The sequence below is a fragment of the Occallatibacter sp. genome (genome assembly GCF_049582745.1).
In the GTDB taxonomy this organism is placed as follows: Bacteria; Acidobacteriota; Terriglobia; order Terriglobales; family Acidobacteriaceae; genus Telmatobacter.
The window spans coordinates 1-57,509 of sequence record NZ_JBAUUO010000031.1 but is presented as its reverse complement, the minus strand read 5'-3'; the positions used below and the strand labels follow the sequence as shown (position 1 = coordinate 57,509).

The following is a 57,509-nucleotide window of genomic DNA, read 5'->3' as shown; positions in this document are numbered from 1 at the left end:
TGTTTCTTCCGACGTGGTGACTTTGAATTCTAGGGTTGTATGTGCAGGCTGGAGCCGAGGCGAGAGCCCGGATCTGGAGGGCCGGTTGAGCTCTGCGTGTTTATCCAAGTTCCAGAGGTCGTGAATGATCGCAACGTCACGATCGCTGTTGATCAACTGGTCGCCGGTCTCAGGCTTTCCGTTCTTTCTGCACCACGCATGTAGGTGATCTTTTAGAGATGCGATGTTGCTAACGAGCGTTGAAACCCTGTTCGCTGCCGTCGCTGGCTTCTCGATCTTAGTGAAATCAAGCGTGGCAGCGAACCGCCCCCCAGAATCTACTCTCGCCGGTCTCATCGAGGCCAGCTTCTCCGTGACCCGCATCTCTGCAAGTGCGGCGTATAGCTGCTCTAATTTCTGCTCGATGGTGGTGCTAGACAACTGAGTTTTACCTCCAACCTCGCGGGCCGCCGGTGCCTCGCCTTTGGATACCTGAGAAGGCAGAAGCCTCAATTGGTTTCCCCGCTAATGAGGAGTTTCCGGCGACCGTTGCCCGCACGCGCAGGCTCCCCCGCGTCTCTGGCAGTTGCGAGCGAAAAGACACGGGGGCCTAGTGAGAAAAATACTACTCCCCACAAAAGGGCTTGTCGTCAGTCGTCTGTTTCGCTCTCTCAGTTGATGCCCAATCGCGAAATCACTCTTCAAGATGTTTCCAAGAACGACGACCTTAAAGGCCCAAAGGGTTAACTGGCTTTGATTGTCGATGTCCTTCGAGGCGGTTCGATCGCGTATTCGAGCTGTAGATCCCCGCCGCCCCGTCTAGTTCGCCAATCAAATTCCACGGCCAGATCCGGTTCAATAGGGGTTCCTTCGAGAATGGCACCTTTCCACGTATGGTAAGCGCCTGTTGGCAGTGCAAGGCGGAAACCATTGCCCACCTTGACAGATGTAGCGGAGAGTAGCCGGCCCGCGGTCTTTTCGCCAACGATAAACGCGAGATTATTCTCACGGGCGAAGGCGACGATCATTTCGGCGGCACTTGCCGTATGGCGATTCACGAGCAGCACAATCCGTCCCTGGAACGGCTTCGGGCCCAGTCCTTCGGTTTCGAGGATGATAGGCTTTTTCGCAAGCATCGATGGAGCGAATCGAAGTGCGAGCAGCCATAGATTCTTTGTCGAGACCGGAATTCGGGAGAAGCGAGGGAAGGTGAGCTTTTCGGATTCGATATTGGCATTTGCTCGTCTGCGATCGAGCGCGAAGCCCGCCGGAATCTTGTCAGGAGTGAGCAGGCTCATCACGCGCAGTGCGCCGATTCCGCCGCCCGTGTTCCCGCGCAAGTCGATAATGAGGCGGTCAATGTCGCCCAAACTCGCGATCCCACTGGAAATCTGGTTGGCGACCACAACTCCAACCATGCCGGGAAACATGGCGACTTTCAGGTAGCCTGTGCCGTTTTCGAGGCGTCGCGACTCCACGAGGGTCGGTTCGATGAAATGGAGCTTCTTCCCTTTTGGACGAGCCACATCGACAGACACGGTTTGTTGTTTGTCTTCATTGTCGACAATCACGACACTCGTCTGCTTCCCCATTGGAAAAACTGGATGTTCTGGTGGTACGATTTCACGGCCATCGACGCGGAGCAGGATATTCCCGGGCTCAATGCCGGCAATCGCGGCGGCGCCGCCAGAGTGGACATCCTGAAAGATCCATCGCTTGCCATAATGCGTGTCATCCGCCAGGTACGTTGCGCTGAGCGCTGCGCGGCTCGACGCCCGCCGGGCCGTTCCGTGAAAGAAGCCGAGATGCGACGCATGGAGTTCGGCCAAAAGATCGCTCATGGCCTGCTCAAAGGCATCCCCGGTTGCGGCGGATTCGATGATGGGCCTATGACGAGTCACGGCCGCTTGCCAATCCGCATTGAGTTTTTCGGGCGCGTAGAATCGTTTTTGCAAAGCGGCTAGCACATTCTCAAGAATCGAGTGCCGGTCTTTCTCTGAGAGTTGAACCGGCAACGTGGGCATTGTGGCGGTCGTTGTGGTCATCGACTACTCCTGAGAGTGGGAGTTGATTTCGAATCTCCAAAGAGTGTTGCGGCTGGTTCACCGTCAAGTTCGAATCCGGCCCAGTAGTATGGCGGGAATCCTGATTTCAGCAATTCGAGTTGCGCCTCGCGCAGTGCTTCCGCCTTGCCTTCCCTGAGGCTGAGGTGTCGGTAGAAGGCCATCATAAGTTGCGCTGTAGAACGGTCTTCCATTTCCCAAAGCGTCGAAACCACGCTCTGTGCTCCCGCTTCGATGAATGCATTGACGATGTTGGCAACGCCCTCCTCGCCAACCGGACCGACTCCTGTATCGCACGCCGAAAGCGTTACTAGCTCCGAGTTCAGGGGCAGGGTCCGAATTTCCCGCACCTGGAGCAAGCCATCATCAGCGGGTGAAGATTGGGGCGCAAAAATAAGGGCTGAACGATCGGGAAACTCAGGATCGGCATATCCATGCAGCGCAAGGTGAATGACCTTGTATTCATTGAGCGGAAGCTGCGTGAAGGCGGTTTTCGTCGCGTGATTGCCAAGGAGAATGGTGCTTGGTTTCGGGAGGTCACTCGCAATGGTCTCCACTTCATTGCGACTTTCCGGCAGAGCGACCAGGTTTCGTCTCTCTGGGCCGGATACCGCACGGCGGATGGTGGCAAGTAGCGTGGTCGGGGGAGGCTTGGATACCCAGGCCGCAACTCCGACATATGGCAAATCGTCCTGCATCGTCCGGTTGGCGCGATGCCTGAGGATGTCGAGGACGGTCCCGGAGGGGGCCACTGTCACTAAATGCGTGGTAAGGACGTATTGCCCCAAATTCGCAAGAGCGGAAAAAGGCAGGAGGTGGAGTTTGCCATCCGGCACAATGATCAAATCGTGTTTCGCGCCAATTTCCGGAATGCCGCCAAGCAGCCCATTGTAGAGCTGTTGCGCCAGAGGCATGTCCGTCTTCTTTTGTGTAATCTCGGATCGATACTGAGCCGCCTCCCGCTCCAACTCGGACTTCGGCGGCAGTGTGTAGCGATGAACAGTATTCACTGTCACAGCCAAGGCGTAGGAGTGAGGTTCGCCCAGCACATATTCGACAAGCAGTTCGGAGGGTCGCAGATCGTGTTGCAAGCTGGTGAGCGGAACCGGATTGGGTGGTCGGTCAATGTCCTGGGAATCTGTGCCGAGCTGCAGTTCGGTGGTGTAGATTGAATCGAGAATCCGACCGCGCGCATTCGGGTCGTCGGTGTTGAGCAACTTGAGGTTCAGGCTTGTCAACTCGAGTTCCGCTGCGGTCGGTTGGTGCGGCGCCACGATCTCATGATGCGAGAGGGCCTGTGCTTCCACGCGTCCGCGAGCCCGCTCAATGGCCCGGAATGCTTCGGCCATTCTGCCCTGATCGCTGAGCGAAGCGAAGTATCCGGCATAGACCATGCTCAGATCGCTCAACAATTCGCGCTCGACCATTGGCGTCGGCACCTTGCTCAGGAGCGCATCCAGTAGATCGGCGCTCTTCTCGTAGAGCGCGTTCGATGCCTTCACATCCCCCATCCGCGACAGGATTTCCGCCTTGATTCCCAGATTTCTGGGGACGAAGTACAGTTCATCGGGAATATTCTTGTTGGCCTCGATGGCTTCGTCGATCGCGGATAGAGCTGGCTCGAAAGCGCCCTGATGGATGTACGCCTCGGCAAGTGTCCCGTCCACCTGCGTCAGCCCACGCCAATAGGAGAGCTGCTTCGCATAGCGAACGGCCTGTTCCAGGTCTGCCACAGCCTGGCTCCATTGGCCCATTCGCTCGTATACGCCTGCCCTGGTCTGGTAGAGCTGATAAAGATGCCCCGCAAGATGATAGGCGGAGATTTTCTGCATTTCCTGAGCAGCCAGTGCCAGGGCCTCCTGGTTCCGCCCGAGACCGCTCAACGCCTCGATCTTCGCGTCGACGGCAATCGACGGATATGCGGCTCCGCGAGTCTTTGCGGCAACCCGGATGGCTTCATCGAGCGGTCCGAGGGCCTCTTTGTATTTGTGCAATTCCAACAAACCCGCGCCGTACATGCTCGCGTAGCGGATATGGGCGGCCGGATCGGCAAACTTCGCTACCGTCCACGCCCTGAGCACATCCTTCTTTGCTGTCGCAATATCGCCGAGCAGGAACGCAGCGAATCCCTGCTCGCCGACTGCTCGCGAAGCAAGCAGGAGATGATGCTGCCGGATCGCCAAAGACTCGACCTCCGCCCAAGTCTGGTGCGCCATCGCGGCGTCGTAGTTCGCTTCAAGCATTCCGAGAATGGTTAGAATTCGGAGTCGAGTCTCCGGCTCGCGCGCCTCGGGGAGTTCGAGATCGCGCCGGAGCAATGCAATCTGGCTTGGGATGGAGGTCGAGGATTCGCTGTGCGCCGGCATCTGGCTCACACGCGCGTAAAGTGCCCTCGAAGGCTGATGCCTCTGCTCGAACTCGATTTCTGCTTTTCGGTAGAGAGGCTCCGCGGCGATCCAGCTATTGAGCCAAGACATCTCGTCGGCTCGCTTCAGCAGCGCCTCTGGACGATGAGAATTCAGCCGCCGGACGACTTGATACCCGACAACACTCAGCAGGACGGCTATGAGCAAACCGGTTGCGATGCGAAGGGTGGGGGAAGACGCAATTCGCATAGCGTACCGATCACTTTGGCCTTTATACTGCCAGATTACAGCCGACAGATCAATACGTAGCTCTCTAACCAGTTGTCATTATTAGACTTAGATGCTTCTAGCCGCTCTCACTAATCCGACCAGCAGATATCCAGATTGAAGTTTCGCCTTTTGTTCTCCTATACTGACACTCGTGTTTAATCTTCCGCTAACTCGCCAATGCGATTTCACAATTCGCTGTAAGAAATGCGGTGAAAGCATCCCGGCGCCCGTTGGCACGATGCCGGACACCTGGATTACCGCACAGTGTCCGCTCTGCGGCGAGAAGAGGAACTATCTCCCATCCGAGATCTTCCGAGGGAAGCTCTCGTATCGACTTGGTCCTAAGCCCATGCGATCAGTGGTGCACTGATGGGTGAAATGAAGCGAGCGATTGCGCGAGAGCGGGAGGCTTGGGCGGAGAAGATGCAAGAGCAGACGCGAATGAAGTCGACGCTGGTCATTGCCGCCGCGATCATAGCGGCCGTTCGTCTGGCGCGGGATCCGGATATCAGCCGCCCTTCTCCTCGTCTTACCGCCGTGGTCTCCGAGAGCGTGAGCCTGGCACGGATGATTTTGGATCGAGTAGGCCGACAGTGAGTTGGCGCCGACACATATGCTAACAGGACGATCCATGGCCCTCAGATTGTGTGTTCCATATGAGGCTGGCGGCTAAAGTGCGGGCACCGGTCAGGAGTCGCTATTTATGATGTTGACTGCACCGCACAAGGAAGCAGGTCCCATGCAGACGCTGACTATAGAAGTCACCCAGGACCATATCGACCGCCTCTCAAAAGCGAAGAAACCGGTGCTGGGTATTGCGGAGCTGATCTGGAACAGCGTGGATGCAGACGCCACCGTCGTGGATGTGCGGCTAAATCGCAACAGCCTCGGCAGTCTTGATCGCATCGAGGTCATCGACAACGGACTTGGCATCACAATGGCGGATGCTCAGGAGGGCTTCGGTCATTTGGGCGGTTCCTGGAAACAGCGCGATCACCAGACGAAGCGGAGAAGCGGATCCTTCACGGCAGACAGGGCCAAGGACGCTTTCGCGCTTTTGCCCTGTGCGATCGGGCCGAGTGGGACACGGCATATCTCGTCAATGGCGCGCTGACGGAATACAAAATTATCGGCACAAGCGACGACAAGCGCCGGTTCGTCATTACGGACGAGACGCCGAGCGCCCGCAACGGGACCGGGACGACGGCGACACTCACCAACCTGATATCGCAGCAAACCTCGCTCGACAGCGCCAAGGCTGTCCCGGAGTTGAACAAGCACTTCGCGCTGTACCTGAAGCAGTATCCGCAGGTGCGACTCTCCTACGATGGGGACGCCGTAGACCCCTCCATCCTCGAAGACACAAGAACCACATATCCGCTGCCGGCCTTCACCGCCGAGGACGGCCGCAGCCACGAAGTGACCCTGACGATCATCGAATGGAATATCGATATTGAGCGCGGCCTGTATCTGTGCACTGAGGGCGGCTTCACGTTGCGTGAATTGCCGCCTGGGATCCATGCGCCAGGCTACCAGTTCACCGCCTACCTGCGTTCTAAGCTGCTGGAAGAAATGGAGGAGAACGGCACCATTGAATTGGAGGAGTTTACCGATCTGAGGAAGCTTCTAGATATCGCCAAGGAGCAGATGCGCCGCCATTTTCTCCAGCGAGATTCTGAGAAAGCATCCGGTGTCGTCGAGCAGTGGAAGCACGAGGACATCTACCCCTATGCCGGCGAGCCCAAAGACATCGTCGAGGAGACTGAGCGGCAGGTCTTTGACGTGGTAGCCGTCAACCTGGACGCTTATGTCGAGGACTTCAAGGAATCTAAGCCACACAGCAAAAAGCTCACCTTCACTCTCCTGCGCTATGCGCTGGAGAGCAATCCATCCTCGCTCAATTTCATCCTGGAGCAGGTCGTCGGGCTTCCCAAGGAGAAGCAGGACGAGTTCGCGGCGCTGTTGCAGAAGACATCGCTCATCGCCATGATTAATGCGTCCAAGATCGTGACCGATCGGCTCGACTTCCTCAAGGGCCTGGAATACCTGCTCTATGACCCGAAGTCGCGCGCCACTTTGAAGGAGCGTTCGCAGCTTCATAAGCTCATTTCCCGCAACACGTGGATATTCGGGGACGAGTTCTACCTCGTTAATAACGACGAATCTCTCACCAATGTGCTGCGAAAGCACATGCAGAATGTAGCCTTCGACGTTGATCTCGATACCCCGGTGCTGCGGGAAGACGGATCGACCGGCGTGGTTGACTTGGGACTCTCCAACATCCCGCCTGAGCCCGAGGGAGAGAAGGATGTCATCGTCTCCAAAATCCTCGAACGTCACCCTTCGGAGGGCAAGCATCATCTCGTCATCGAACTCAAGCGTCCGTCCCAGAGCATAACGAGCGAGGTAATCGGCCAGGTGCGCAGTTACGCTTTCGCCGTCGCAGCCGACGAGCGATTCCAAAACGTCCGGACGAACTGGACCTTCTGGGCGCTGTCGAACAAAATGAACGAACAGGCACAGCTCGAATCCCAAATGGAAAACCAGCCGCAGGGCGTGGTCTACCAGAGCAAGGCAGATGCCAGGCGCAACTACAACATGACGATATGGGCCAAGTCCTGGTCCGAGATTATCGAGGAATGCACTGCCCGGCTGAAATTCTTTCAGGACCGCCTGAATTACAACGCCAGCCAAAGCTCCGGTAGGAAGTATCTGCGCGAGACCTATCCGAAGTTCATTCCTCCGAAGCCTGAAGACGACAAGCCGCAATAGCGGTTCTCAAGTCTGTGCATTCGCGGCCGATAACGCACTGAGCCGAAGTCACCCTCTGCTCGATCCCTTTTCCCCATTGCACCACCAGTGGACAGCCTGGATGTTGTGGGGGTGATCGTCCCGCCACGCTCCTCCCATCCCTCGTGGGCTGATGTGGTCCGGTACGATGTCGCCGTAGTCGGTGAACCGTTCTTTGCAGAGGGCGCAGATGCCATTTTGCGCCACAATCTTTCTGTCCATCAGCTTCCGCATCTCAGCATTGGAACGGATCTCCCGATATCCGCGAGGGTGTTGGGGATCGTCAATGCGGCGGACTCCCAGTTGGCGCTGGCGCCTCTCTCTCGGGATTGCCTCCCTGCCGCAGCAGAATTGAGAGCGGTGAATTGGGCAAAGTTGGTTTCGACGGAGTCTCATGGTTCTCTCCAGGGTGGGCTTTGGGGATCAGGAGCGGGTGACTTCGACGCTTCGAGTGGGTCGGCGGATGACCGGAGATATAATTAGGAATCCTCGTGGCGAGAATAACTCCGAGCGGTACAGCCGCTTGCGACGCCAATTTGTGGCAAAGATATGGCTGCTCCAAGCGCGATTCCGCAAGCTGGCCAAATAGTCCGCGCCCGGCAGCGGCAATACCTGGTTGAACAGGTAACCGATCCAGTTGGCCCCGGCGACTCTACGCTGGTGCAGCTCAGTTGCGTGGACGACGACGCGCAAGGCCAGCCACTTTCCGTCCTTTGGCAACAAGAGATCGATGGGGAGGTGCTCTCGGCCGAGGCTTGGGACGCAATCGCTTCCCGTGGGTTTGATCCAGGCCAACAGTTCGCCGCATACTTGAACACGCTTCGCTGGAACTGTGTCACGTCCACTGATCCAAAGCTACTGCAATCGCCTTTTCGCGCAGGAATCCGACTCGACGCCTACCAGCTTGAACCGCTGCGCAAGGCGCTTCTGCTTCCGCGCGTGAACTTATTTATTGCAGACGATGTTGGGGTCGGTAAAACTATCGAGGCCGGACTCATCGCCAGGGAACTTCTTCTTCGGAAGAAGGTCCGCGACATCGTCGTTGCTTGTCCTCCCTCGATGCTGCTCCAGTGGCGTGAGGAACTGGAGAACCGATTTGGATTGCAGTTCGAAATCCTAGACAAGGACTATATCCAAAAGGTTCGACGGGACCGAGGTTTCGGCGTCAATCCCTGGACCACTCACTCACGATTCCTGATCTCCCATCGCCTGCTGATCGATGCAGCTTATTCCGGGCCGCTGGCCGATTGGCTCGGAACCTTTCGAGCGGGAAGTCTCCTCATTCTGGATGAGGCGCACCATGCGGCGCCGTCGAGCGGCCAACGTTACGCCATCGATTCTCAGATCACAAGAGCCGTTAGAGACTTGGCCCAACGGTTTGAGCACCGTTTATTCCTCTCGGCAACACCGCATAACGGCCATTCCAACAGCTTCTCGGCTCTGCTTGAAATCCTCGATCCGCAACGCTTTTGTCGTGGGGTAAAGGTCTCAAAGCGGATGCTCGATGACGTGATGGTACGCCGCCTGAAAGATGACCTCCGTGAGATCGTCGATGGATTCCCGAAGCGAGAGGTCGTACAGGAAAACATCGCCAATTTGCCGGCAGACGCTCCCGAATTGCGACTTATCGCGCTCCTAGATCAATACCGGCAGAAGCGCGAGGCGCGGCTCAGCACGGAGACTCGCAGAATTCAAACCGCATCGGGACTGCTCCTCTCTGGACTGCAACAACGGCTCTTCTCTTCGATTGAAGCGTTCAGCCGAACGCTACGCGTCCACAGGAAAACTGTTCTGAAACAGTGGGAGTCAACTCAGTCTGCAGCGAAAGCGCCACACGCGACTTCCACCGCCAAGCTCAGCTTCCGAGTGCAAAGTGTCGGTCCCGACGATGAACGGGCGTTGTTTTCGGAACAGGAGCTAACCGTCGAAGAAGAGGCGGAAATCGCCGCGGTTTCCGAGGCGACCATGGGTCAGTTCAACGCTGGTCCTGCGCAGACGTTGTTCGCCCAGGAACAGGAACTACTCGCGCAAATGACGGAACTCGCCGAGTCCAGCCGCGCGCTGCCTGATGCGAGAATGCGTAAGCTCATTGCGTGGATCAAAGAAAACATGTGCTCGGAACTGGGCAATTCCAATGCAAAGTGGAACGACCTCCGAGTAATCATTTTCACTGAGTGGGATGACACCAAGCGGTATCTTCACCAGCAACTTAGCGCCGCGATCGCCGGCTCCGACCGCGGCGACGAGCGAATCGCAATCTTCCATGGTCCTACGCCGCCTGCAGAGCGCGACGAAATTAAAGCCGCCTTCAACGCCCCACCTTCGAAACACCCGGTCCGAATACTCATCGCCACCGATGCGGCCCGAGAGGGCCTGAATCTACAAGCGCACTGCTGGAACATGTTCCACTTCGACGTTCCATGGAATCCCAGCCGCATGGAGCAGCGGAATGGTCGTATCGATCGTAAGCTGCAACCAAACCCGGTCGTCTACTGTCGCTACTTCTTCTACACACAAAGGCCTGAGGACAAGGTTCTTGCAGCATTGGTTCGAAAAACGAAGACCATCCGGGAAGAGTTGGGCAGCCTCTCGCAGGTGATCGACAGCAAGCTCGACCTGCTCATGAAGTACGGTATCCGCCGACGCGATATTGATGCTCTCACCAGCGAGATTGAGTCCACCGACATGGACCAAGAATCGCGAGCGGCAGTAGAGGAGGAGCTTGAGGCGTCAAGAAAACGTAAAACGGAGCTTCTGGAACAGATTGAGAATCTGAGCACAATTCTCGAAGACTCGCAGGAAGCGATTGCGTTCTCGAAAGATCATTTCCGATCCGCCATCTCCTGCGCGCTCCAGATTCTCGGTGCGGAGCCTCTAAAGCCTGGGCGGGACGGCTCAAATCGGCAGGAATGCGTTTTTCCAGTCATGGACCAACGCGAAGGTGCCGACCCGACATGGGCGGAAACGATGGACAGCTTGCGCACGCCGCGCAAACGCGACCAGAAGTTCTGGGAATGGCGACGCACATCTCCGATTCGCCCCGTTGTCTTCGAGGACCCCGGAGTAGTTACAGATGAGGTTGTCCAACTTCACCTGGAGCAGCGTGTCGTCCAACGGCTGCTTTCCAGATTCACCGCGCAGGGTTTCGTTCACCATGATCTTTCTCGTGCTTGTCTCGCGCATACTGCCGACGCGGTTCCCCGCGTGTTACTCATTGGCCGGCTCTCGCTCTACGGCCCCGGCGCCGCCCGTTTGCACGAAGAGTTAGTCCCGGTTACCGCGCGTTGGACAGATCCCGCAATCCGCAAAGGCGGGCTGACTCCTTATAGCCGTGAAGCCGAAACCAAAACGATGAATCTGCTTGACGCCGCTCTGCTCGAAAAGCACGAGCGCGGGGTTTCTGAAGTGGTGCGTCACCAACTGCTCACCTCGGCGCCGACGGACGTTCGAGAATTGCTGCCCCATCTTGAAAAACGCGCTGCAGAGTACGCGGCTGACGCCGCATTGAAGCTTCAGAAACGCGCAGACGCCGAATCGAAGGCCATGCGAGAAATCCTCGAACTCCAGCAAAAGCACATTGTGGGTACGATTGACCGCCATGATCGCTCACCGCAGTTGACTCTGGCGTTCCCTGACGACGAGAAGCGCCAACTGGAGTCGAATCGTCGGTATTGGAACCAGCGGCTGGTTTCAATCGGGAACGAATTAACCAGCGAGCCAGAACGAATTCGCGGGCTTTACGAAGTCCGCGCCACCAGAGTTGAACCGGTCGGCCTTGTGTATCTGTGGCCGGCGTCGAGATAGGGCCATGGCGAAGGACCCCGCGATACTCGCGCACCAGGAGTGGTTGGGCTACGTTCAGCCAGTTGGCCTCGTCGTGTCCATCCCTGCAATGCTCGACGCGAATCTCCGGGTGAATCAAAACTCTGCCCCGGACCACCGGCGCTTTCTTGAAGCAATGCCTTCTTCCGCAGAGGGTGATCCGAGTCCTGAAATCGACGATTTCTCGCGCTTCGCCCAGGATGTGCTGGGTTGGTCGCCAAGCGATCTCTGTGGAACCCCAGGTTCCGATCCTGTCCCGGCGTCATTCGAAGTCGCCCTCCCCGAGTACAACGAGACGCTAGTGCCCACTTACGCACTGCGCGATTTCGATCCTGACAATGACAATCCCGGCTGGATTCTTCTCGTCAAAGTTCTCTCGAAAGGCAAGCGGTTTGACGATCCTGAAGATGTCGATGCGCGGCACTGGCAGGCGAGCCCGCAGGCCAAGTTCGAACGCCTGCTTCGGCAAACGCGAGTCCCCATCGGTTTGCTCGTCAACGGTCAGGAAATCCGGCTCGTCTACGCTCCAGAAAAGGAACTGAGCGGATACGCGACTTTCAAGCTATCCGAAATGCTCAGCGTCGCAGGTCGGCCCATCTTCGCGGCCTTCCACATGCTGCTGAATTCGGAGCGGCTATACAGTGTCGCCAAGAAAGAGCGCCTGCCCGCGATTCTCGAAAACAGCCGCAAGTACCAGAACGTCGTCTCTACGCAGCTTGCTAACCAGGTCCTCGAAGCGCTCTATGAGTTGCTGCGCGGGTTTCAGGCTGCCGACGATCAGGCCCACGGCTTGATTTTGCGCGATGTGCTCGCCGCCGATCGCGACCGCGTATACCGGGGATTGCTCACCACGCTTCTGCGAATGGTCTTCATTCTCTATGCCGAAGACCGCGGGCTGCTTTCATCCGACGAGGTTTTCACGAAGTATTACTCAATCACCGGCCTCTATGAGCGGCTCAGGATCGACGATGGCCGCTACCCCGACACCATGGATCAGCGATTTGGCGCGTGGGCGCAATTGCTCACATTGTTCCGTTTGATCTACCGCGGCGGCAGCCACGGCAGCCTGCGAATCCCGGCGCGCGAGGGTTATCTTTTCGATCCAGATCGCTATCTGTTTCTTGAAGGTCGCAGCGCACCCAAGGATCCCGTCAGCATTCCGCGCGTGCCGGATGGCGTCCTTTTCCGGGTGCTTTCAAAACTCATGCTGCTCGATGGTGAACGCATCAGCTACCGGACGCTTGCCGTCGAGCAAATTGGCAGCGTTTACGAGGCCATCATGGGCTTCGAGCTTCATGTCGCCTCCGGCCCTTCGATCGCTATCAAGCCGGTCAAGCGGCACGGCGCGCCTACCACGATCAATCTGGAAGAGCTTCTTCGCGCGGCACCAGACAAGCGTGGCAAGTGGTTTACTGACCAGACCGACCAGAAGGTGACTGGTCAGGCCGCAGAGGCGCTGAAATCCGCGGCGGACATCAATGGGTTAATGACGGCCCTCGATCGGAAGATTGCTTCGGCGGTCACACCGGGGATTGTCGCCAAGGGCGCGATGATCTTCCAGCCGTCGGATGAGCGGCGGCGATCCGGTTCTCACTACACGCCCAGTTCGCTCACCGGGCCCATTGTGCGGGCGGCGCTTGAGCCTGTGCTGAAGCAGCTTGGGGGCAATCCGACGCCCGAGCAGATTCTGGCGCTCAAGGTCTGTGACCCGGCTATGGGCTCGGGAGCTTTCCTCGTGGAGGCCTGCCGGCAACTGGGCGATGCTCTATCGCGGGCCTGGCACGCGCACAACCAGGCGCCGATCCTGCCGCCAGATGAGGACGAAAGCCTCCATGCCCAGCGGCAGATTGCGCAGCGCTGTCTGTATGGAGTGGACAAGAACCCCATGGCAGCAGACCTGGCGAAGCTGTCGCTGTGGCTGGCCACCCTTGCCAAGGAACATCCGTTTACGTTTCTCGACCACGCGCTGCGCTCGGGTGATTCGCTCGTGGGGCTCTCGCGCAAGCAGATCACCGCGTTCCACTGGGATAAGACTGACGCTCAGCAAAGCTTTCTGGAGGACACGGTACGCGCGCGTCTCCGGAGGATCGGCGAATACCGCCAGCGGATTCTGGATGCGCGAGACCTGATTCCATATGCGCAACTGGAGCAGCATTTGGAGGCCGTGGATGAGGACCTCGGCTGGTTGCGGCGCATTGGTGACACAATTATCGCGGCGTTCTTTTCGACCGAAAAGCCGAAGGCGCGCGAGGCGGCACGGCAGGGCTTGCGCGAACTGACGGAAAAGACCGTTCGCAGCGTGATTGACCTTGAGAGCAACTCCAAAATCGAGGAGGCGGTTCGGAAGCTGTACGCGGGGGCCAAAGGGATTCGGCCGTTTCATTGGGAGCTGGAATTTCCGGAAGTGTTTCGGCTCAATGAGAGCGGAGAGCCGCAGGGTGGATTCGATGTCATGATTGGAAACCCACCATTCGCCGGAAGGGACACTCTTTCGATGGGGTCACCCACTGGATACATCGATTGGCTCAAGACGGTTCATGAGGAGTCGCACGGCAATGCTGATCTTGTAGCGCACTTCTTTCGGCGGAGCTTTAATCTGCTGCGGAAGGACGGTTGCTTCGGCCTGATTGCAACAAACACGATCGGCCAGGGAGATACTCGCTCGACTGGTTTGCGTTGGATCTGCAGGCATGGCGGGACAGTCTATAGATCTTTGAACAGACTTAGGTGGCCAGGAGAAGCAGCAGTTGTCGTGAGTGTGGTTCACATCGCGCGAGGCTTCTTACGTGGGCCATTTAGTCTCAATGGGCGACCAGTGGATAGAATCACAGCCTACCTTTTCCATGCTGGTGGCAACGATGATCCGGCGCAGCTTAGGCAGAATGCGGGCAAGAGCTTCCAAGGTTGCGTTGTAGTTGGAATGGGTTTCACCTTTGACGACACTGATTCCCAAGTAATTGCTTCGTCGACCGATGAAATGCGAAGGTTGATACGCGCAGATGGTCGCAATCAAGCAGTCATATTCCCCTACATTGGTGGTGAAGAGTTTAACGCAAGCCCCGCACAAGCGTTCTACCGATACATAATCAACTTCGGGCAACGATCAGAGGAGGAATGTAGGAGGAGCTGGCCCGATCTGATGAAAATCGTTGAGGAGAGGGTCCTTCCGGAGCGGAAAGCCTCTTATGATCAATCCCCAAGCAAGGATAAGCTCAAACGGCTTGAACAATGGTGGCAGTTTTCTCGAGTTGCAAAGGACCTCTACGAGGCTATTGACGGGTCGCACCAAGTGCTCGCGCTATCCCGGGTGGGTCAACAAGCAGCATTCGCATTTCTCCCAACGAACTATGTTTTCGCAGACTCAACGGTCATCTTCGCTTTCTCAACCCTGGGTGCATTCTGTTCTTTGCAGTCGCGATCGCATGAGACGTGGGCGCGCTTTTTCTCTTCTTCAATGAAGGACGACTTACGCTACACGCCATCCGACTGCTTCGAAACCTTCCCCTTCCCCGTGGGCTACGAATCGAATGAAGCGCTGGAACAAACCGGCAAGGCATACTACGATTTCCGCGCCGATCTGATGGTTCGCAACGACGAGGGCCTGACCAAGACCTACAACCGCTTTCACGATCCAAACGAGGATTCGCCCGACATCGTCCGCCTGCGCGAGTTGCACGCCGCCATGGACCGCGCGGTTCTGGATGCATACCGCTGGCAGGATATTCAACCCGTCTGCGACTTCATCCCTGAGTTCGACGACGAAGAGGATGAGGACGACAACGGCCGGCCGAAGAAGAAAAAGTACCGCTTCAAGTGGCCGGAGGCGATCCACGACGAGGTCCTTGCCCGCCTACTCGAACTGAACCGCCAACGCGCCGAAGAAGAGCGGCGCGAAGCAGAGTTACAGCTGTTGTCGTGGGAAGATGGCACGGCAGCTAAGCCAAAGCACGCGCGCGGCAAGAACGGCGCCAAGAGCGGTACGATTGCAGAGAAACCTACATTGTTTAACGCCGAAGAGCAGGAAGTGTAGCCCATGCCGGACGAAATGAAGCCGATTGCTGTGCGCGAAAAGTTGGTGGAGGCGCTTCAAATCGATCTGGTTGGCCCAGGGCGAGGCCTCGGCGATCCGAAAGAAGTGCTGCTCCAGGCACCCTCGCGCTGGTATCTGACCGGATTTCTGGTTCCGCTGGGCGCCAAACCCGAGCAGCGCAAGGACGAGACTGCCGAAGACGAATTAGACGAAGCGGGCGAAACGGGGGAAGTTGACGAGAACGTTCCGGTGGAGAAAGCTGCGGCACGGCCCCGCTTCTTTCCGTCTTCCATCGGCGCCAGCGTGATCGTTCCCTCCGATGCCGTCGACGTGAAGGTTCGTGTTCGCTGGGGAGATTATCGCCGCCGCACCGAATCGCTCGAGGAGTGGGAACGCACCGAGCGGGAAGAAACAGTCTCCATCGCTCTCGCCCATGCAAATGGGATAGCGAAAGAGAAACCAGTCCCGAACAGCGACGGATTGGCGATTGCATATCTCTCCCGTTCGGTGGGGCTGCTGGCCGCTGAAGCCGAGTTTCCCGCGGACGCACGCATCCTTTCTATCTTTGTGGTGAACCGCCGCGCCGAGATGCCCGACGACCGACGGGATGAGGCGTTCGTGTTCCAGGTTCAGTTGGAACTTGAAAGCGAAGCAGAGTTCCTTCGGCGGCCGAATCTTCGTGGGATGGCGAGCGACGATTGGGACGAGTCGGTTGTGGATTTGCAGTATCGCGACGTGGGTGAGTTTGCCGTTGGCCATAACGTGGCAACTGAAGCAATTCAAGAGGACGGGGTCTGCTGCAAAGTTGTCCGAACCCGCTGGATACCGATGGCCGAGGTCGAAAAGGTCGATCCCGCCGAGATTCCCGGTGTCGAGTGGAGTATGGATGGCCTTGCAGATCTTCAGGACGGACCCGACGCGAAAGCCAAGCTGGGACCGCTGGTCGAACAGTATCGCGATTGGATTAAGAAGCAGGCGAAGGAGATCCCTGCAACACCGGCGAAGAGAGCCGCCACAGGCAAAGAACTGATAGTGCGCGCGAACGTCGCCGCCGATCGTATTGAGGCAGGGATTGATCTGCTCGCCATCCCAGAGTGTCTGGAAGCCTTCCGCATTGCCAACAAATGCATGGCCGAAGCGGCTCGCCGCCGCCTGGGCGTGATGTTGGATAAACCAGTCAACGAAGTAAATCCGAAGTGGCGCCCGTTCCAATTGGCTTTTGTGCTGATGAACCTGAAAGCCATTGCGGACCCCGGCAGCGATGACCGAAATGTTGTCGATCTTTTGTTCTTTCCAACAGGCGGCGGCAAGACAGAAGCCTACCTTGGTCTCGCCGCATTTACGCTTGTCCTCCGGCGGTTGCGAAACCCAGGTATTGGATCAGCCGGCTTGAGTGTTCTGATGCGTTACACCCTGAGACTGCTTACCTTCGAGCAACTCAGCCGTGCCGCAACACTGATTTGCGCCCTTGAGCTGGAACGCCAGGACAATGTGGAGAAGCTTGGCGAATGGCCGTTCGAAATCGGGCTTTGGGTTGGGCGCGCAGCAACACCGAACCGGATGGGGAAACGAGGCGACAATGATTCGAACTCTGCTCGCAGTCGCACCCTCCGCTACTTGGACGACGATAGCCGACCCTCGCCAATTCCACTTGAAGAATGCCCGTGGTGTGGCAAGAAATTCAGTAAGAACTCATTCCAGCTAAAGCCGAACAGCGACCATCCCACGGACCTCCGCGTTTCCTGCGTGAACCGAGAGTGCAAGTTCGGCAGAGGCATTCCACTACCAATCGTTACGGTCGACGAGCCAATCTACCGCCGCCTGCCGTGCTTCATGATCGCCACGGTAGACAAGTTTGCGGCCCTGCCTTGGACTGGGAATGTGGGGGCGTTCTTCGGTCGCGTTGAACGGTACGACAAGCAGGGATTCTATGGCCCATGCGATCCGATGCTCGGCAATAAGATGCCCGTTGAGCGTCTGCAGCCACCCGATTTGATCATTCAGGATGAGCTTCACCTTATATCTGGTCCACTCGGAACCATGGTCGGGCTTTACGAGTCGGCGATAGATGAGCTTTGCGCGATACAGAAAGACGGGAAAACGATTCGACCGAAGATCGTGGCCTCGACAGCGACGGTGCGTCAAGCAGAGACCCAGATCAGGGCGCTATTCAATCGCGGGGTGGTAGACATCTTCCCCCCACCTGGCCCAGATCGCCGTAATTCTTTCTTTGCGGAAACGAAACCATCCAGTGAACGCAATGCGCGGCTCTACGTGGGAATCGCTGCGCAGGGGCGAAGCCCCAAGGTCGCCATGTTGCGTGTATACCTGGCGCTGCTCGGAGTTGCTGAGAAATACCGAACGAAGAGAAAGTCGCCCGGTCTCGAAGACCCAGCTGATCCTTATCTGACACTGGTTGGGTATTTCAATAGTCTTCGCGAATTAGGCGGCGCACGCCGGCTCATTGAGGATGAAGTGCGCAACCGGCTGGAAGGGTACGCGGACCGAAAGCGTATCGGAGAGACGTCGGGATTGTTCGATCGGCGCCGGATTGACTACGAGCCTGTCGAGTTGACGAGCCGGATCGATACCGCTCGAGTTTCAGAGGCCAAACGCCGATTGGCCCTTCCCTTCAAAGATGAAAAGCATGTGGACGTGGCGATCGCCACCAACATGATCTCCGTGGGACTGGACATAACCCGGCTCGGATTGATGGTGGCTTTCGGTCAGCCAAAGTCGAGTGCCGAATACATCCAGGCTACCAGCCGCGTGGGCCGCGATGCGGACCGGCCCGGACTTGTGGTTACGATTCTCAACGTGCATAAGCCAAGAGACCGTTCACACTACGAGCGATTCACCGCGTATCACCAGAGCTTCTATCGCAGCGTGGAGGCGACCAGCGTTACGCCTTTCTCGCCGCGATCTCTCGACAAAGGTCTAGCTGCGACTTTAGTGGGTCTGGTCCGACAGGGATACCGCTCGATGACTCCGCCTCTTGGAGCCAAGGCGATTCTTAAAGAGCGCAACCAACTCGATGCGGCCGTGGAGTCGCTCGCGAACAGAGCGCGAGAACATTCAAAGAATTTGCCTCCGGACGAACTCGAACGGCTGCGGCAACGAGTGCGGGATCGCGGAGCCGATCTGCTGGATTCATGGGCGAAGCAAGCACAGGATCTTGCGATGTCTGGCGTTGGCCTGCAATACAACCAAAACGAGGCGGGCGGTGCGAAACAGCTTCTCTACGATTTTCTCGACCCTGACCTCAAGAATCTTCAACCTACACACGTCAATATGAAGTTTCGAGCGAATCGCTCGTTGCGAGATGTTGAGGAGAGCGTGAACATCTGGGTGAAGACACTGGACAACATCGACGTGGAGGATGAAGCGTCATGAAGGGCACAGCGAAACCACAAGGCGAAATTCGGCTGAGCCAGTTGGTCACGACGTTTGGTCCTGGCTCCATGATGGATCTGCCGAATCATTCTGTGCTCATCGCCGGGCTAGACTATTGGACGGCAGGCGGCGAAGCAATCTCGGAACCGCGCCTGAGTCGGAAGTTGGCGACGATCCTCAATGTGCCTTCAATCGATCTCCGCACACCACCGCCGGCCAGCAATGATCCGACAACACCGCAACGTGGGATTGCCGGGTTTCAGTTTCCCGAATGGTTCATAGTGCAAGGATCCGAAGCCAGCGACGGCGAGAAGCATCGGAGCCGACTCTTGGTACACAGGAAGGCCCTGACCAAAGGAAAGTACATCGACCGTGACAAGAAGCGAAAAGCCGTTGTTCCGGTGCGCTTCGTTCGCGCTTGCAGGGCGGGCCACATCGCCGATATCGACTGGTATGAGTTTGTTCACAACGGACCTTCCGAATGTCGCCTGCAGGGCCGCCAGCTCTTCATAGACGAACGAGGAACAACAGGCGACCTGCAAGAAATCTATATTCGCTGCGACTGCGGGAAGGCTGAACGCAGTCTGGCGCAAGCTGCGGTCCTGTCGAACAAAGCTCTTGGCGCGTGCGATGGACCAAGACCGTGGCTCGGAGCTTTCCACACAAAAGAATCTTGTGGTGAGCCGAATCGTCTGTTAATCCGTTCGGCTTCCAATGCCTATTTTCCTCAAATCATGAGTGTGATCTCTCTGCCTGACCGCGATCAAGCGATCCGTCGAGCAGTCGATAAGATGTGGGATCACTTGGAGCTTGTGCAGAATCTCGACGATCTCAAGCACGAAAGACGTAAATCGGCAGTAAGGGATGGACTGGAGGGGCTCACTGACGAGGAGGTTTTGGCTGAGGTCTATTCGAGGCACCTAGGCGCCGCAAAAACCGAAAAGTCTGTCAAAGTAGCGGAACTTGAAACGCTGATATCGGCAAAGGATGAAATCGGCGAAGACAGACCTGATGGCGTCTTCTTCGCCCGCAATCTTCCCCGGCACTTCTGGGACGTACCCTGGATGAGGCCGATTCAGCGCGTTGTTCTGGTACATCGATTGCGAGAGGTCGTGGCGCAAGTGGGCTTCACCCGTTTTGAGTCCGCTGCGCCTGACCTGGAAGGGGAACTCGATATCGGGGTGAAACGTGCAGCGCTTGCCCGTGAGGTCAGTTGGTTACCAGCCTTCGAGAACCGCGGGGAAGGAATCTTCCTCCAATTCGACAGGGATTATTTGAAGAATTGGATGAATCAGGATGCCGTAAGCAAACGTGCTGAGGAACTGCAAAGAGGGTTTGGAGAATGGCGCAAGGAGCATTCATCCAGTGCGCGCGTAGCAATTAGTCTTGCCTATTACATGATGCATTCGTTCTCGCATCTTCTGCTTACCGCAGTCGCATTAAAGTGCGGATACCCTGCCAGCTCGATTCGCGAGAGAATCTACGCAATCCCGGAAATAGGTTTTGGCGTGCTGCTGTACACCGGCTCATCCGATGCTGAGGGAACGCTGGGTGGACTGGTCCAACTCGGCAGGCAAATCCACGAAGTCGTGAGGAGCGCACTAGAACTGGGAATCCTGTGTTCGAATGACCCTGTCTGTGCGCAGCACGAGCCAGCAAGTCCACATGAACACAGGTTCCTACACGGTTCCGCCTGCCATGGTTGCCTCCTAATCTCCGAGACGAGTTGCGAGCAACAGAATGACTTTCTCGACCGCTCGCTGGTGGTCCGGACCGTCCAGGGAAATGGCGCAGAGTTGTTTTCGGAGGCACTGACGAATGAGGGAATCCCTGTTCCAACTTTCGCCAAATGAACTGAGAGCGCTGGCGAGTGCGTTCCGAACAGGAAGGATCAGTTCCCCCTGCAGCGCGCCCGCCCTCTCCCGCTATGTATCAGAACCGATTGTCGATCAGGTCGCAGCTGCAATCGAAGAAATGACTAAGATCGGGTATTCGTCTGCCGGGATATCTTATGCGCTGGATCTCGTTGCGGATTGCCAGGTCAATACTTCGAAGCTAGACGACGCAGTACAGCTGGTGATGAGTGGACCGCAATTAGCCGGATCCGAACGCCGTGACACCGGCGTCGTCGTTAGTGATCTTTTTCGCAATGCTCAGGAGAACGTGCTGATCGCTGGATATGCGATTTACCAAGGTAGGCGTTTGTTTAGTGAACTGGCAAACCGAATGGATGAACTTCCAAAGCTTGATGTTCGGATGTTTCTGGACATATCTCGAAAGCCTGGCGACACTTCAACGTCGGACGAGATTGTCCGGCGGTTCGCTGACCGCTTCCGAAGCGAAGAATGGCCGCAAAGCTCGCGGGTACCTAAAGTCTTTTACGACTCAAGAGGTTTGGAACTGGATTGGACAGAACGTGCATCTATGCACGCGAAGTGCGTAGTAGTGGACGGCCACCGCGTATTCGTCTCATCCGCGAATTTCACGGAAGCGGCTCAGGAGCGAAATGTGGAGATCGGAGTGTTATTCGAATCCATTGCTGCTGCAGCGCGCATTAACCGCTTTTTCGCCGCACTCGCAGATTCTGGACAATTCCGACGGGTATTGTAATATCGCACAACGCAATGGAGTTGAGAATCGGGCCGCCGCTGCCTCTCTACCTCACCTTCTCCGGTGCAGAGGCGATTGAGCACCACCCCTCAGCCCGACGCTGCGTCGTATCCCGCACCGACTAGAATTCAGTCATGAACCAAAGGACCAAGGATCTGTGGGTGGGCAAAGCTGGTTGTGGGACACAGAGCGAGCAGTGCTAGAGAGAGCGTGAGTATCCTCGGCACACAACCCCCCCCCTGGATGCAAGCTTCGTCATGTGTTGGTGCTCCTTGTAGCTCATCGTGTTCCTCCGTTCTTCAGCGCTGTCAGCTTATCGCCAGCACTTCACGATCTCTGTGAAGCCGCGGCGCTTTACGCCTTGACGAGGTCCATCATCTTCCGCGCCACGAAGTCGCCCAGGACCACACCAGTCCTGCCCATGCCGTACGTCACATGCTTGCCGGCCGTGCCCAGGTCGAGGTAGCCCTCCCGGTCTACGTTCCGTCTCAGGTGGTTCGTCCAGTAGATGCGCGTAGGCATTTGCTGAAACTGGAATGACAAGGCAGCCGTTCGCAATCCGCCCATGAGTCGGTTCACCTCGAAGTGGAACTCATCAGGTTCAACGCACTCAAGGTCGTAGCGGTGCGGACGCACGTCGATGCTTTCGCATGCTTCGTTGAAAGCGTCCTTCAGCTTGCCCCATCCGTCGGCGGCCAATGCGATTGTCTCTTCCATCTCTACCTCCGGCTACTACACAATGATCTTCGTGAACGGTTGTCTCTCTGCAGGATCGCAAAGGAACGTCTGCCACATCCGCGGACGACCAGGCACTAGCCGTTGTTCAGCCCGGGCAATCGAGACATTAGGCATGAATCGTGATTCGAGGAACGTCGAGAGCAGTTCAGCAATGGTTCTCCACACCGCAATGAACACCGCGTCGGCCCACTTTGGATCGTAGAACCTGTCCACCGTCGCCGCCACCTCTGCGTTCCGATGTTCCAGGAAGTCATTGCGGAACGTCGCTAGGTGCTGTTGCCAGTTGGTTCGCTGTCGGGTTAGGAACTCACGGACATCGAGTAGAAGCTGGCTTTGATTCTGCGCAACGAACGCCTCCAGACCCTGATTGAAGTTCGCTTCCCGCTGAAACACGAAGCCGATGTTATAACCGAGAAGGCCAGCAACTTTCGGCCAGAGGTCCTTGTACCCGTGCCACAGCACTCTGGCGAGGTTTTCGTAGTGCTTCTTGCGGTTCAGGACAGGGAGCAGCTTGTCTTTGTACAGGCGAATCGACCGCAGTTCGTCGAACGCAGGTAACAGTCCCTCTAGGACCATGACCATGATGGCATCCGTCAGATCCTGCCTGTCCTGACCATGGATGTTGGTGATGTTAACCATCTCGTGGACCTCGTCGAAGTAGAACGCCTGGAACGCCTCAAGGCCCTCATTCGCACCGGAGAATTGCTCCGATGTCCAGTCCCTGGGTTCTTTCCCGTTATCCTGCACCGTGTAGAGGCCCGACTCGCTGCGCAGGAACAGCTTTCCGTCGTGTGCAAACGCCCCTTTGATCGCACCGCTCATCTCACACCTCTAGGCGTTCTCTTCAGGCGCTACCCGGCGGTCTTCCCACAACTGCTTCATCTCGCGTCCTAGGCCGTCGAGGTCTGGGTAGATTACCGACTCGGTAATCCCGCAGTCTCTGAGGTCTTGGCGAAGCTGGGCACGCGCGTCAGCGGCAATGGTGATGAGTTTGATGGTTGAGTCCGTCTTCCTGAACTCATCCTGCATCCAGTTCGGCTCCGTGCCCAACACGATAAACCGGCTACGCTGTGCTGCGATGCGGCGCGTGATGTGCGGGAACTCCAGCACCATTGGCGGACGCGGAACGGGAACCTCGGCAAAGTCTTCTTCCGACACCGGCAGGTAGGAGTCTTCCCACGCGCTAGGATCATAGCCTTCGTTGGGACGCTTTTGGGCATAGGCCTCCCATGCGTCTTCGGCCAGCTTCATATCCGGCAGGGCTTTGAGTTGTTCGTTCAGGCGGTACGGTTCGAGCACGTATACGCGCGCATCATGCTTGTCGTTGCTCTTGTTGCGGAGCGCGAAGTGAAGAGCGATCAACGCTCCATCCGACCAGTCGAGCAGGCGCGTGGGACCTTCGTGATGCTGCATCAGGAAATAGGAATCCCAGTCCCAGTCCTCGCTGGACTCCTTCTCATGCTCAACAGCGTTGCGCATGAACTCATCGTGCAGGTCATCTTCGATCGCCAGGAGCTTGCTGATCGGCTTCAACGGGAGCGGCTTTCCGTTATCGACTTTTGCGGGACGGTACAACTCCGGACGCAGGATCGTGTCCTCGAAGTCCTTGCTCTCGCCGCGAAACCAGAGTTCTTTGTGCTTCGGCAGTCCCCATGCTTTGCGCATCTCGCTTACGCAATGGATGAAGTCTCCGAGTGTCGTTACAGGGCTCGTGCAGTCGGTCGCCATCACATATCTCCTTACGAATGTGGCCTGCTGATAGGTCGCGTACAGGATTAGTTCTCGACTGCCATTCGCAACTCTACTTCACGCGGATTCTTTCGAGCCAGCCAGACTCGCAAATTCGCTCGCTGGTTGCTCAAAGAATGTTGTCTGCAGTTTCGGGAGCCACTGCCGCGCCTCCGCACTGCCCAACCCTTTCAGAGTGGGGATGAGTCGTACATCATCCAGAGTGAATTGCGGCCCCACCACGGGAGAGACGCGAAAGATGTTCTCGCGATTGGTGACCAGGTGCATCGCCATTCCCATTGCTCCCGAGGATTGGCCAAGCATAAACACGTCGACGAATTTACTCGCCCATCCAAGTTTTCCCAAAGATTGTGCTCTGCCCCAGTCAAACCTTAATGGAGTCGAAGTGCATCCGATACTCAGAACCCGTAGCTCATCTGGAGACCATCCAAGAATTCCAATCGCCTCCACAACAGCAATAGCGATAGGGTTATTTGCCCAGGTCCCACCGTCAACCAACGGTATACCGGAAGCCAGCCGATGTGTCGGGAAATACGTCGGCGCCGCGGCGGTCGCCATCGCGACATCCACGGCAGACGCTCTGTAATCAGTTTGGAAGCGGGGATGATGAGCGGTCTTCCAGATGTGCACTTCCGCCTTCGCGAGGTCGAGCGATGGAATTACCAAGCGCCGGGTGCTGTCACCAAGCCTCTTGGTTCCGAATACAGTCTCCAGCGCTTTCCGCAGAGGGAGAGGATCATATTTTGATCGAAACCAGGAACGATACCCTCGGAGTTTCCGAGAGCCGGAGAAAATCGCTGGGCCATGCCCATCATAGAAAGCAAGAATATCCCTGCCGGAAATCTCAAGACCCAAGCCGAGTGCAATGATTCCCCCCGTTGACGTTCCCACAATGAGATCGAAATACCGACCCACGGTCTCAAGACCGAGAGTTTCTTCGACTGCCGCAAGAAATGAGGCAGGAAAGACACCTTTAATTCCGCCACCGTCTATGGCAAGTATCCGTCGCATAGTATTTTCCTGTGCAGGGATCGGCGCTTTCTGAATTGCCGCTTCTGTCGGAGCGCCCGAAACACCTATTTATCGGACCAGTAATGCCTGTATCCGGGAGGTGCAGGCGGCTTTGGTGGTCGTGGGGCCTTTGGCGCTTGAGGCGCACGGGGACCACGGGGCCCTCTCGGCATCCTGGGCGCTTTTGGGTGGCTGAGCGGTCCATTGGGATCGATTCGCAGTTTCCAAGGCATCAATGATCTCCTCCTCAGAGCAAATCGGCAAAAGAATTAATTGAGAGCCGAAACCGGTTGACTTCGAGCGTCGCTTTGATCGCATCCGCTTGTTGCACGGTAATTCTTCCTGCCTTAATGGATCGCAGTATCAATGTCTGGGTATTGATGATTCGCAGTTTCTTGTCTGCGATTGTCCGTTGCCACTTTCTGTCCTTTGACTCGTCCGTGGCGATGGCCCAGCCTCGATTCTCAGCAATCGCTAAACACGCACTTTCTCCTTTTCCGAGAACTTGGCTGTAAATTGCGAACAGGGCTAGTTCCTCCGGCGCATCAAGCCTCACCAACTGAAGTTGGCCATTGCGGAGATGCTGTTCGACAATTTGGCGCAGGTCTGGCCGTTCGATCTCAGCCCAAACATCCTCCGGAATGCAGAGCTTGAACTCCGTGAGCGTCGTAAGGAGATCCATCCTGTCCACCAGTGCGAAATTTATTAAGATACAGGTGTCACACGCGGTATCAGTTCCCATTCTTCAGGCCTCATTGCACCATCGCCGGTCTAGCAGTGTCGTCACTCGCCTCAACCGACGCTATAAAGTCGTACAAATGTTCTGAATTGATCTCGACTACGCTCGCAACTTCCTTCAACTTTGCTTTGCTGATCTCGCCCAGCCGATATGCCTCCAGAGCCAGCATGAACAACTTGTGCTGGAACTGCCCCTCTCTCCGTACCCTCGGAGTATTGGCATCAAGAAAAGATCGACGGAACTCTCGCGCAATTTCGCTTTGCGCTGCAAGTTGCGCACGCTCGTCCTCGGAGACGAGTTTCAGGGATTTTAGACGCCACAATGCGGAATCGTAGCTGACCCCAAAATACGAGGCCAGATGAACGACATCGTAGAACTGCACGGTAGCGAGTGCGGCCTCACGTCTCCGTTGCCCCTGAATGGCTCCCCCTTCTTCGTCGTAAACCTCCTGCACTTGGTGTGAATCCAGGTTCTTTCCAACCCCGGACAGAAACTTGAGAATTCCCGGTTCCGGCATGAGGAACGCCGCTGCAAACGCATTGGCTCTGACTTCCATGACCTCCCCACGATCATTGAGACGGCTGACAGTGCCGCGCTCCTGTCGATCAAACAACAGGTGGCCATATTCGTGGGCGTAGGAGAACGACTGACGTTGCTCGCTATGCCGAGCGTTCACAAGAATGGAGAGACCATTTTGACCGTCCGCGAGAAACAGCCCGGAAATCGAATCGTCGAGCGGCAGAACGCCTACGCGCACGCCTTGACTCTCGATGATCTCGGGCAAATCCTGAACGGGCGCGTTTCCCAGCTTTAACCGGTTCCGTTCATAATCCGCGATGATGTTGCCTTGCTGTATGGCTTCCCATTTGTTGCGGGGCGCCGGCAGCTCATACAAAACCGGCGCAATAAAGCTCCTGTCGGCGCCAGTCAGTTTTTCCAAGGTGGTGAACTGGCGGCACAATCCCGACCACTGCGAGACTGCATGGGTCAGATCCTTATCGTTCGCCAGTTCTGAATCTTTCCGAAACAGTGCGAAAACCGGGCTCTGTTCCTCGTGAAACTCTTCAGAGAAGAGATCCGCTGGATCGAATCCAAGTTCCTTCGAAAGCTTCATCAACTCAATGCTGTCGATCGAGCGGTTGCCCGCTTCCATCTGGACCACCGCAGAACGCGAGATTCCCAACACCCCCGCGATGTCCTCCTGGGTATAACGCCTGCTCTCTCGAACGCACCGCAAGCGTCGGCCGAGATCCTGACGGTCGATATTCATCTGCAGCCTCCAGTACGCCCTATTTCCTTCCATTTCATATGGATAGCATAGAGCGCAAATCGAACACTTGTCAAGTAAAATAACTCTGTGGTAGTTTTAATATCAAACACTGGTAGAAGCCAAGAATTCGCTTCCCCGGGGTGGAGGTTCTGTACATGGCGGTCGCGACAGTTCCATTTGGTCCTAATAAGTACTTTCTGAATCAGCTAGATATGCTTCTCTTTGAAATCTGTGAAGAGTTGCAGCTACCCCCGTATCGACATGACCAGGCCGATGAACGCTACCACGCCGTCAGCGAGGTCCTCGAAGCCGAGGGCAGCCCTCTCAGCCCCTTTCGGCCACGCATCTACCCGCAAGGGTCCATGCGCCTCGGTACCACGGTCCGTCCGATTACCGGGCCTCATGACCTCGACTTCGTTTGCGAGCTGAGCCTCTCCCATGCGCTCGTGGAACCGATCAAACTGCTCCAAGCACTCTATGGCCATTTGAAGCAGCACGGCATCTATCGCGAAATGGTCTCATTGAAGAACCGCTGTGTTCGGATTACCTATGCCAACGAGTTCTACATGGACCTCCTGCCGGCTTGCCAGGATCACGACGCGGGCGGCACCTGCATCCAGGTTCCTGACCGCGACACGAGGTCCTGGAAGGCGAGCGATCCGATTGGTTACGCCAAATGGTTCCGAGGGAAGAGCGCGCTTGCCGTCAGGAAATTTGCGGCTGATAGCGCAGAGCCTTTACCCGCCCTCGAAGCAGTCGAAGACAAATCACCTCTCCAATTGGCTGTACAGCTGATTAAGCGCTGGCGGGACATCCACTACGCCGAAGCTCCCTATCCCGCTCCCATCTCGATCGTACTGACGACCTTGGCCGCTGATGCATATCGAGCGGAACGTTCCGTCAGCGAAGCCATTGCGTCAATCCTGCACGGGATTCTTGAGACTGTCCGCGCAGCCGAGGCTGCAGGGCGCCGCTTGAAGGTTATCAACCCCTCGAACATCCTCGAAGATCTCAGCGAGCGCTGGGACGACGACGAGGAAGCCTATCGTGGCTTTAAGGCAGGCATCCAGCAACTCTCTCGCCGCTGGGATGCCCTCCTCCTGGCCGGCGGGAATCAGAATGCTGAACTTGAACGTCTTTTCGGCGAGCCGGTGAAGACTGTCCTTGAGAAGCGGGCAGAGCGCTTGCATGAATCTCGGTTTGAGAAAAAGCTGAGCGTCACGAGCGCTGGCGTGATCAGCGCCGGCTCTGGAGTCGCACGTATTCCGGTGAACACGTTCCATGGCGCGAAATAGATATCTTCCGCGGACGGCCGTGGGCCTTGCTCTGCAAGGCCACCGACTTCTTGCTGCCCATCCGCAGTTTGAGACCAGGACCAGTTCCCGGCAGCGAGCCGTATGGCGCGGCACATTGCAGCCCACTGAACTCAGTGACGTCTACACGGTCGAAATTGCATACACTCTGGCCCAGCGCCCCGATGTGCATGTGCTCGAGCCGCAACTCAAACTCCACCCAGATCACAAGCGCCTGCCGCACGTGTATCCCGGGAATAGTCTCTGCCTCTATACATTCGGCGAGTGGTATGCAGGATTGTACATTGCAAACACGATCGTGCCCTGGATCTCACTCTGGCTTTTCTTCTACGAAATCTGGCTGGCCACAGGTAGATGGAAAGGGGGAGGTACTCATCCTGACTGGTCACAACATCGTGACGGAGAATAGGCGCGATACCCCACAATGGGTTCAACAAGCAGACGTTGAGTGGAAGAAGACAAGGAGGAAGCAACATGAATGCAGCGGACGTGACACATGGTCTGAAGATTCTCGGCGGCGGAACAAAGATGTGGGTGGGTGTACTTGTGTTCGCCGTCGCTTGTTCAGCAGTCTGTCTTTGGCTCAACGATCCGAAGAATAGACAGAGTCTCAGAGACGGTCTGTTCGCGTGATACCCCATGCCATTTTCAGGCCACTCTCAGATGTGCACCCCGGCGCACCTCCGTCCCTGGGATATGCTCATTACGCATCGCAGCTGCTTTTATTGAGTCAGAATTCGGTCGAGCTTCTTGAATCGATGACTCCAAAGCTTTCGCAAGTTCGTCTGGGAGTAGCGAGACGACTGTTTCCCAGATAACTCCGTCAATCCGCGCGTCAATCCTGCAATAGCACCTCGGCACTGCGGCCTCGTCGGTAATTCGGACTGAATCCTGGCTGTTCTTCTGCGCGCGCAAAGTGAACTGGTAGCCTTCGATCCTTTTGAGGTCGCGGCTGAGCAGGTAGTAGAGCACCATGTTCTTGGTTCGCTCCACCTTGCCGGCTGCGGCCCGGGCCCGGTCAGCAAGCCGCGCGGATTCGCTTCGGCAATACTGTTCTCGGGCTTCCATAATGCGCACAAAGCGGCCGATCCTGTCCACTTTTTCACCGTGTGCTGCACAGAATTGTTGGAACCGGACCGTCAGTTCCTCAGAGGCCTGACCTTCACACTCGATTTGCTCCTGAATTTCTTCAAGGAGCAAATCAAGCTCGGTGTCGATTTCAAACAGAGAGTTCCCTTCCGCAATCGAGGCCATCTGTATATCTCCTTCTCGGACGATCTGAATTCTTCGCCGGCATTATGCCGCTACCTTCTGTTGCAAATAGAGAGAGTGGGCGGCTTCATATGCCAGTTCGTCGGCACGGCTCTGGTCGCGATGCCCGCTGTGACCTTTGATCCACTTCCATCGGATGGGAAGACTTGTGTTCAGCTCGATCAGTTCCGTCCACAATTCGCGGTGCTGCAGTTGGGTTCCGCGCCGGTTTCGCCAGCCTTGGCGCTGCCAGCGGGAGACAAATGCGCGCATTCCATAGATCAGGTATTCGGAGTCTGAGTGCAGCTCGATCCGCGCTCGGCCTTCAACCGACCGAAGCGCCTGGACCGCCGCGACAAGTTCCATCTCGGAGATGGTCGTCCAGGGATGCGTGCCCGACATCTCCCAACGTTCCTTTCCTTGGATTATGACGACACCCCACCCGCCCGGGCCCGGATTGCCGATCGCGGAGCCGTCCGTGAAAATGCGATAGATCTGATCCACAGAGATCCTCCTTCCCGAAAAGGAATTTGGGGCATTCATCGAAAGAAAGTGGGTGAAATCGAGATTTGCGTTTGCCACTGAGGACGCACGGCGAGCTCTCGGCCCTTAAGACTAGGCAGCCTGCATAGGAATGACCGCGCCGAAGGGGGCCTTCTGACTCCCAGTTGAAGCCCACAGGACGGGATACGCGGGAGCGGACTCTGGGAACGAGCCATACAGATCTGTCAGAAAGACGAGGGTCTGCGGCAGAATTCCGTGCTCATCGAGCCAATCAAAACATGGGCCAAATTCGGTGCCGCCGCCTCCCACCGGGTTAAGGTGAACCGGTTGGCCGGAAGCGTATGTCTCCACCTTCTGCACCTCTGAATCGAAGTAGAGAACATGGACACGCTGAGGCCGCTGGCCTTCTAGAATCGAACGCACCTCGGCCTCGAAGAGCCTCAGTTGCCGGGCATTCACAGAACCGGAACAATCGACGGCGATCGCGATCTCCCCAACGCCCTCGCGTATCACTCCTGGCAAGTAGAGACCCGCCCAGACATGGCGACGGTTAGGGCGCATCCAGCTATAGTCAGCCGGTATCGTATCCGACCAGAGCCGGCGTAGCATCTCACGCCAGTCGACCGAAGCCTCGGCCGCACCTTCTAGTGTCCGATCGAGACCGGCCGGAACCTTGCCCGCCTGCCTGGCAACCGTTGTGGCCTGGTTGACCGCCACATTCCACTCTCTCGCCTGTTCTTCGATGGTTGGGGTTTCCTCGTCCGGCGGTGGCGCATCGAGGACCTGGCCAATTCCGCCTTCGGTAACGGGAGCGGAAGGTTCGTTTGAATCACCACCAGGGGGCGTCTCGTCTTTCGATTCCTCCCCCCTTGGCTCTTCGTCTTCACCCTCTTTGCCGGAGTCTTGCTCTGTCTCCGATTCCGATTCAAGGAGGTTGTAGATCTGCTCCGAGCTCAACCCGCGGAAACGGTTGTCGATGAGCACGCCGTCGGGCAGCGAGAGGCCTGCGTCAACGAGCAAGGGATTGATGGCGAAGTCGCAAGCCTGGTTCCAACGTTTCGGATCGCGCCCGGACCGGCGCACGTGATGGTGAAGTGCCGGGTGCATGACCTCGTGAGCCAAGGTTCCGGCCAGGGTCGCCGCGTTCAGGGTTTCAACAAAATCTGGGTTGTAGAAAAGCGACACTCCATCGGTGGCCATCGTTTGAACCGATCGGCACTCGCGCCCTTTCAACCGGAACAGCAGCGAGCCGAAAAAGGGATGGTCCAGGATGAGAGATGTGCGCGCCTTCTGAATGCGCAGTGAGGTTGGTGTCTCATCTGTTACTACAGGCATAATTTGGCCGGACCTCCAATCATAAGCTGGCCGAAAGTGGCGGGTTTCAGTGGCGCCGGTTCGCTAAAGTTCGGGGATTGCAAGGATAAATTGGCCACAAGTTCCGTCTTCCAAACTGAACGTGGCCGCGGGTGCTGAATTGCTCTTCGTGGTACTTACCATGCAATCGGAGAGATTGCCGACGCTGCAGCAGGCTATTTTCTTTATAGCCAGGAGGAATCCGTCGCTCAGAAGCCCCCGCGGGGAGATTGAGAGTGGGACGGCGAACCTTCGGCAAAGGTCAGAGTGGCCGGTTATAGGCCCGCTACGTCGTTTTGGTGCTACCCGATCAGGGCCCGAAGTATCAACAAGTGTATGAAGAAACGCTCAGGTCCAATTACTGGCTTTTTCAGCGGTTGAAGAGAAGGAATTTATGATGGGTAGCATGGCTGCCGGAAACCTTGTACCTGTATTTGCAAATATGGACTTTTGGACTCAAGTCGTCGAACAACATCCCGAGTTCTTCGCGCGGGTTGGGCGCTTGCAGGAAGCCGTCAGGAGCATAGTCGACCCCGCTTATGAAGGGCTCGACGGCGGCCAGCAAATGCATATGAACATGCTGATGTTGACGGCTATCGGTGTGGCCGAGATTGTTACTCTTGTGGGCAACGGAATGGGCCATGGTGCCATGAAGATTGTGCGCGGCGTGATGGAAAACGCGATCAACATGGAGTACATGCGCCAAATCCCAGATCAGGCAGAAAAGTATCTTGAATGGCAGTGGGTTGAACAGCACAAGCTCCACAAGCATCTGGAGGAAAGCTCACCTGCGTTGCATGCGGAAATTCCGCAGGAAAAGCGCGATAGCGATGAAGCAGAGTATCGGCGTGTGCGGCCATTGTTCCAATATCAGGTTCAGACCCGCACCGGTGGAGCTAAGACGAAAATGCAAGACGGCTGGTGCCGGGAAGACCTATTTCATCGAGCTGAGAGAGTCGGCCTGGCGCAGAGCTACAGGACGGTAATGCCTTCGGCAAACCAAATTCTGCATGGCACGATCAGCGGCTGGATTCGAGATCTGGATGAAGTCACGCGGCGAATTGAATATCCTCCCACCCACAAATGGGGCGGCGAAGCACTAATCGCTGCACATATGGCTTTAGTTCAGGCGATTGAGACCGCTTCGCTCGCTCTGAATGCGACGCCGACGCCGAGCCTAGAGACTCTTAAGGAAGACTTTCAAGCCGCATGGGGTGAGAATCCACCCAAAATTTCGGAAGCTGCCGTGCATGCCGAAATCGCCTCCGAGCCTATCGAGGATGATGAGGACGGCGAAGAGTCGGAGTAACGTATAGGCCGAAAGACGGCGGCGGGCATTAGCATTTACTTCATGCCTCTAAATTTCGGCAATCCTGATTTCTTCAGCGAAATGGTCCTTCGGCGATCCATCGCGGGTCATCGCAGTCAGGTGCATGTCCTGCTCCATCCCACGAACGGACAGGATGCAGTTGATGAGGGTGCGGTCGCGAACCTTGAGCCTTTCTCTATTGGAGATATCCTCTGGCTTTGTCGTCTACCGGATGAGCTGCGAGATGCCGTTTTTAGGGCATGCGAAGCGCGGGGCGATCCACCTGAAGAAGCGTATGGGAATCCAGGACAGCTTTATTGCGTGGCACTCTTCATGGGGCCGATTCTTGAAGGCACGATAGCAAGTTGGGACGGATACGGATATATCACTAAGTTCGTGAACTATTCGCAACTGCTGCACCCGACATCGATCGGATTCGGCAACACTGCTATCCTGTATTTCGATGATAAGGGCAAGCTCCTTCAGGCCGCACCGGGGCCTTGCAGAGGGTTCGCTGAACACGCTTTTGTTGTGCCTGACACAAGGAATTGGCTTTCGCAAGCAGAGTGCGAGACAGCTAAAGAGCTCTTCCACAATGCAAAGCTTGAAGATCTCCCAGACCGGGTCTCGCGGGCACATTGGAGTGTCCAGCACGCGGCATATCAGTATTTCTTCGAAGTCAGGACGATGCTCGTTGCTTCGGCACTGGATGCGCTGATTCACGTTAGGAACGAACGGCAAGGCATCGGTACCAGCCAGCAGTTCATCGATCGAGTCCGGCTATTAGCTGGAGATCTCGGGCTTTCATTTAGCGATGATGATGCCAAGGGGCTATGGGACCATCGCTCTGATGTGGTGCATGGTCGTGACCCTTGGCTTTCTGTGAGGGATCCTAACGATCCGCGGTGGCAGATACCGCCGATACGAAAAAGTGACCCGATGGTTCGCCGCTACCTCGCTGCGGAAGAGATTCTGAGGAAAGCCATTCTCAGGTGCCTTACAGATTCGGTGTTCGCTTCTCATTTCGATTCTGACAGCACTGTAAAGGCGAAATATCCTTTAATCCCAAGGCCTAGGCCGTCGCGTCTAAGAAGAAGGCCTTGACGATGATTTAGATTGAATAACCAGATGCGTACTGCTACGGTGCGCGCCATGAAACAGCGGATTCAAAAACGCTCACAAGCAGCGCAGTTATGGGCATAAAGGTCTGGTCATGCGTTTGCGGCCTCAGTTTCGCGCCTGAGTTTAGCCATGATCTGAGCAGATGCGAGTTCAAATCGGATTTCTGGTCGATAAAATGATTGCTAGAGGCCCGAGTGATGAGCAGCAGCCCAAGCATCAAGGTTGTAATCATTCAAAGTGTCCTGCGCGGGTCGGGTAATTCGACGATTTTGCAGGAAGTTGCCACGGTTCACATCAATGACCGGGAGCTTCGTGTCTACGCACCACCGACCGCTTCCGGAAAAGCGATTGATTGGGCACCTCACTTCACGGCGCGGCGGCAGGGCGGATATTTTTCCGAAGAGGATTTGCAGGACCAGCATAAGGCTTGGGCTATTAAGGCGGCCAAGGAAGCACTTGAAAGTGAGGCCCGCGACAAGAGCTTAGCCGAGGGAATGCATCCCGATGGCATTCATTGCAGCGCACAGGTATGCAAACAGGGGCACATCCAGCACTGTGACGGCATGCCGTTTGAGGCCGGAGCGCACTGTACCAAATGCGGATCGTCGTGCATCCATGAGTGCCCACATTGCAAAGAGCCGATTCACGGTGCGCAGGCCTACGGGGACACGAGCCTCTATGTGCTTCCGAACTTCTGCCACGGGTGCGGTCGGGCGTATCCGTGGATGGAGGACAAGCTTCAAACTGCACGCCGTCTGCTCGACCACGACGAAAGGCTCAGCTACGAGGATCGAGAGGAACTGTGGAGCGACCTTCAATATGTAATGTCCGACCCGAAGGCACCCCTCGTGGCCGCAAAGAAGAAGCTCATTGAAATCAACCTCGGCAAGGCTGGCGCTGTGGTTAAGGACGTTTTCACTGACATCGTCGCGAAGACGACAGCCGAGATGTTCAAGCCGTAGGGGCGGACCATGAGCACCGTAGAGATAAACCGTGACCGTCGCCGACTGCGATCACGTCCTGTTCCCCCTCCGAACGGTGGTGTGAATGTCGTGCCAGGAGAGGTATACAGCATCCAATTGGCCGGTATCGGCAGAGTCTTCGGATGGAAGTATGTTGTTTGGGCTATGCGCAGGGGGTCGCTTTCCTGGATCACAAGCGGTGTTTAGGGCGTGTCGTCGGCAATGCTGACCTTTGAAATATCTTCGCCCGAGACCTCGTTCGTTTGCATCTACCATGCGATATTCTTCCTGACCGGGCGATGGCTGAATCAGAATTTAAAGACAGCCGGAATTACAACCATAAACTAGCCATTCATGCCAATTTATGGTTGTAGTGACATCATCTCTCATGCCGCCGCTGGCGCCTCCATGTACGCGGACATGCGGCTGAAGATGTCATCGGCGCTCGGCCCTTCAGCGGGTTCTGCCGCCTGGCGGCCGCGCAACAGGCCATCCATTTCTGCGACGATGTTGGCCGCGTCGGCCGCTGTGGTGACACGTAGCAGGCCGTGCTTCTTGAGGTCCTGAGCCGAGTAGTTGCACAGCCGCTCTTTGACTTGCTCCGCAAAGCGGTTGAGGTCCGCGTCGTCATTGACGTTGAGCCGCGGCAGGATCTCCACCAGATCCAGGACATTGGTGACCAGCGAGCCGTGGAAGCGCGACTCCGGTTCGTTCAGCCGGTCGACCATGTGGGCGACCACCTCGCGCAGCCGCTTCCAGAGGTCTTCTGTTCCGCGCATCAACGATTCGCGGACATTGGCATCGATCTCGCGCGAGACCCGCGCCTGCTCCTCGGCCGACATCTGGACGCGGAAGTCCGCGCCAGACGGGATGGGCAGCACTTCGAGCTTGACGCCGAACTTCTTCCGCAGCTTTTCCGCCGACGGGTAGTCTTCCTCCCGGAAGAGCCCGTTCAACTCCGGCCTGACCTGCTCGATGTACTGGGGATAAACCCGAAGAAAGCTTTCCACTCCCTGCTCGAAGCCGGCCTCGAACTCGCGCATCCGCGCCATGAGATCGAAGTAGAAGTTCGCCGGCAAGAGCCGGAACCCTTCGTCGGACCAGGGCAGAGTGATCTTGTAGAAATGCTGCCGGATCTGCCCGGCCAGCGTGCGTAGCTCTTCCAGTTTGTCTGCGCCGCGCAGCAGTTGCTTGTTGTAGCGGCCCGCGCCCTGGTGCGCACCGTGCTGATCGGCGACATCGCGGCTGACCTTGCGGTCATGTTTGACGGCCGTCCAGATACTGATGTGGACGGCGGCGAGCATTGCGCGTTCTGTAATCATTGAATGACCTCCCGGTATTCCACTCCGAAGCGAACGAACTCCGGAGTGTGGGTTATGGCGGTGTCCCGCGCCGCCGCATCGCGCATGGCCATTACCCGCATCTCAGTTGGCATCCGGTCGAGATACGCGATTCCTCTCCCTACCGAGGTGTCGCTCAAAGCCCTGCCCAGGGCGGTAGCAATGGCGATTTGCGCGGAAGGCTCCGTCGGAAGCGGCGCCGTCGTGGGGTTCAGAAGGATTTCGTCGATCGAAGGCAACTGGCGAAACAGCCGAATGAAAGCGACAAGTTCCGAAGCCGCTGCCGGCCCCACCGTTCCATCCAGGAGCTGCGCCTCAAACTCGCTGGCCCCCGAAAGAAATTGCGTCTTCTGATGACGGGCGATACCGCAGAGCACCTGTGACGCCATCTCCCAGGAGCGCGGAGTGGGCCAGGCGTTGGCGTCTGAGGTCGTGTCGGCCGTGTGCAGAAGTTCTGGCTTGAAGCGGAGGAAGGCGATGATCTCAGGCCGGACCATAGCCTTGACCGCCCACCCGCACCAGTCGTCGAGATCCGGTTCAAGGTCCAGATGCACAAACCGGTTGCGCAACGGTCGCGGCATTGCGAAATGAACGCCACGCTCCGATGCTGGATTCCCGGCCGCGATGACCACCCATCCTTCGGGCAGCGCATATTCCCCCAGTTTGCGGTCCAGCACCAGCTGATAACAGCCCGCCTGTGTCATCTGGGGCGCAGAGGTCAATTCATCAAGAAAGAGAATGCCTTTGCCTGTGGTGGGAAGAAACTTGGGTGGGACCCATTCGGTCTGGTCTTCGGCGATTCGGGGCAGTCCCCGGAGATCGACCGGGTCAAGCTGCACGGCGCGCACGTCAAGAAAGTCATAGTCGAGATCGTTCGCGACCTGTGCAACGATCTGCGACTTCCCGACTCCGCATGCGCCCCAGATGTGCAGAGGCACACTTTCGCCAATGAGCGCGTGGAGCGCCTCATAAAGTCTTGATGGTTTCATGGAGTATCCTCGATAGGTTGGAAATGTGCGGAAACGAACTTGTGGTCAAGTACGAAGACGGGCTGGAATGTAGTGAGCTTCCGGGTTGGACGATCCACCCGGAATGCGCAGCTTGACCCCCAGATGAACTAGATGAGCGCCTCGGGATCGTCAACCCAGGATCATGCCTAGGCAGATCGGCGAACTTGGGGACTTATCGGACTTTAATGAGAGCCTTGGCGGTTTCTCGTCAGCCAGGATCGGACTGGCAGCGGCCGTCATTGGACTGATGAATAAAGGACGAGGGTTCAGCGCACCCTCGCTTTAGGAAATGTTAGCCATGACTGAATCCATAAATGGAGCTTCAAGGCTGTGTCACCGATGTGTTGGTGAGAAGGTCTTCAAAGGCAAAGTGAAGAAAATCGGCACAATGACTATCTGCTCCTTCTGCCGAAGGCATCTGAAGACGATTTCTCTAGAGCAGGCTGCGAATATCTTCGACAAGGTATTCGAGCAGCATTTCGTTCGTACCGAGGACGAGCCAACAGACATGGAATACATGATGAGCCGGGAGAGCGACTATGAATGGGAACGATCCGGTGAAGACATTCTGGAGCTTTTGCAAGAAGTTGGTCACATCGAGCCGGAGGTTGCCGAAGGCATTCGGCAACTATTGGAGGACAAGCACTTTGATATCGACGAAACGGCAATGGGTGAGGAGAGCGACTTTGCTCCTGACTCTCGGTATACAGACAGGAAGATAGAGTCGGAGGAGTTTCATTCAGAGTGGCGTTCCTTCGAGGAGAGCCTGAAAACCAAATCGAGGTATTTCAGCAAACGCGCACCTCTGACACTCACCATCTTGTTCAACGGCATCCACCGATCCAAAACAGTAGGAAATCGTCCGGTCATTCTGAGTGCCGGCCCTGGGACGAGCATCACATCACTCTTCAGAGCGCGTGTTTTCCAAGACGATGCAAAACTTGTCCGTGCACTTGAAAGGCCCGACCTGGAGATTGGGCCTCCGCCTCCCGCCGCCGCGGTTGCAGGAAGGATGAACGCACGAGGGATATCGACCTTTTACGGTGCAACTCATCGAGAGGTCGCCCTCTCCGAAGTCAGACCCTTCGTGGGAAGCCGTGTCGTCACTGCGCAGTTCGATCTGCTTAGGCCAATATCGCTCCTCGACTTGGAGGCTTTGAGCGAAGTTAGCGCAAGCGGAAGCCTGTTTGACGACAACCATCGATATCAAATGGCGAAGGCCAATTTCCTTCAGAGTCTGAGCCAGAAAATGACCGCTCCGGTGCTGCCCGACGCAGAGATCTTCGAATATTTGCCTACGCAGGTGATCGCCGAATATCTTGCCTCACAGATGAAGCCGGAATTGGACGGGATTTTGTATCCGTCAGCGCAAACCAAAACCGGCAAAAACAATGTCGTCTTGTTCCATGAATCGTCGCTAGTTGAAAGGCTCGAAATATCGGATGATACCGCGATCTCTGTTGAAACAGGACTCCAGACGGCAGACGGATTTGAGCCCGAGTATTGGGTTTTCCAGCGAACGGCTCCTAAAGAAGAGGCAACCGACGCGACCGATCCGTTTGCTGCCGAGATGTCTCAAAAGGTACGTTCGGGCGACCGAAGGATACCAGCACTCCGAATAGATTTATCGTCGGTGGAGGTCCATCACATCGAAAGCGTTGTCTATAAGCACTCGGACTATCAAGTCCATCGCAGTCAGGACTAAGCATAAACAGTTCGCCGAGATTTTGCAGTAAAAAGTTCAGCCGGACAGGCCTAATCGAGACTAGTCGTTATTGATTTATCCTGCGTCATTGGCTGGCCCCACTTTCTCTCCGTTGATTTCACTTACATAGATTTCTTCGGGATACGTTTGTGGTGCAACAGCGCCGATCCTTAGACTGCAAGGCGCTAGGCGAAGTAGGAAGTCACACCACCCCACCGTAGAGGGGGAGATAGCGGAGGACGATCGTGAGATGGACGCAGGATGCTAACCTAAGCGACTACGGGCCTTGCGGTGTGAAGATCAACCCTAAACCCTATTCTGAAGACTCAGTGCGTGGCCAGAGATCCTTGGCAACAGGATGCCCGGTAAGCGTTGCCCTCATCTTCCTGCTCATCAAAGCTCCCACGCCTGCCAATTCACCGTCAGTAGGGAAACAAATATAGTAAGCGACTTCGTCAACCGCCATCGAGATGTTCATCAGATCATCTGCGGTGTACACTTTCTGCTCCAGCTTATTTTTCTTTACTCGCCATACAGTTAGCTTCTCGAGCTCGCTCTTGGACCATTCCCACATGCCATGAACGATAGCGTGCCTGTCTTCAGAGTATTGTTCTATCTTCCTATGTTGCTCTACCAGAACATCTCTTCGCTTTCCCGTAGCTTTATCGACGACATGTTCTTTCCATAGTTCACGGACGTGCGACGGCTGCAGATTATTCATCGCTCTAGGCAGATCATCAAGAGAATCCGGATTCAATGCCAGAACTGTCTGCAGAAATATTTCCGATTCTATGGAGCCCCAAGCGGCAACAATTCTTCCGATGAAGTAAAGCTCCCGATCCGAAAGCCCTAGATCGAGTAGACGCATGATGTCAGAACCGTTTTGAGGGGCTTCGTTGTTCACTGTCAGCCTCCGGCATAACCTTCGTCGCCACTTCCAAGGCGAAGCAGGGAGCCAAGGCGAACGCTTCTCCTAATACTTAATCAGTGCTGATGAAGTCAGGAGCGCCGTCTTTCCTTCCCTTATAGCTTGGCACAGCGAAACGAATTTCTCTCTTCGCCGATTGATCGAAAATCACAATCTCGCCGACGCCCTTAAAGATCGCATCGAAGCACTCATCCGTTTTCATGGTCTTCACGCACTCATTTGCATTCTGAAGAGTGACTGCGACCGTGTGCTTCGCAGGAATGAAATACTCCTTCTGAACCAGGAGGGACGAATCGGCAAGAGATCCGCTGCTCTTGTCGGACTGCATAACCTTCACATCCTTTGGAAGGGTTAAATCTTCAGAAGTCGTGTTCTCCAAATCGAATGAGAATGATGTGCCTATGCCGTCCACGTCGAACGTCGAGCCCAAATCCTTCGCATGGCCTATGCCTGCCACTTTGACATTGTGAGGCGTCAGCGCCCTCGTGTTCCAGCTCTTGGGGCGGTCCATAAACCAAATCGATAGGGCCAGGATCGTACCGACGCCTAACCCGAACCCGAGCCCCCACATTGCCGCCCGCACGGCAACGACTTTCCATGAAGTACGAGGCGCTATCTGTTCCATGGGCAAAAGTCTATCAGTCGCCACGTATCTTCCATTGTCCACCCTCACAATTGGAGATACAATCATCGGCCTTGGGGGCGCAGGCTTTCACCACCGATCTTCCCCACGCTTGCTGCGGGCAACATCAATGTCGTTCAGCAAAAATCGCGACCAGACCACCAACCGTCGCGACCCCATCCAGGAAAACGCCGATGTAGACGGGAGGAGTTCTTGGCTCCACGCTGAGTCGCCAATTCTCATTTCGAACGCTTTCGGTCTTGAAAACGTGCATCGGCCCGTTCGCAACCGGAACTTGTGGCGTGGACTTCAGCCTCTCAAACCGTTGGTGATTGACCGCGACAAGGCGCTGGTCAACACGGTTTCGATGAAAGTAGTTGCCGCAGAACAGAAAGGCTAGCTGGACTAGGATTGGCGCTTACGCGGCCTCGTCAAAGTCGTCGGATTCGTCCGTTGGCTCACCTTCGGCGATTTCGGCAAGAATCTCTTCATCTTCATCCGCATCTGATGCGGGGAGGGGAGCCGCCGCTGGTGCTGGCCCCGTATCAAACAGGCTGGCATTGCGCGGTTCTTGTTTCTTCGGGTCGGTGGGCATGGGCACTTGGTTAGTGGACTTTCTTGTCTCAACCGCCGACGCCTCCGTCTTGGCCGTCGCGGTTGTCGCCGCCGTTTTCGACCGGGCCTCCGCCTTTGCGGCCTTGGCCGCGGCCGCCATCTGATCCTTGGCTGATTCGAGCGTGTTCCTCAGTTCCAGATGGGCGCCAACAAACTGGACCAGCGCGGAAGGCAGTTCGGCGTCCAATTCTTCCGCCGTGCCAGCCACGCTTAGTGGAGTGGTGAGCGCGTCGTTTTCGCTTTCGTTGAGCTTGCGGGGAATGACGTTGACGCGGATGGTGTCGTCCTCCAAGCGCGTCAGGATCAGGACAACGGTCCTCTGCCGAAGCAGCGGACCCAGTTCTTTGAACATGGATACACCTTCCTGTGAGAATGAAACTGTGGATTGGATTCCTACTGTTTCCTTTGTCTGGCCTGCGAATGTTTGCGAGTACGCTTCTGGATCTTTTTCCAAAGATCGGGATCGACTCCCAATACACTCATGCGACCTGTCGAAGCGTTGTAGAAGGCTCCGTGATGAGCGAGAGTGCCATAGCGGAAGAGCCGCGCCAGCATAGCGAGTGCGCTTGTCGCCAACACCTGGTTGATGAATGGTTCTTGCCGCTCAAGCGCCTCCGCCGCACTGCAACTGGGCAGCGTGTCCTCGCCTGCTTCCGTATCCGCAATCTCCGGAAAGAGCTCTGCAACGGTTCTCAGCCGAACCGCGCTGCGGTGGTTTGCGGCGTTCAACGGTTGGCCGAGCACATACTGACCACTGCTTGCGTTGTTGCCGAGGTCGAGCCAGTAGACAGTGCTTTCATTCGCTCGGGTGACAGCAGACAGGATGGCTTGCCGCGCCGCCCGTGTATCGACGCAGCCAATCACCAGGTGAGGGCCTGCCGAATTGGTTCTCAGGGAATCCTCGTGAAAATGCTCGGGGTGCGCCTGCCACCTCAGACCCCAGAAGAGATTGACACGGTTGATCAGGACAACGGCCTTCTTCAATCCGACATCGGCCGAGGCAAACGGCTGGCGGACACAGTTGGTTTCAGTAACCTGATCCCCGTCCACCAGCATCACGTGGATGCCTCCGGCATGGCCCCACACTTTCATCGCCTGGTGGAGATAGGGCAGGCCGAGCAGCATAGCGCTGCCATTGCCTCCCGCGCCGATAACCAGCACGCGGAGTGGTTGTCCTCTGCGGCACAATGACTTCGGAAGAGTGTGTTCAGTGATCATGACCACGCCTCTTTCCAGACATGAACTCCTCCACCGTTTCCGGCAACTCGATCAGCGACTCAGCGGGAAACTCCTCTTTGCCGGCGAGTTCCTTCCAAAGTCCCTCGAAGCCGCCGGGATGGCGCGTAAGCCTCCCCACGTTGCCATGCGTAAACTCGCTTTCATAGAAGCTCTGTTCCCATTGGCGAATGGAGGCGACGGTGGAAGCATCCGGCGCCCGCATCGATCCAAGGCAGACGATCCCCGTGTCGTACACATTCCAGTAGGGAGCCACACAAAGCTTGGTATCGGCCGCGGGGCGGCGATTCTCCTTGAGCGCCCGGATCGAGAGCGAATGATCCATCGCCAGCCAGACCAGAGCAGGCTGGGGAAAGATCGCACCATTGATTCCGCCCAAGTCGCCCTGCGTCGTCCCGAAGAACATTTGACTTTTTTGGGCCGGCGTCCACCACGCGATCAACCGTTCGGTGCGCGCGATCACGTTTTCTGGAAGAAACTCAACTGCAACTCGGCCTCCCAAGGCTTGGACCAGCGATTGAACGAATTCGATGGTCAGCGTCTTTGCCGGGCCAAGCCTTGGTTGCTTGGCACAATTGTCTGCGTTCACTTCATGGAGCGTGATGAATGTATTTCCGAAACTGCCGTTCTGGTGTTCCGTCGACCGGTAAATCAGCAGGGCTTCATGCAGCGCGAAGTGATGGTTCTGCCCGATGCTCACGTTGACCTGCATGAGTCTCCTCCTCCATGCCGTTCAGCAGGGTAATCAGACCGGCAAGCTCCATGTTGATCTTGAGAAAGATCGCCATCGTTCGAATCGCCGCGTCAAACTCATCCCCGACCTCCGGCCGAAAGCAGACCGCGCAGGTCGGCTCATTGGTCGTCTCGTTATAGCGTTCCGACTCATGATCGAAGCAAGCCTGAATCGCGTCATTCTCGCGGAAGACCAGCAAGAGGCTCGGCACCGGCGGATCGTCGTATTCCCCTTCGAAGCGCATGACCTGGCCATTCAACCGCGACAGCCGATGAAGCGTCAGCAGCTTCTGAATCCATGTAGAGTACGGCCCATGAAGATGCCTTCGTAGCAGTCTTCGTGCGCTGGGATCAGTCCAGTCCTTCGCGGTCCGGACGGGCTCCGGGGTCGCCTCTTCAACGGGCGGGAACTCATAAGCGGCCCGGCTCTCGGGCTCTTCCTGCTCCATCCACTCATGCAGCTGTTCGTTGTAGCATTCCGCGTCCGTGTGGTCGTAAATTCGTATCCACTTATAGAGCGATCTCCGCAAAAGGTAGTAGAACGCCGTTCCGAGGAATCGCTCCTGCTCTTCGAGTGCGTCCAGTGCAGCTCCAATCTTGAGGAAGCCGCAGGCCTGGAGTTCGAACGCGGCCATCAGCTTGCCTTCGCCAAGAGCTGCGCCCCGCCAATAACCCGTCCCGAGGTCGTCCCTGACTTCAAAGCAATAGTCGATCTTGTCTTTGAGCGCGCCGCCGGAGAACTCCTCAATCAGCTTCTGGATTGCGCTTCGCGCGAAGACCACAGCGACCTTGCCGCTTATTTGCCAGAGTTGCTTGTCGGCGAGGTTCCGCTCCACTAGCGCCAGGCAAAGGCGGTAGAGGCGTTCGCCGTTTGTCTCCAGGCGATAACTTATGGGGATGCGGCGGAGGGAGGGAAGGCTTTCACCGCAGCCCTGTCCCAGCAGCGCTATATCAGTGGCGGCAGCAGTTCGCTTGGGGCTTCGAGAACCGGCATCGTACCGGACGATGATCTCCTTACTGCTTCCGCGACGGCGTGCGCCAAGCTTTGTGACTCTTCGCATTTCAGATGCCTCGCGATGAGCCGGTCGGCTCTTTTGGACGGCTTGCACTCAAGCCGTCGGAGTTCCGCGAGCAGGTGGGTCTGATCGGCTTTCGTCTTCTTCATGATGCGCCGCCTTGTTTCGATGATTCGGGTAGCGACCAACTCCCTTGCAAAGCTGGCACCGAACAGGGACGCGGGAGAAGATCACAACGGGACACCGCTTGGAGTCTCGGGATCAGCCCTTGCTGCCGATGGCCCGGCTGAACGTGTAGCGAAAGGCTTCTCCGGTGTCCTCCGGACCCGCCAGTGTCGCCGTTGCAATCTCGGGGTGCGAGGGAGTGAGGATTTCTCTAACTTGCTCGACGGTCAAGTTCGGACCGGGATCTGGTATACGGATACCGTTGTAGAAGAATTCGCGATGCAGGGCTTCCACTTTCAGGCTGCTCATAAATCAACATCTCCTTGGCGAATTTCGCATAAACTGAACGCGAAGTTTCGACAGAATTTGAGGGTGGAGGTTCGTGCTATCCCAAGTCTCATAATCGAGACCTTGGGGGCACCCGCCGATTGGCGATATTCTGAAGAGAGCGCGGAAATCTTGCCGAAGGAAAGGAAATCCGAATACCCTTCAATCAGGAACCCGCGAAAATGCCAGACAGACCTTACGAGAAGCTCTCGCCGGAGAGCAGAGACAGGATGCTCGAGGAATTAACGCGGTGGCTGGAAGAAGGTTTCTGCCAGCCTAAAATGGAACCTTCTCTCCTCGGTCTGGACTGGTCGTCGTTTGCGACGCGCGAGTTCCCGGAGTACGCGGGTCAGATAAGCTTTGGGAACCCACCGGAGTTTATCTCTTACGCGTTCTCGGCTCTCGATGCCTACGCTACGGCGATGCTTGCAGCTCATTTTTCCTATGGTTCTCTCGGAGTTCTGAACTTCACGTCCAGTCTCAAGCGGCGTGGTCCCGAATCTCAGATGCACCTGGAGTTTACGACGATACCAGAGCGAGACCGCATTAACCCAGACTCGGTAATAGCCGAGTTGCTGCGCTCGTTTCCAAGGCTGTTACAGTCCAAGGGCATCGAAGCAGGCGCCGTCCTTTTTCTGGAGGGCGAAGGATGTGGGATGGAGTTCGAATACCCCGGCCGAATGATGGCCAAGGCATCGCCGTTCCTCCGAGATCGTCCTGATGACCTTTGGCCCCAAGTCACACTCAGCCTCACGCCCACGGATGAACTGAGAATCCGTGCGCAGAATATTTTAGCTTTTCTGCTAAGTTCTATCGCTCTGGAGGGCAATGCACAGTGAGACACTATGAGAAAAGAGTATGAGAATGTGAATGACATGGGGACCGAACAACTCCACCTGACAACAAGGTTTACGAGCGCAGTGGACTACGCACGCCACATCCACATCGAGCGGCGCAAGGGAACGGATATTCCGTATATGGCGCATCTTCTGGGGGTTGCATCCTTGGTTATGGGTGAAACCGGGCACGCTGGATTCCCAGTCACAGAAGACATGGTGATCGCCGCTCTGCTTCATGACGCTGCCGAAGATCAGGGAGGATTGCGGCGGCTGCAGGATATCGAGCAGAACTTCGGCCCTAATGTAGCTCGCATGGTTGAGGGACTTTCAGACAGTCTTTCCGAGGACTCCAGCAAGAAACAATCCTGGCTGGAGCGCAAACAAGCCTATATCGAAAGGCTTCGCGGAGAGCCAGCTGACGTCCAGCTCATCTCCGTTGCCGATAAGATCTATAACGCAAGAGCAATTCTCGAAGACTATCGAGAAATCGGGCCACTGGTATGGGAACGATTCAAGCGTGGGCGGGCAGATCAGATCTGGTATTTTAATGAACTCCTAGCCGTCTACAAGTCGACTGGAACGAGCAGGGTTGTTGAAGAATTTGAGCGTGTAGTCGAAGAGCTCAGGAAAATATCAGCAGCGGAAACGCTTTGATGGGCAACTATGGATCCAGAGAATTCGAGTATTGCGATCTCGTTCGATTCTCAGGGCCTAGTCTCGACGAGATCGGTTGCAACCCGTCCTTCATGAGCATCCGCTGGTTTGACCACAATTGAGGCACGTATAGCAGGTTCCGCTGGGCTTCATCAGGCCGCCACACGCCACACAGGGCGGAGCGTCGCCAATGTCATAGAGTAACTGTGAGTCGTCGAACGGGCCGGGTGTCGGCTCTCCAGCAGCGCCAATCTCGCCATTGCCCTGGCCGAATAGCGAGAGTTGTTTCCCGGATAGAAACCTCAACTCCATAAAGCGGAAAAGATAATCCATGATGGACTTTGCGTACCCGATCTGCGCGTTGCCGGTCCAGCCAGAGGGTTCGAAGCGAGTATGCGAAAGCTTGTCGCAGAGCACCTTCAGAGGTACGCCATGCTGAAGGCTGACCGAAACCACGGTGCCGAAGCACTCCATCAAACCTGCAATGGTTGATCCGGCTTTTGCCATTCGGATAAAGATCTCGCCCGGCTGACCGTTGGGGTAGAAGCCGACCGTCAGATAGCCTTCATGTCCCCCGAACGCGAAGTGATGTGTGATCGCCGAACGCTCATTCTGCAATCGGTGGCGACTCGCCGCGGGCGGACCCAGGATGTCAGACGCAGCTCCTGGCGCTCCCTCTGCCAACCTGCTTCGATCTTCAACGCTGGCCGGGTCGGACGATTTCGAGTCTTCTGCACCGCACTCTTGGGGCGTCGGTTCAAAGGTTTCCATCTCGGGCCTCCTGCGGTGGCGGGGATACTTGCGCCGTCCGTTCCGCCGCGTCATTGTGAGGTTTGTACCCCCAGACAGAAATCCGGTCAAATGACTCGGAAGGCGCTCGATTGGAGTTCGAGACGGCTTCAGAACAACGAGCCCTGAACAGGCGTGACAGAAGTCTGATCCACTGGTGGAGAAGCAAGCTGGAGTTCCTGATCCCGCTCTGCCACCGGCATCCTGTACTTGCTTTCCAACTGCCTGAGCATCGCAAGATCGGATGCCTGCTGCTCTTCTGCCAGACGCAGTTCATACCGCGCAAGGTAGTTGCGGTCGACTATTTCTCGCTGGATCGCCCTCTCGACATCGGAAAACGTGTATTCCGGCTCTCCGTAGCAGGGGAATCGCAGCGTGTGTTTCAGGAACCGCACCTGAGCGGCTAGAGTTGAAAACCACTCCTCGTGGAATTGAGTGCGGTTGTAGTGCGCAATGTGCCCGAAGCACATGGAGAGGCGGTTGTAGAAACTTTTTGTGAAGAGCGCCGACGCCCACTCCGATTCAATAAAGCGCAGCAAGGTATTCCCAAACTCCGCCTTGTCCGCAGCTGTTGAGAACTTCGTTGCTGTGAAGTCCGACGGGAGAAATGGCCCCTTGGGCATGGTGATCTCCACGCAAAGGAAAAGGGCCAGCCGCAGCCGACCCTCTTCCTTGCCTTGGTTGAGACCATAACGGTCTCGCTGGAACATTATCCCAATGGATACGCTATCACCCGTGCATGCTGAAGACTAGCGGTTCCAGGGGAGATTGATGGCTCTGTCGCCGTCATGCTGCCGCTTCGCCCATCGCCCTCAGCTTGCGGTATACGGTGGTCTTGCCGATTCCGAGCAACCGTGCAGCTTCGAGAGGTCTGCGATTCGATCTCTCGTAGGCTGCAACGATCATCGCTCGCTCCACCTCGGCCATAGTCGGAAAGACTCCCGTCTCTGGAACCTGCGCTAAGACGAGTGGAGCTACTGACGCTACGCACTGCTGCGTCAACCGCTCGGTTGCCGTCGAGATCAATCTGGAAGCCTGTTCGAGCTTCTGAAGGCATTGCGGGTCCTGCCGAATCACGACCTTCTCCACTACGCGCTCAACAATCCTCACGATCGGCTCAGGCAGAGCCGTCCCACAACGCCGGCAACTGGCTCGATCGCTCCATTGGACGAGTTCGCAACTGCGGCAACGAACCTTATCCCGTTCCTCGTTCATGATGTCACCTCTCAAGTTGAAAACGTCCTGGCTCAGTCGAAGAGGCTGAGCTGCACGTTAGTTTCTGTGGCGGTTGGCCAAAGTGCGGTCTTCTTCCGCTTCTTTGGTGGCGAGCTCGGGTCCAACAGGTGGATGCCGAATGGCGCCGGAGCCCGTTCTGCGGCGATCAAGCCCGGCAGGTCGGGCACCAGGTCGGATTCCTCTTCGGGTTCCGGTTCCACGGCAGCCGGGCGCGGCAGCACTTTGTCGCGTTCGTGGCCGAGGTCCCGCCACACAGCATCGGCGGATTCTCCGACACCGGCCTTTTCGACCAACTCCCGCGCCATCGCGCTCATCAGGTCTTCGTCGGTGTCGAGCGCTTGCAATCCTTCGCCCGAGAACTTGCCCTCCATCATCAGCGCGACCAGCATCTTCTTGCCCATCAATCGGAGGCAGATCTCCTGCATCGTCCCGGAGTAAGTCACGAACTTCACCCGCACTGGGAGTCTCTGTCCGATGCGCCACGATCGGCGGCTCGCCTGACGCAAAGTATGCAGCGAGTATCCGGTCTCGTAGAAATAGAGAGTTGGAAAGGCAAGCAAGTCCAATCCCGTCTCGACCAGCTTGGGATGGCAGATCACAACCTGGACGCCGGCCTTCAACTGCCGGTCGTACCAATCCTCTCGTTTATCGGTGGCTACAGATGAGCGGAGAATGGCGACGCGGATGCCCTCTTGCCGCAGAACAGCCTCCAATCGCAGAGTGACGTCTTTCTCGCCCGTATAGGTGGCGTACACCTGGCAGCGCCGTCCCTGCCTCAGCTCCTCTTTGACGTCGGCGATCAGCGCGCGCTCCTTTGCGTAAAGAGCCTCCCGCGTGAGGTTCTCCGGTTCAGTCACCAGGAACTTCACATACTCCTTCGTTTGCGGATCGAAGGCCCGCGCCCAAATCTCATCGAAGTCGTAGGGATGATCGGGATAGAGCAGGAGCGTGTTGAGCAGGATGCTCATCAGGCTTTTGTTTCCGCGATGGGCTTTCATCGCGGAGCGAATATCCTCCTCCAGCTGCTCGTAGGCTTGCTGAAGGACGTCGTCCATATCGACTGAGATGACGCTCTCGTCGTATCGCGGCAGATTGTCCGAGATGTCCTCAAGTGACAGAAAGGCTGTCGTGGTCATCAAGAACTTGCCGAAGAGCATGGGCGAGGCTCCGGGCTTCCGCAGAACCCGGACCGTCTTCTTGGTTGCCCTCGAACAGGCGTTGTCCGCCTCTTCCACCTTCTCGATGGTTTCGAGAACGCCGTACTGCTCCTGGAAGTCCCGCCGGCCTTGCCCTCCGTATGCGAAGCCCTCGCGCACCATCGCGTGCGGCTCCATGCGGTAGAAGATGTTGAAGAGGTCGTCGGCGTAACCGCCCATCAGCGTTCCTGTGAGCGCGATCAATCTTTGCGCCGCGCGTCCGAGCACACCAAGTCCGTTCCCTTGCGCCGTGTCGCCGGCTAACTGATGCAACTCATCGGCGATAGCGAAATCAAACCACCCGCGCATGTAGCGCCCAATGTACTCGATTGGCGCCATGCGTTGAATGCGCGTCCGGTCAGCTTGCCACAGCGCGGAGAAGCGTGTGGTGCCGCCGCGGGGCGCGGTCAAAGCCTCCGAGACCTTGAGTTTGTCAGTAAAGTCAAGCGCGGTAAGCTTCTGCATCTCGGAGTCGAGGATGGCAACGCCGGAATCCGGATTGACGACCCCGCCCAGATTCGGTCCGGACTTTGCCTTCAGGTAGACGTGCTCCCAGAAGTAACCCAGCTTGCCCTTGTCCTTGCCCGTGATAAAGAACGTCGGCCCAGGGAAGCGCTTCCGCCATTCCTTGCGGCCCATGCGCCGCATATCGGACAACGCCAGTCGCTTGCCCTCGTACACCGTCCTGCCCTTGCTGAGCTTCACCTCGCAGATGCCATGCTGCCGGCTGGGATCGCCGCCATTGCGCATGTCCTCGATCAGGAAAGTGCGTGTGCGTGGGATGGTGAGCAGGACCTCGCGCGCCCATTTGTGCGTGATGTGCGAGGGGCACATGACCAGCGTGGCGCTGGGGCGTCCCTCCGTGAGAACGTGGATCGTGCCGAGCGCCATGAGGGTTTTGCCCGCGCCGCATTCAGCGACGATGCGCGCAGCTTTTGCTGTGCGCAGATATTTCGCTGTACCGGTGATGGCAAGCGCCTGAGCCGGGAGCGCCCTGCGCAGAAGAGCTGTCAGTGCCGGTGCAACGGGGTCTTTGAAGTTCTGCAGTGGCGGATAGGTTTCGAGAATGCGCGAGCCCAGTTCAGCTGCGTGGGCGCGCAGGTAATCGAACGAGGATTCCATGCGGATACCTCACAAGGGAACACTTTGGGGAGAACTCAGTCGATACTTTGGAAATTAGATGGAAGGTGCTGGTGAAAATGCGGGAACAGGAGCCAAATTGCCGACAATTCGACAACACACCAGGAACTCGGAAACACAGAGCGACAGAACTCTTCAATGAGCGTCACGGTCTGTCGGCGTTCTTCTGCTCAGGATTTCTTGCGCGATGCCGACTTATCAGAAGTGATCTATGGGGGCAAAATCTTCTGATCTTTCCCAGGTCAAAAATCGAGACCTGGGCCATACTCGCCGGTCTGCGCTTTTATACTTCCATCCATGCCACCGCCATGCATTTTCTGCGACCACGACTCCGGTAGTCCCGAGCATCTTTGGCCGGACTGGATGCACAACACCGTCAAGTTCGCGCCGATCAACATGCAGGAGGCCGACGGACCCGTCATCACGGGACAAGACCCCGAACAAACAATCACCACGGTCTGCCACGAATGCAACACCGCCTGGATGAGCCTTATCGAGCATAAGGCCAGCACTCGGTTGAAGCCGATGCTTCTCAATCAGCAAATCGAGATCGACCGGGGCGGGATGAAGTTGCTGACCCAGTGGGCCGTGCTCCGCGCGATGGTCTTCGAGTCGATCAAGCCTAAGAGCGGCAACGAACAATTCTTCACACGTGAGGAACGGGTCGCCTTCAAAGCGAACCAGACTGTTCCCGAGCGGACGCGGGTGTGGGTTGGTGCGCTCGATAATTCTCATATCGGCTATCACGGAACCGACTACGCCATGTGGAAGTCGGCCACTGATCACACACGGATCGGAACAGGCAGCGTCGGCACGATTTATGCCGGCCACATCATCATGCAGACCGTCACCGAGCACATTCACCCGCCTTACGTGGTGCAGCCTGGACCGATCATTGCACCTCTGCCAGGGCCCGCGGATGAGCGTTTCGTTGAGATTTATCCCAAGCAGCCGATCAGAGTAATTTGGCCAACGAAACCGTTCACCGACGAAGGCCCGCCCGGCATTCTGGCGGTGCGAGATCGGTGGCATCAGGGCGAGAAGGTTTCACAGATCAAAAACGCGTAATCAGGATGAAGAAGTGAAGGACGAAGACGAACTCAAAGAGTATTTGAGGGGAACGAAATTTGAGCCGGTTCTTGATCGTCTGTCAAAGCGAGCTGAGAACGGCGATGCGAGAATGCGCAAAGGGCTCTCAAAAGCGGAGAAGCAGCGGATGCTCGAGAAACTTCAAAGCCTAAAAGTGCAACTGGAATCGCTCAGGCTGTGGGCCGCGGCAGATGAGGTCGGGACGGCAATGGACCTCGTCCGTCGGCGCAAGTCGTATTAGGTTTACGCTGGCGTCGCTCGCTACCTGTTGCCCTGCTGCCGCAGGCGGCTAGAACGGATAGTCGATCAGATCCCACTCAAACCCTTTCCCTGCCACCGGAGGGGTTGGAATGTAGGTGTCCCTCGGGTATTTCAGCAGATCAACCTCGAGAGTAAAGACGTTTTTAAGCAAGTCACTTTTGTCCTGCCCTATGGTGATGCCGTAGCCGAACTGCGCGTAGAACATCACAACCGCGGCGCCGACCGCGTGGACCGCGCGCTCTAGCGTTGCGACCCCAAGGTTTTGTTCGCGGTCGTGCTTCGTCTTGTTATAGGCGTCGTACCACTCAAGCGACTTTGTCGGCTGCGCTGCGTCCCAGTCTTTGAACGGTGTGAAGCCGGGGAAGTCCGGGTAAGACCGCAGCGTAAGGTTGAAGCTGTCGAGCCGCATCGGTTTGAGAAGCTTCACGTAATCGTTCGTCGTGAAGCGGTCCCGGACATACCCATTCGCTTTAAGGACGGCGGCCCAGGATGCCTCGACCTCCATCGCCGCGAGCAGGAGCAGTTCCCGAATTTTGTGGCCGTAGGTTTGCAGGTTGGACGGTCCCGGCTCGACGGTCTCGAATATGTCCTGCATCTTCGCGAGTAGGAGCTTCAGAGCGACGAAGGATTGCGTGAAGGCCTTTTGGTCAATCGCCCCTTCCAGCTTCCCCATGACAAGCACACGGCGGGAGATTCGTTTGTAGGCGGTTCCTGGCTTGTAGTCCGATTCCTCCGATGCAGCGTCACCGAAAATCCCGAGTATCCAGGTCTTCAGCGTCGGCAAGTCTTGCGGCGTGATAGGAACCGCCAATGAATCAGCGCGAGGCGTATCAATGCCCGTGTATGTCCACTGACTTCCGGAGAGAAAAGCCACTCCATGCGAGAAGGTATGGATTGCAGCGTTCGTGGGTTTGCCATTGTTGAAATTCCGAAAGAACACGGTGGAAGGCATGGCCAATGATAGACAGCCGCACCCGCTCTGCGCATCAAGCCCTCCGACAAGAAGACTTCCTTTCGCTGCCGCGAACAGGAAATTGCTTCTCGGCCCTCCGGGCTTCTGGGCGTTACCGGTCCTAGCACCGCTATAGCCGAAAATCGACTGAAATGTTTGGGATCAGTCCCAAGAAACGCGCTTGTCGCCGGGGAGGGATTCTTGATTAATGCGTGATCGCTGCATCGCTCAGGGAGCGGCTCTGAGTCTCTCTTCGGCGAGATTCAAACCTTTTGCAATTAAAGAACGGACTATCAGGAAACTGGCAGACAAGAGCCTATCAATCCCGCTGTCGAAGGGGCCGGAAACAGTGATGCCGACAGGGCGAATCGAGGCCAAACAATCGGCCCATTCCTCTCCGGAAAGCTCAGAACAAAGGAACGCAGGCCATCCCCGATCCACTCAAGTACTTCGTCGGTCGTCGCAGAGATCAGTACCGGTTGGCAACCGATGCCGTCGATCTCCTCGATCTTCTTTTTTCCCTCGACGATCCCAAGGATGTGCTCTGCCCATGCTGGATCGGCAGGCAGCCCAAGGAAGCTCACCAGCGTGGCCCAAGCCTCCTCGCGACGGTATCGCAATAGGATCGTCCGTCCCGCGCTACCATTGGTGTGGAGTTCCTGGGACACCGCCAGCAGATGGCGTACAGGATGTTTCCGGCCCGGCAAAGTCACTGCCCCTTTGTAGCAGGAGGCATGTTCGCCGAGGGTCACGTCCTTTGTCGTGCCGTCGGGCAATGTCAGGCTGAAGGCGGCCTTCTCGTGAACTGCCGCCGTGATTGCGCCGACATCCGAATCATTGCCGAAGACGCTCAGAAGATGCGCCTGCCGATCTTCCCCTATATAGCGATCGACCCGCAGGCGAATTCGGGTAGATGCCTTTTCCGTGAAGCGCACGTATTCAAGCAGCCCGAACCGCAGGTGTGCATTCTCCATCGGCTTCGTCCTCCTTTTTCGCCGGTGTCTCAGTGAGCTTCAGCGTCCTCCCATCAGCGTAGACCAGGTACAACTCATTGGCCCACCGCTCTCGGTGGTGAATGATCTCGGCGTCTCCGTCCTGTTCCACGAACGTCGTCACATGCTTGACGGAGCGCCAGCGGGCTATGTGCCGGTCGTCTCCCTGGCCGAAGACGCCGTTCAAGAGACCCGCGGTACACAGAAGCCCGACATGGCCACCATGCAGCGGCGTGATGGGTCGGCCAGTCGCAACGTCCTCATGCGGCATCAGCAGCGGCGCCGCCTGTTTCCATGCGCCCGATTGCGGCAGCAAGTCTTCCAACAAGTCGTAGGGAAGGCCGCGATAACTCAGCTCCGCCGCGCCAGACGGAGGAACGGAATAGGGCAGGCACGCGCCCGGCTGCAACTCAGGAAGTCCAAGAAAGCTGCCATACAGGCCAACGCTCAAAAGCTGCCGCTTATTGTTCTCAACGGCCGCTCCTCTGACGTCGTGCCGCAGGCCCAGTACCGCGATTTGCCGGTACTGGACCGAATCGGGATCGGTCATGCGAAAGACGGCGAGACTGGCGAAGTGGGAACTCAGGATGCCGGCGCAGTCGTGCAATCGCTCGAACGGGATCACCAGGATGAGAACGCCCTCCATTGCCAGCCAGCGGTAGGTATGTTCCAGGAACACGGCCTCCATGCGACGATTGGCAATCGAGCCGATCTCCGAGTCATAAGGCGGATTCAGATAAAGGAGCGAGAAGGATTCGGGACGCGCAATAGCGTCGAAGGCATTCCCGTGGATGGTCTCGATGCCGTTGGCGCTTGCAATCCGTGCGCGTTCGGCGTCGAGTTCGACGCCATAGCGCCGGACGGGAGCTTCGCTGGTCACGAGTTGCAGCGCAGTGCCTTGCCCGACGCAAGGGTCGATCACCGAAGCCGGCTCAGCGAAGTGGAGCAGAGCGCGAAGTTTGACTCCCTCGGCTTCCGGCAATGGGTAGTAGCCCATTTTCAGGCGCGCGACATTCCGCATGGATTCACCTCGCCTCGTGGAATGGAATTTGTGAGATAAAGCAATTTGTGGCCGCGAATAAAGCATATGTTGGCCGCACCATATCATCGCCTCAGAACTCCAGAAGCGAGTACCTGCGGTAGACCGAATCCGCGTGGCGCGTCCACAGGGTTCCTGTACCGAATGGAAGACACAGGGTTTGGCAACTCAGGCGCCCGCAAGACTCTCGGTATCTCAACGTAGAGCTTCAGATCCCAACAGCTGCTCGCATCCAGCCCCTCGCCGGCCAAGATATGCTTTATTTCCGGCCGAAATATGCTTTAAATCACAGAATTTTCAAGAAATGCGCCCATGAGCGAGCTTCAGGTTTCCGATCGGGATGAGCGCGTCGGGCTGTACGCCCCAAGCGATCAACCCGCGACTCGCTTAATTTAACCGAAGAGCATAATTGCGCATATAAAACAGAATAGGTATTCTGTATTATATGCAGGACGGAAAAGCAAGCAGAACAGCTCAGTACATGGCTTTCTTCAGGGCGTTGGAGACGCAGGGCCGCCCAGCCAGTCGCCTCTTCGATGATCCTTACGCATTGGCTTTGCTTTCGGGCACGCTACGCACTTTCGCTCGCCTGGCACATTTCCCCATATTGGGTAAATTGGTTCACGGTGTCTTGGACTTGGGATGGCCGTACACACGTAGCTCCGGCGTGGTGCGAACGCGGGCGATCGACGATTGGGTGCGCCAAGGCATCAGAGGAGGAACCCGCCAACTGGTGCTGCTCGGAGCCGGATTCGATAGCCGTGGGCTCCGGCTGGAGGAGGCGAAAGCAATCGCGGTCTTCGAAGTGGACCACCCTGCAACACAGCAGGAAAAGGAAAAGCGGCTTCAGGTCTGTATCGGGCTGTTGCCAGCCAATATCCGATACGTAGCCGTCGATTTCGAAAAGGATAACCTTGAAAGGAAGCTGATCGAAGCGGGTTTTGAGCCCGGATTCCCGGCCGTTGTGGTGTGGGAGGGCGTCATCAGTTACCTGACCGAATCTGCGGTGCAAGGTACGTTCGCCCTGCTGGCCCGGCTACTTGCTCCATCCAGTAGTCTCATCTTCACGTACATGCACAAGGGCGCGGTGGATGGCTCCAGAGCTTGCCCCGGTGGCCGCCGCTGGCGTTCCTGGGTCAGCTTCAGCGGAGAACCCTTCATTTATGGTCTCGATCCGGATACGCTGGCGGACATGCTCAAACCCTTTGGATTCCTGTTGCAGAGCGACGCATCAACGGAGGAGATCGCAGGACATTACTGCCGGCCGCTGGGCCGCAGGGAGCCGGGATCACCGGCGTACCGGGTGGCCATCGCCACTCGTGTGGAGAATTAACGGTGCCAAAAATCAGCGAGGAAAAGCGACAGGCACGGCAGGCTCAGATCCTTAATGCTGCAACCCGGTGTTTTGCCCGCGATGGTTTTCATCGGACCTCGATGGAAGACATCGTCCGGGAATCGGGGTTAAGCCCCGGCGCAATCTACTGCTACTTCCGCGGTAAACACGACATGGTCGAAGCGATCTCCGCGGAGCGCCATGCCCGCGATCAGGCACTATTGGCGGACCTCATTTCCTCGCCGAGCTTGTCCGAAGGCATGGATCAAGTCGCACACGCCCTCTCTCAAATGCTGCAGGACCCGAAAGAGAGGCAGCGGCGCAAGGTTTCGATTCAGTTCTGGGCCGAGTCTCTGCACGACGCCAGAATTCGGAAAGTGGCGGATCGTGGGATGCGGCAGCGGGACCGCCTTACAGCGGCGCTGAAAAACGCGCAGAAGAAAGGAGAGATTCCCGGATCTCTCGACGCCGATTCCGTCTCGCGAGTGATGTTCGCTCTCCTGCAGGGCTTCATCCTGCAGCAGGCATGGGAGCCTGGACTGGACATCCCCGCCTACGTGACGACTGCCATGGCCCTGCTCAGATCAGCCTTTTCTCAGCCTGGTCACAATCCTAGTCGCAGATATCGCAAAACCACATTGATGGCTGCGCCTCAAGTCAGTTAGCGCCCAATCGCCGAGTGTCAAATCACGGCTCCCAGCAGCCTGACCGCTATGCGGCCAATGCGAGTGCCGGAACCGGACCTGGGTCCCATGGCCCTGGGATCAGAGGAGCCAATCTGACGATCTGCTCTGATCCGCATAACCCACACCGCTGCCGGGCCGAAGATGAGACCATCTTACAATTCTCACAATAGACGGCTTTCTGCAGGGGAATCGATACAAGGCCGGGCTCCGTTCGAATCATCCGTACATTGCACATAGATCCTCCAGGTATCGACCGATGCCGGTTACGCTCGGGGCTCGCCGTTTTCGCGACGTGCCTTTTCGCGTTGCTCAATCAACGACTTGTGCAGGTCAGCGAGTTCATCGACCGTATCCGCTCCGCCGACAGGTTCATCTTGTCCTGAACCCAGCCATGGAAAGCGTTCTTCAAACAGAGCCAGGACCCGTTCAACAAATGTTTGGGGACGCTCTTCATTGGCTCCCATTCAAAGCTCCTTTGGCGTAGCGACTCATCCATCAAATTGGAGGAGTTGTGGCGTGTGTGACGTTTTGTAGTTATCGAGGTAGACAGCCCACCGTGAAGGGTCCGAGACAGGTCCGGGGCGCGACGTATCATCTGCGCCTTGCGTGTGACACCTCCGCGCCGAAAGGGCGGGGGTACCGCACGACTCTTCGGCGTTCAGGCGGCAGGTTGCCCGGCCAGTCCTTCGAGTTCCGAAACCAGATGCTTGAGTGCTTCGAGATTGCTGATTGTTGTCATTGACCCGATGTGCAAGCGATCGAGCACGGAGACGAATTGCGTATCGCCGATCGACTCGGCCAGGGAGTGCGCCTTGCGGATTCCCCGTGCGGCCCGCTCCATCGCCTCTGCGACATTCGTCTGAAGCTGCGCGTTGGGGATGGCGTTCGCCTTCTGCGTTCGCGCGACACGCCACAGTATCTCGCCGTAAATTGGATCGCCGAGAATGCGCCGAAAGCCTTCGA

At 56.8% G+C, this 57,509-nt stretch carries 53 protein-coding genes (1 of these 53 running past the window's edge); 22 read left to right on the top strand and 31 right to left on the bottom strand.

The genetic code is table 11. From position 1 onward, the window contains the following. From WCA10_RS03975 to WCA10_RS03965, 3 genes are all read right to left on the bottom strand, one after another. Positions 1-420 carry the beginning of a hypothetical protein gene (locus tag WCA10_RS03975; protein ID WP_472821197.1) on the bottom strand. 453 nt of this gene lie to the left of the window's left edge, so 420 of the gene's 873 nt are visible here — the first part of the coding sequence; the start codon lies at positions 418-420; its stop codon lies off the left edge, out of view. Positions 421-722: 302 nt separating this feature from the next. Further along, positions 723-2,024 carry a S41 family peptidase gene (locus WCA10_RS03970; RefSeq protein WP_472821196.1) on the bottom strand — a complete coding sequence of 434 codons (1,302 nt, stop codon included), beginning with the start codon at positions 2,022-2,024 and terminating at the stop codon, positions 723-725. Continuing rightward, positions 2,021-4,657: a CHAT domain-containing protein gene (locus WCA10_RS03965; protein ID WP_472821195.1), complete on the bottom strand. Its 2,637-nt coding sequence runs from the start codon at positions 4,655-4,657 to the stop codon at positions 2,021-2,023. The genes WCA10_RS03970 and WCA10_RS03965 overlap by 4 nt, the downstream gene beginning before the upstream one ends. A 399-nt stretch (positions 4,658-5,056) precedes the next feature. Here WCA10_RS03965 and WCA10_RS03960 point away from each other — a divergent pair, with 399 nt between their 5' ends. From WCA10_RS03960 to WCA10_RS03950, 3 genes are all read left to right on the top strand, one after another. Further along, positions 5,057-5,275 carry a hypothetical protein gene (locus tag WCA10_RS03960; protein WP_472821194.1) on the top strand — a complete coding sequence of 73 codons (219 nt, stop codon included), beginning with the start codon at positions 5,057-5,059 and terminating at the stop codon, positions 5,273-5,275. A gap of 106 nt (positions 5,276-5,381) precedes the next feature. Then, complete coding sequence (locus WCA10_RS03955; RefSeq protein WP_472821193.1) at positions 5,382-5,792, top strand: ATP-binding protein; 411 nt, start codon at positions 5,382-5,384, stop codon at positions 5,790-5,792. Between the two features lie 155 nt (positions 5,793-5,947). Next, positions 5,948-7,450, top strand: a complete 1,503-nt coding sequence (locus WCA10_RS03950; RefSeq protein ID WP_472821192.1) for a hypothetical protein — start codon at positions 5,948-5,950, stop codon at positions 7,448-7,450. Between the two features lie 48 nt (positions 7,451-7,498). On the opposite strand, the gene WCA10_RS03945 is transcribed toward WCA10_RS03950, so the two are convergent. Next, positions 7,499-7,690, bottom strand: coding sequence for a hypothetical protein (locus tag WCA10_RS03945; protein ID WP_472821191.1), 192 nt, complete (start codon positions 7,688-7,690; stop codon positions 7,499-7,501). Positions 7,691-8,017: 327 nt separating this feature from the next. On the opposite strand from WCA10_RS03945, the gene drmD reads away from it, so the two are divergent. Genes drmD through drmC form a run of 5 tightly spaced genes read left to right on the top strand, consistent with a single transcriptional unit; the run spans position 8,018 to position 21,323 of the window. Next, positions 8,018-11,272 (top strand): DISARM system SNF2-like helicase DrmD, encoded by a 3,255-nt coding sequence (drmD, locus tag WCA10_RS03940; RefSeq protein ID WP_472821190.1) that lies wholly within the window; start codon positions 8,018-8,020, stop codon positions 11,270-11,272. 4 nt (positions 11,273-11,276) lie between these two features. Beyond that, positions 11,277-15,320: an Eco57I restriction-modification methylase domain-containing protein gene (locus WCA10_RS03935; RefSeq protein WP_472821189.1), complete on the top strand. Its 4,044-nt coding sequence runs from the start codon at positions 11,277-11,279 to the stop codon at positions 15,318-15,320. A 3-nt stretch (positions 15,321-15,323) separates the two neighbouring features. Then, complete coding sequence (gene drmA, locus WCA10_RS03930) at positions 15,324-18,713, top strand: DISARM system helicase DrmA (protein ID WP_472821188.1); 3,390 nt, start codon at positions 15,324-15,326, stop codon at positions 18,711-18,713. Next, entirely contained in the window at positions 18,710-20,566 is a 1,857-nt protein-coding gene (gene drmB / locus WCA10_RS03925) for a DrmB family protein (RefSeq protein WP_472821187.1), read from the top strand. Before drmA ends, drmB begins: the two co-directional genes overlap by 4 nt. Continuing rightward, a complete protein-coding gene (gene drmC, locus WCA10_RS03920; RefSeq protein WP_472821186.1) occupies positions 20,532-21,323 on the top strand; it encodes a DISARM system phospholipase D-like protein DrmC in 792 nt (263 codons plus the stop codon). The genes drmB and drmC overlap by 35 nt, the downstream gene beginning before the upstream one ends. A gap of 354 nt (positions 21,324-21,677) precedes the next feature. Here drmC and WCA10_RS03915 read toward each other — a convergent pair whose 3' ends face one another. The 6 genes from WCA10_RS03915 to WCA10_RS03890 form a co-directional block, all read right to left on the bottom strand. Then, the gene (locus tag WCA10_RS03915) at positions 21,678-22,040 is read right to left on the bottom strand and encodes a hypothetical protein (protein WP_472821185.1); all 363 of its coding nucleotides are present in this window, start codon (positions 22,038-22,040) and stop codon (positions 21,678-21,680) included. A gap of 15 nt (positions 22,041-22,055) precedes the next feature. Then, positions 22,056-22,883: a hypothetical protein gene (locus tag WCA10_RS03910; RefSeq protein ID WP_472821184.1), complete on the bottom strand. Its 828-nt coding sequence runs from the start codon at positions 22,881-22,883 to the stop codon at positions 22,056-22,058. Between the two features lie 9 nt (positions 22,884-22,892). Then, positions 22,893-23,789, bottom strand: a complete 897-nt coding sequence (locus tag WCA10_RS03905; protein WP_472821183.1) for an FRG domain-containing protein — start codon at positions 23,787-23,789, stop codon at positions 22,893-22,895. Between the two features lie 78 nt (positions 23,790-23,867). Beyond that, positions 23,868-24,821, bottom strand: coding sequence for a CBASS cGAMP-activated phospholipase (locus WCA10_RS03900; RefSeq protein ID WP_472821182.1), 954 nt, complete (start codon positions 24,819-24,821; stop codon positions 23,868-23,870). Between the two features lie 247 nt (positions 24,822-25,068). After that, the gene (locus WCA10_RS03895) at positions 25,069-25,563 is read right to left on the bottom strand and encodes a PIN domain-containing protein (RefSeq protein WP_472821181.1); all 495 of its coding nucleotides are present in this window, start codon (positions 25,561-25,563) and stop codon (positions 25,069-25,071) included. Between the two features lie 10 nt (positions 25,564-25,573). Further along, the gene (locus WCA10_RS03890; RefSeq protein ID WP_472821180.1) at positions 25,574-26,830 is read right to left on the bottom strand and encodes a helix-turn-helix domain-containing protein; all 1,257 of its coding nucleotides are present in this window, start codon (positions 26,828-26,830) and stop codon (positions 25,574-25,576) included. Positions 26,831-26,985: 155 nt separating this feature from the next. Between WCA10_RS03890 and WCA10_RS03885 the strand changes: the two genes are divergently transcribed. From WCA10_RS03885 to WCA10_RS03875, 3 genes are all read left to right on the top strand, one after another. Continuing rightward, on the top strand, positions 26,986-28,125 hold the full coding sequence (locus tag WCA10_RS03885; RefSeq protein WP_472821179.1) for a nucleotidyltransferase domain-containing protein: 1,140 nt from the start codon (positions 26,986-26,988) through the stop codon (positions 28,123-28,125). Continuing rightward, on the top strand, positions 28,112-28,552 hold the full coding sequence (locus tag WCA10_RS03880; RefSeq protein WP_472821178.1) for a type II CBASS E2 protein: 441 nt from the start codon (positions 28,112-28,114) through the stop codon (positions 28,550-28,552). Before WCA10_RS03885 ends, WCA10_RS03880 begins: the two co-directional genes overlap by 14 nt. 65 nt (positions 28,553-28,617) lie before the next feature. Then, positions 28,618-28,776, top strand: coding sequence for a hypothetical protein (locus tag WCA10_RS03875; RefSeq protein WP_472821177.1), 159 nt, complete (start codon positions 28,618-28,620; stop codon positions 28,774-28,776). Between the two features lie 15 nt (positions 28,777-28,791). On the opposite strand, the gene WCA10_RS03870 is transcribed toward WCA10_RS03875, so the two are convergent. The 3 genes from WCA10_RS03870 to WCA10_RS03860 form a co-directional block, all read right to left on the bottom strand. Beyond that, positions 28,792-29,397 (bottom strand): siphovirus Gp157 family protein, encoded by a 606-nt coding sequence (locus tag WCA10_RS03870; RefSeq protein WP_472821176.1) that lies wholly within the window; start codon positions 29,395-29,397, stop codon positions 28,792-28,794. Between the two features lie 42 nt (positions 29,398-29,439). Next, positions 29,440-29,898, bottom strand: a complete 459-nt coding sequence (locus WCA10_RS03865) for a ribonuclease H family protein (RefSeq protein ID WP_472821175.1) — start codon at positions 29,896-29,898, stop codon at positions 29,440-29,442. Between the two features lie 111 nt (positions 29,899-30,009). Next, positions 30,010-31,233 (bottom strand): vWA domain-containing protein, encoded by a 1,224-nt coding sequence (locus WCA10_RS03860; RefSeq protein WP_472821174.1) that lies wholly within the window; start codon positions 31,231-31,233, stop codon positions 30,010-30,012. Between the two features lie 412 nt (positions 31,234-31,645). Here WCA10_RS03860 and WCA10_RS03855 point away from each other — a divergent pair, with 412 nt between their 5' ends. From WCA10_RS03855 to WCA10_RS03845, 3 genes are all read left to right on the top strand, one after another. Beyond that, positions 31,646-32,560, top strand: a complete 915-nt coding sequence (locus WCA10_RS03855; protein ID WP_472821173.1) for a DUF5677 domain-containing protein — start codon at positions 31,646-31,648, stop codon at positions 32,558-32,560. A 42-nt stretch (positions 32,561-32,602) separates the two neighbouring features. After that, a complete protein-coding gene (locus WCA10_RS03850; protein ID WP_472821172.1) occupies positions 32,603-33,664 on the top strand; it encodes a hypothetical protein in 1,062 nt (353 codons plus the stop codon). A gap of 215 nt (positions 33,665-33,879) precedes the next feature. Beyond that, positions 33,880-34,644, top strand: a complete 765-nt coding sequence (locus WCA10_RS03845) for a DUF2321 domain-containing protein (RefSeq protein ID WP_472821171.1) — start codon at positions 33,880-33,882, stop codon at positions 34,642-34,644. Between the two features lie 386 nt (positions 34,645-35,030). On the opposite strand, the gene WCA10_RS03840 is transcribed toward WCA10_RS03845, so the two are convergent. Together WCA10_RS03840 and WCA10_RS03835 are read right to left on the bottom strand one after the other, a co-directional pair. Then, complete coding sequence (locus tag WCA10_RS03840) at positions 35,031-35,966, bottom strand: hypothetical protein (RefSeq protein ID WP_472821170.1); 936 nt, start codon at positions 35,964-35,966, stop codon at positions 35,031-35,033. Then, entirely contained in the window at positions 35,963-36,973 is a 1,011-nt protein-coding gene (locus WCA10_RS03835; RefSeq protein WP_472821169.1) for an AAA family ATPase, read from the bottom strand. The genes WCA10_RS03840 and WCA10_RS03835 overlap by 4 nt, the downstream gene beginning before the upstream one ends. Positions 36,974-37,364: 391 nt before the next feature. On the opposite strand from WCA10_RS03835, the gene WCA10_RS03830 reads away from it, so the two are divergent. Continuing rightward, positions 37,365-38,699 carry an RES family NAD+ phosphorylase gene (locus WCA10_RS03830; protein WP_472821168.1) on the top strand — a complete coding sequence of 445 codons (1,335 nt, stop codon included), beginning with the start codon at positions 37,365-37,367 and terminating at the stop codon, positions 38,697-38,699. A 313-nt stretch (positions 38,700-39,012) separates the two neighbouring features. Here the strand turns inward: WCA10_RS03830 and WCA10_RS03825 are convergent, their stop codons facing one another. Both WCA10_RS03825 and WCA10_RS03820 read right to left on the bottom strand, forming a co-directional pair. Continuing rightward, a complete protein-coding gene (locus WCA10_RS03825) occupies positions 39,013-39,603 on the bottom strand; it encodes a hypothetical protein (protein ID WP_472821167.1) in 591 nt (196 codons plus the stop codon). Between the two features lie 76 nt (positions 39,604-39,679). Next, on the bottom strand, positions 39,680-40,318 hold the full coding sequence (locus WCA10_RS03820; protein WP_472821166.1) for a hypothetical protein: 639 nt from the start codon (positions 40,316-40,318) through the stop codon (positions 39,680-39,682). 61 nt (positions 40,319-40,379) lie between these two features. On the opposite strand from WCA10_RS03820, the gene WCA10_RS03815 reads away from it, so the two are divergent. Next, positions 40,380-40,649 carry a hypothetical protein gene (locus WCA10_RS03815; protein WP_472821165.1) on the top strand — a complete coding sequence of 90 codons (270 nt, stop codon included), beginning with the start codon at positions 40,380-40,382 and terminating at the stop codon, positions 40,647-40,649. A gap of 18 nt (positions 40,650-40,667) precedes the next feature. Here WCA10_RS03815 and WCA10_RS03810 read toward each other — a convergent pair whose 3' ends face one another. From WCA10_RS03810 to WCA10_RS03790, 5 genes are all read right to left on the bottom strand, one after another. Beyond that, on the bottom strand, positions 40,668-41,216 hold the full coding sequence (locus tag WCA10_RS03810; RefSeq protein WP_472821164.1) for a PRTRC system protein E: 549 nt from the start codon (positions 41,214-41,216) through the stop codon (positions 40,668-40,670). 41 nt (positions 41,217-41,257) lie between these two features. Further along, the gene (locus WCA10_RS03805) at positions 41,258-42,082 is read right to left on the bottom strand and encodes a PRTRC system ThiF family protein (RefSeq protein WP_472821163.1); all 825 of its coding nucleotides are present in this window, start codon (positions 42,080-42,082) and stop codon (positions 41,258-41,260) included. Further along, positions 42,072-42,812 carry a PRTRC system protein B gene (locus WCA10_RS03800; protein ID WP_472821162.1) on the bottom strand — a complete coding sequence of 247 codons (741 nt, stop codon included), beginning with the start codon at positions 42,810-42,812 and terminating at the stop codon, positions 42,072-42,074. The genes WCA10_RS03805 and WCA10_RS03800 overlap by 11 nt, the downstream gene beginning before the upstream one ends. After that, positions 42,763-43,893, bottom strand: a complete 1,131-nt coding sequence (locus tag WCA10_RS03795; RefSeq protein WP_472821161.1) for a hypothetical protein — start codon at positions 43,891-43,893, stop codon at positions 42,763-42,765. Before WCA10_RS03795 ends, WCA10_RS03800 begins: the two co-directional genes overlap by 50 nt. 216 nt (positions 43,894-44,109) lie before the next feature. Continuing rightward, entirely contained in the window at positions 44,110-44,322 is a 213-nt protein-coding gene (locus tag WCA10_RS03790; protein ID WP_472821160.1) for a PRTRC system protein C, read from the bottom strand. A 200-nt stretch (positions 44,323-44,522) separates the two neighbouring features. On the opposite strand from WCA10_RS03790, the gene WCA10_RS03785 reads away from it, so the two are divergent. Together WCA10_RS03785 and WCA10_RS03780 are read left to right on the top strand one after the other, a co-directional pair. Further along, entirely contained in the window at positions 44,523-45,179 is a 657-nt protein-coding gene (locus WCA10_RS03785; RefSeq protein ID WP_472821159.1) for a hypothetical protein, read from the top strand. Between the two features lie 6 nt (positions 45,180-45,185). Continuing rightward, complete coding sequence (locus WCA10_RS03780; RefSeq protein ID WP_472821158.1) at positions 45,186-45,833, top strand: HD domain-containing protein; 648 nt, start codon at positions 45,186-45,188, stop codon at positions 45,831-45,833. A gap of 90 nt (positions 45,834-45,923) precedes the next feature. Here WCA10_RS03780 and WCA10_RS03775 read toward each other — a convergent pair whose 3' ends face one another. The 4 genes from WCA10_RS03775 to WCA10_RS03760 all read right to left on the bottom strand — a co-directional run bounded on the left by WCA10_RS03775 (position 45,924) and on the right by WCA10_RS03760 (position 50,176). After that, positions 45,924-46,604 (bottom strand): TSCPD domain-containing protein, encoded by a 681-nt coding sequence (locus tag WCA10_RS03775; protein ID WP_472821157.1) that lies wholly within the window; start codon positions 46,602-46,604, stop codon positions 45,924-45,926. A gap of 128 nt (positions 46,605-46,732) precedes the next feature. Continuing rightward, positions 46,733-47,245 carry a hypothetical protein gene (locus WCA10_RS03770; RefSeq protein ID WP_472821156.1) on the bottom strand — a complete coding sequence of 171 codons (513 nt, stop codon included), beginning with the start codon at positions 47,243-47,245 and terminating at the stop codon, positions 46,733-46,735. 163 nt (positions 47,246-47,408) lie between these two features. Beyond that, a complete protein-coding gene (locus WCA10_RS03765; RefSeq protein ID WP_472821155.1) occupies positions 47,409-47,837 on the bottom strand; it encodes a helix-turn-helix domain-containing protein in 429 nt (142 codons plus the stop codon). Positions 47,838-47,869: 32 nt separating this feature from the next. Beyond that, the gene (locus WCA10_RS03760; RefSeq protein ID WP_472821154.1) at positions 47,870-50,176 is read right to left on the bottom strand and encodes a helicase-related protein; all 2,307 of its coding nucleotides are present in this window, start codon (positions 50,174-50,176) and stop codon (positions 47,870-47,872) included. Positions 50,177-50,557: 381 nt separating this feature from the next. On the opposite strand from WCA10_RS03760, the gene WCA10_RS03755 reads away from it, so the two are divergent. Further along, entirely contained in the window at positions 50,558-51,262 is a 705-nt protein-coding gene (locus WCA10_RS03755; RefSeq protein ID WP_472821153.1) for a hypothetical protein, read from the top strand. Between the two features lie 13 nt (positions 51,263-51,275). Further along, positions 51,276-51,524 carry a hypothetical protein gene (locus WCA10_RS03750; protein WP_472821152.1) on the top strand — a complete coding sequence of 83 codons (249 nt, stop codon included), beginning with the start codon at positions 51,276-51,278 and terminating at the stop codon, positions 51,522-51,524. Positions 51,525-51,572: 48 nt separating this feature from the next. Here the strand turns inward: WCA10_RS03750 and WCA10_RS03745 are convergent, their stop codons facing one another. The 3 genes from WCA10_RS03745 to WCA10_RS03735 form a co-directional block, all read right to left on the bottom strand. Then, a complete protein-coding gene (locus WCA10_RS03745) occupies positions 51,573-52,496 on the bottom strand; it encodes a hypothetical protein (protein ID WP_472821151.1) in 924 nt (307 codons plus the stop codon). Positions 52,497-52,789: 293 nt separating this feature from the next. Beyond that, positions 52,790-53,470: a hypothetical protein gene (locus tag WCA10_RS03740; protein ID WP_472821150.1), complete on the bottom strand. Its 681-nt coding sequence runs from the start codon at positions 53,468-53,470 to the stop codon at positions 52,790-52,792. Then, the gene (locus WCA10_RS03735) at positions 53,436-54,509 is read right to left on the bottom strand and encodes a DUF6094 domain-containing protein (protein ID WP_472821149.1); all 1,074 of its coding nucleotides are present in this window, start codon (positions 54,507-54,509) and stop codon (positions 53,436-53,438) included. Before WCA10_RS03735 ends, WCA10_RS03740 begins: the two co-directional genes overlap by 35 nt. A gap of 463 nt (positions 54,510-54,972) precedes the next feature. On the opposite strand from WCA10_RS03735, the gene WCA10_RS03730 reads away from it, so the two are divergent. Both WCA10_RS03730 and WCA10_RS03725 read left to right on the top strand, forming a co-directional pair. After that, positions 54,973-55,860: a class I SAM-dependent methyltransferase gene (locus tag WCA10_RS03730; RefSeq protein ID WP_472821148.1), complete on the top strand. Its 888-nt coding sequence runs from the start codon at positions 54,973-54,975 to the stop codon at positions 55,858-55,860. A 2-nt stretch (positions 55,861-55,862) separates the two neighbouring features. Then, positions 55,863-56,525 carry a TetR/AcrR family transcriptional regulator gene (locus tag WCA10_RS03725; RefSeq protein ID WP_472821147.1) on the top strand — a complete coding sequence of 221 codons (663 nt, stop codon included), beginning with the start codon at positions 55,863-55,865 and terminating at the stop codon, positions 56,523-56,525. Between the two features lie 284 nt (positions 56,526-56,809). Here WCA10_RS03725 and WCA10_RS03720 read toward each other — a convergent pair whose 3' ends face one another. Both WCA10_RS03720 and WCA10_RS03715 read right to left on the bottom strand, forming a co-directional pair. Further along, entirely contained in the window at positions 56,810-57,010 is a 201-nt protein-coding gene (locus WCA10_RS03720) for a hypothetical protein (protein WP_472821146.1), read from the bottom strand. Between the two features lie 194 nt (positions 57,011-57,204). After that, the coding region (locus tag WCA10_RS03715) for a hypothetical protein (protein ID WP_472821145.1) at positions 57,205-57,509 on the bottom strand (305 nt) is incomplete at its 5' end.

Coding starts and splice junctions, on each gene's coding strand:
- WCA10_RS03910 (WP_472821184.1), bottom strand. CDS start 22,883: ATGAGCGGTGCGATCAAAGGGGCGTTTGCACACGACGGAAAGCTGTTC.
- WCA10_RS03760 (WP_472821154.1), bottom strand. CDS start 50,176: ATGGAATCCTCGTTCGATTACCTGCGCGCCCACGCAGCTGAACTGGGC.
- WCA10_RS03955 (WP_472821193.1), top strand. CDS start 5,382: ATGATGTTGACTGCACCGCACAAGGAAGCAGGTCCCATGCAGACGCTG.
- WCA10_RS03735 (WP_472821149.1), bottom strand. CDS start 54,509: ATGCGGAATGTCGCGCGCCTGAAAATGGGCTACTACCCATTGCCGGAA.
- WCA10_RS03730 (WP_472821148.1), top strand. CDS start 54,973: ATGCAGGACGGAAAAGCAAGCAGAACAGCTCAGTACATGGCTTTCTTC.
- WCA10_RS03790 (WP_472821160.1), bottom strand. CDS start 44,322: ATGAGCAGCCTGAAAGTGGAAGCCCTGCATCGCGAATTCTTCTACAAC.
- WCA10_RS03835 (WP_472821169.1), bottom strand. CDS start 36,973: ATGAAACCATCAAGACTTTATGAGGCGCTCCACGCGCTCATTGGCGAA.
- WCA10_RS03815 (WP_472821165.1), top strand. CDS start 40,380: ATGTCGTTCAGCAAAAATCGCGACCAGACCACCAACCGTCGCGACCCC.
- WCA10_RS03850 (WP_472821172.1), top strand. CDS start 32,603: ATGCCTCTAAATTTCGGCAATCCTGATTTCTTCAGCGAAATGGTCCTT.
- WCA10_RS03900 (WP_472821182.1), bottom strand. CDS start 24,821: ATGCGACGGATACTTGCCATAGACGGTGGCGGAATTAAAGGTGTCTTT.
- WCA10_RS03800 (WP_472821162.1), bottom strand. CDS start 42,812: ATGCAGGTCAACGTGAGCATCGGGCAGAACCATCACTTCGCGCTGCAT.
- WCA10_RS03720 (WP_472821146.1), bottom strand. CDS start 57,010: ATGGGAGCCAATGAAGAGCGTCCCCAAACATTTGTTGAACGGGTCCTG.
- WCA10_RS03915 (WP_472821185.1), bottom strand. CDS start 22,040: ATGGAAGAGACAATCGCATTGGCCGCCGACGGATGGGGCAAGCTGAAG.
- WCA10_RS03870 (WP_472821176.1), bottom strand. CDS start 29,397: ATGGCCTCGATTGCGGAAGGGAACTCTCTGTTTGAAATCGACACCGAG.
- WCA10_RS03890 (WP_472821180.1), bottom strand. CDS start 26,830: ATGAATATCGACCGTCAGGATCTCGGCCGACGCTTGCGGTGCGTTCGA.
- WCA10_RS03740 (WP_472821150.1), bottom strand. CDS start 53,470: ATGGAGAATGCACACCTGCGGTTCGGGCTGCTTGAATACGTGCGCTTC.
- WCA10_RS03840 (WP_472821170.1), bottom strand. CDS start 35,966: ATGATTACAGAACGCGCAATGCTCGCCGCCGTCCACATCAGTATCTGG.
- WCA10_RS03970 (WP_472821196.1), bottom strand. CDS start 2,024: ATGACCACAACGACCGCCACAATGCCCACGTTGCCGGTTCAACTCTCA.
- WCA10_RS03880 (WP_472821178.1), top strand. CDS start 28,112: ATGGCGCGAAATAGATATCTTCCGCGGACGGCCGTGGGCCTTGCTCTG.
- WCA10_RS03935 (WP_472821189.1), top strand. CDS start 11,277: ATGGCGAAGGACCCCGCGATACTCGCGCACCAGGAGTGGTTGGGCTAC.
- WCA10_RS03945 (WP_472821191.1), bottom strand. CDS start 7,690: ATGGACAGAAAGATTGTGGCGCAAAATGGCATCTGCGCCCTCTGCAAA.
- WCA10_RS03875 (WP_472821177.1), top strand. CDS start 28,618: ATGAATGCAGCGGACGTGACACATGGTCTGAAGATTCTCGGCGGCGGA.
- WCA10_RS03785 (WP_472821159.1), top strand. CDS start 44,523: ATGCCAGACAGACCTTACGAGAAGCTCTCGCCGGAGAGCAGAGACAGG.
- drmA (WP_472821188.1), top strand. CDS start 15,324: ATGCCGGACGAAATGAAGCCGATTGCTGTGCGCGAAAAGTTGGTGGAG.
- WCA10_RS03770 (WP_472821156.1), bottom strand. CDS start 47,245: ATGCCCAAGGGGCCATTTCTCCCGTCGGACTTCACAGCAACGAAGTTC.
- WCA10_RS03905 (WP_472821183.1), bottom strand. CDS start 23,789: ATGGCGACCGACTGCACGAGCCCTGTAACGACACTCGGAGACTTCATC.
- WCA10_RS03805 (WP_472821163.1), bottom strand. CDS start 42,082: ATGATCACTGAACACACTCTTCCGAAGTCATTGTGCCGCAGAGGACAA.
- drmD (WP_472821190.1), top strand. CDS start 8,018: ATGGCTGCTCCAAGCGCGATTCCGCAAGCTGGCCAAATAGTCCGCGCC.
- WCA10_RS03855 (WP_472821173.1), top strand. CDS start 31,646: ATGATGGGTAGCATGGCTGCCGGAAACCTTGTACCTGTATTTGCAAAT.
- WCA10_RS03810 (WP_472821164.1), bottom strand. CDS start 41,216: ATGTTCAAAGAACTGGGTCCGCTGCTTCGGCAGAGGACCGTTGTCCTG.
- WCA10_RS03860 (WP_472821174.1), bottom strand. CDS start 31,233: ATGCCTGTAGTAACAGATGAGACACCAACCTCACTGCGCATTCAGAAG.
- WCA10_RS03895 (WP_472821181.1), bottom strand. CDS start 25,563: ATGGGAACTGATACCGCGTGTGACACCTGTATCTTAATAAATTTCGCA.
- drmB (WP_472821187.1), top strand. CDS start 18,710: ATGAAGGGCACAGCGAAACCACAAGGCGAAATTCGGCTGAGCCAGTTG.
- WCA10_RS03795 (WP_472821161.1), bottom strand. CDS start 43,893: ATGCGAAGAGTCACAAAGCTTGGCGCACGCCGTCGCGGAAGCAGTAAG.
- WCA10_RS03755 (WP_472821153.1), top strand. CDS start 50,558: ATGCACAACACCGTCAAGTTCGCGCCGATCAACATGCAGGAGGCCGAC.
- WCA10_RS03960 (WP_472821194.1), top strand. CDS start 5,057: ATGAAGCGAGCGATTGCGCGAGAGCGGGAGGCTTGGGCGGAGAAGATG.
- WCA10_RS03745 (WP_472821151.1), bottom strand. CDS start 52,496: ATGCCTTCCACCGTGTTCTTTCGGAATTTCAACAATGGCAAACCCACG.
- WCA10_RS03820 (WP_472821166.1), bottom strand. CDS start 40,318: ATGATTGTATCTCCAATTGTGAGGGTGGACAATGGAAGATACGTGGCG.
- WCA10_RS03845 (WP_472821171.1), top strand. CDS start 33,880: ATGAGCAGCAGCCCAAGCATCAAGGTTGTAATCATTCAAAGTGTCCTG.
- WCA10_RS03965 (WP_472821195.1), bottom strand. CDS start 4,657: ATGCGAATTGCGTCTTCCCCCACCCTTCGCATCGCAACCGGTTTGCTC.
- WCA10_RS03765 (WP_472821155.1), bottom strand. CDS start 47,837: ATGAACGAGGAACGGGATAAGGTTCGTTGCCGCAGTTGCGAACTCGTC.
- drmC (WP_472821186.1), top strand. CDS start 20,532: ATGAGGGAATCCCTGTTCCAACTTTCGCCAAATGAACTGAGAGCGCTG.
- WCA10_RS03775 (WP_472821157.1), bottom strand. CDS start 46,604: ATGGAAACCTTTGAACCGACGCCCCAAGAGTGCGGTGCAGAAGACTCG.
- WCA10_RS03885 (WP_472821179.1), top strand. CDS start 26,986: ATGGCGGTCGCGACAGTTCCATTTGGTCCTAATAAGTACTTTCTGAAT.
- WCA10_RS03780 (WP_472821158.1), top strand. CDS start 45,186: ATGAGAAAAGAGTATGAGAATGTGAATGACATGGGGACCGAACAACTC.